Consider the following 55,791-nt stretch of genomic DNA (forward strand, 5'->3'; position numbering starts at 1 on the left):
TGCACAGCGCGGGCGCACGCGTGACGCGCCTGCCCCTGCCCGAGTGGCGCGAGCTGGCCGCCCTGCACGCCAAAGGCACGCTCTCCAACGCCGAAGCCTGGGCCTGGCACCGCCAGCGGCTGGCGGCCCAAGGCGCGGCCTACGACCCGCGCGTTCGCGCCCGCATCGAGGCGGGCCGCCAAATGGACTGCGCCGACTACATCGACCTGCTGGCCGCCCGCCGCCGCTGGATTGCACAGGTGGAGCAGCGCCTGGCCGCTTTTGACGCCCTGCTCATGCCCACCGTGCCCATTGCCGCCCCTGCCATCGCCAGCTTGCAAACCGACGACGCAGCCTACTGGCGCGCCAACGCGCTGATGCTGCGCAACACCAGCCTTATCAACTTTCTGGACGGCTGCGCCCTGAGCCTGCCCATGCACCCGCCCGGCGAAGCGCCCGCCGCACTGATGCTGGCTGGCTGCGCCGGCACGGACGCGCGCGTGCTGGCGCTGGGGCTGGCAGTGCAGGCGCTGCTGGATTGGTGAAGGCGCTTTCAGCGGGTGCCTGTTCCCGGAACCTGTTCAAAGTCTGCCCGTGGGTGCAAACAGCACGGAGCCGGGCGCTCTTGGGCCTGGCTGTTCATCACGATTCACTCTTTTGCCTCTCACGGCCAGGCTCTGAACAGTCTCTCAAAAACAGGAGCAAATCTGATGGCTCCAAAACACCTTTCAGCGCTGTATCCATCAAGACATCATGCTATGAATAGAGAAGCAAAAAAGCTCTATTCAACGCCCGTCCGCAGGCGCGAAAAGCAGCTCCATCGGCCTGCGGCGCTGCAACCGGCCAGCCGCTTGGCCTGTCCGTCTGCGGCCTGCGCATGGCCACCCAGGCTCATTCACTCTCGCGTCCGACTTTGAACAGGTTCTCAGCCTCAGGACTTGCGCCTGACTGAAATTTGCGAAATACCTTCGCGCACGTATTGCATGTATTGCAATGAATACGCGCCATGAGACGCCTCGCAGGCATTTATTTTCACGGCGATGGCGCGCCGCAACAAATGTATCTATAATGTAAACAAGGCGAGCGCCCTGCGTTGCCTTGGCAAGGCGGGGTTTGTTTTGAAAAACCGTCAAAAAAAGGAGGCTGACGTGAATGCGCTGCGTATGCATTTTCTACCGCGATATTCAAGCGCTGCCGTGCCCTGCCCTCCCAGCAGCGCGCTGCACAGGCGTTGCCATCAAGCATGCTCTGGCGAAGCGGATTTTGTCTCCTGAATCCGTCTGCTGATGCTTTTTCTTATGATTTAACCAATCTGGCCGCAGGCTGATTTTCAAATTCAGCCGTCTTGAGTATCTTCATTGGTAAAAAAGCATTGGTTCATTGATTTTCAGAAAATAAATGAACCCTGTCCCTTCCAGGAATATGCTTGATCAGCCCAGGCGGCCATGCCGCCGCTGCCGGCTCCAATAATGGAAAAGAAGTCGTCATGCCCCGCTCCAGCCAGCTTCTGTATCCGGCCCGCCCGCCTGCCGAGCCTCAGGCTGCGGCCTGCCTGCTTTTGCTGCGCGATGGCCCGAAGGGCCTTCAAGTACTGCTCACGCAACGCTCCGCCCAGGCGCGGTTCGCGCCCGGCGCCTACGTTTTTCCGGGCGGCTGCGTGGATGCAGACGATGCCCGTCTGCCCGCTGCCACCCGCCCCCGCCAGCGGGGGCATGCGCTGACAGCCGCGCTGGCTGCCTTGCGCGAAACCTTTGAAGAAATGGGCGTGCTGCTGGCCCGCCGCCCTGACGGCCTGCCTGCCATAGCGCAAGACGTGGCCGGGCTGGAGCGCCACGCCCCGCTGGCGCCCCAATGCCAGGCGCGAGGGCTGAAACTGGCAGCGTGCGAGCTGTTTCTGCTGGCGCGCTGGATCACGGGCTGTGACTGGCCACGCCGTTATGACGTGCCCCATTTCGTGGCCCGCATGCCATCGGGGCAGCGTCCCCAGGCGGATGGACAGGAGCAGCTCAACGCCCAGTGGCTGACGGCCAGCGCCGCGCTGGCCCGGCATGCCGCAGGCCGCCTGCCGCTCATGTTTCCCACGCTGAAAACACTGGAATGGCTCCGGAGCCAGCCCAACGTGGCCGCCGTGCTGGCCGCTTGCGCAGGCGAGGCTCCTTTGTGGACGAGCTGCCCGCGCGCGGCCCGCCGGCAGGGACGGATTGCGCGCTTCATGGAACACGAGCTGCCCTTTGGCGAGCTGGCGCTGGTCTGTCCCGATGGGCAAGGCGAGCACGAAATTGGCTGGCAGCACGAAAAGCCCGTGCCCCTGCTGCGCAATGTGCGGCGGCTGACGGCGGCCAACTCCGGCTTCATGACCGGGCCGGGCACCAACAGCTACCTGGTGGGCGACGCTGCAGCAGGTTTCATCGTGATCGATCCCGGCCCGGCTGATGAGGCTCATGTGCAGCGCCTGTGGCAGGCCGCTGGCGGGCAGGTGCGCGCCATCATCTGCACTCACTCGCACCCCGACCACGCTCCTGGCGGCTGGCTGCTGCAAGCCATGTGCTCCAAGCAAGTGCCCGTGCTGGGCCTGCCCTCGTCGCCGCAGGGGCGCCCAGACAGCGCCTTCACCCCCGACCGGGCGCTGTATGACGGCAAACGCCTGCAACTGGCAGGCGAGCAAACGCACACCCTGCGCGTCATCCACACCCCCGGCCACACCGCCAACCACCTGTGCCTTGTGCTGGAGGAAGACGGCTTGCTTTTTTCAGGCGACCACATCCTGAGCGGCAGCACCACCGTTATTGACGCGCCCGATGGCGACATGACCGTTTATCTGGCCTCGCTTGACAAATTGGCCGCCGCCTGCGCCGCCTATGGCGCGAACTTCATCTTGCCGGCCCACGGCCACGTGCTGCACGAAGCGCAGCAGGCCATCGTCCGCCTCAAGGCCCACCGGCTGGCCCGCGAGGCCAAAGTGCTCGCCGCCATGCGCCAACGCCCCAGCGGCACGCTCGATGACTGGCTGCCTCTGGCCTATGCAGACGTTCCTCCCGAGGCGCATGCCGCCGCCCGCAAGTCTTTGCATGCGCACGTGCAGCGCATACGCCAGCTGGATTTGCTGCGCGAAGACGGAGCCAGCGCCTGGCGGCAGGCCGCGTAGCTGCATGGGAAGGGTTTGACGCCCAGCAGGCCCTGGCTCAATTCCTCGTGTTCCCTGCGTTCCGGCCCGTGCTTGCCGACCGGGCTACTGCCGCGCCGTGCGCGCGCTGGCAGGCGCGGCCTGCGGGTGGCTGGCGCGCCAGGGGTTGATGTCCAGCCCGCCACGGCGCGTGTAGCGGGCCTGCACCATCAGCCGCGCAGGGCGGCAGTAGCGGGTGATGTCCATGAAGATGCGCTCCACGCAGTGCTCGTGAAATTCGTTGTGCTCGCGAAAGCTCACCAGGTAGCGCAGCAGGCTGGCCTGGTCGATTTGCGGGCCGCTGTAGGCAATTTGCACGCTGCCCCAATCGGGCTGGCAGGTGACGGGGCAGTTGCTTTTGAGCAAATGGCTGGTGAGCGTCTCCTGCACGGGCTGCTCGTCAAAAGCGGCGGTGAGCAGCTCCGGCGCGGGCGGGCCGTAGCGGTCGCAGGCAATGTCCAGCCTGTCCAGGCACAGGCCCGCCAGCTCCTGCATGCGCTCGGCGCCAAAGTCTTCGGGCAGCGTCAGCCGCACGCCTGCGCCCGCCTGCATGGCGCCGCCGTGCCAGATGGCAGCGTTCACGTCGGCCAGCAGGCGCTCACGCACTTCATCCGCGCTGGCAAAGCGCGTGCCGTTGTAGCCGTTCAGGTAGAGCTTGAAAGACTTGCTTTCGATGATGTGCGTGCTCTCGCACGGCACCGTCACATGCGCCAGCGCCACCTGCGGCTTGCCGCGCGTGTTCAGCCACGAGAGTTCGTAGGCCGTCCACACATCCGCCCCCACAAAAGGCGGCTGCCCGGCCAGGCCCAGCTCCGCCCGCTTGGGCGCGCGCGGCAGCGGCTCCAGCAAGCTGGCGTCATAACGGTCAGGGTAGTGCGTGGCCTTGCCCAGCAAGGTGCCCGCCAGCGCAGCGGCGTGTTCGGTCAGGGGAGAGCGGTCTGGCATGAAAGAAAGCTCCGGTTACTCTGTTTTTGATAGCGGCATGCGCCCATTCCACGGGGACTTGCGGCCGATTAGCCATGAAATTGGACTATGAAAGCTGGCGGCGAAACACCAGCTGGCTGGCGCTGGAAGCGGCGGCATCCAACGCATAACCCTCTTCGTCAAAGCCCCGCAGGGCTTCAGGCGTGGCGGCCTGCCGTTGCACGGCCCAGCGGGCCATCAGACCACGGGCGCGCTTGGCGGCAAAACTTTCAACCCTGTACTGCCCGCCACGGTATTGCTGAAACACGCACGTCACCACGCGGGCGCGCAGCGCCTTCTGGTCCACCGCCCTGAAATACTCCTGCGAGGCCAGATTCACCACCACCGGCTCCGCCTCGCCTTCTTGCGCCAGCCGCTCGTTCAGATACTGCGCAATGCGGCTGCCCCAGAACTGGTAGAGATTGCCGCCAGCGTCCGTGGCCAGCCGCGCGCCCATCTCCAGCCGGTAGGGCTGCATCCAGTCCAGCGGCCTGAGCACGCCATACAGCCCGCTCAGAATGCACAGGCGCTCCTGCGCCCAGGCCAGCTGTTCAGCGCTGAGCGTGCGCGCCTGAAGGCCGCCGTACACGTCGCCATCAAACGCCATCACGGCCTGCCGCGAGTTGCTGGCCGTGAACACGGGCGACCATGCCTCGTACCGCGCCACATTCAGCGCCGCCAGCTTGTCAGAAAGCCCCATCAGGCTGGCCACCTGCTGCGGCGAAAGCTGCCGCAGCTTCTCAATCAACTGCGCCGCCTGCGCCGCAAACTGCGGCAGCGTGTGCGGCAGGCCGGGCGGCAACGGGGTTTGGTAGTCCAGCGCCTTGGCTGGTGAAAGAAGAAAAAGCATGGAGCGATTGTGGGGGCGCTGCCGAGCAGGGCGTCAAGTTTCGGGTTGGCGGCAAACCAGATCCACCGGTCCTGAATGCCAGTCGAAGGCACCACCACAGCCAGCAACAGCCCCATCGTGTGATGGCCAAGCGCTTGCGTCATCGCTGCCCCCTTTTGAGACGGGCTTGACCGATTGAGAGTCGAAGATGCCCACGCAGAAACTTGGCCCGTCTGCCCGCTTGCCAGCACGGCAGTGCGCGCCACTGAAAACCAGTTCAAAGCCTGGCCGCGAGTTATGGAAAGCGGGATTTTGCTCCTTATTCAATAGCACTACGTCCTAATGGAAAGGGCGCAGGCTCTATTTTCCGAGCCACTGAATTTGCTCCTCTTTTTGAATCATGAAACGCGCCGAGGCGACATGGAGTGCATGGAGTGCATTTCGGGCGGGCCGGACGCTGGCGCCAGGTTCAGCCGCTGCGCCTGACGTAGCGCACAAAGCTGAAGGGCAGGCCGCTGGCGGCGGTGTGGCTTTCGCGGCTGGCTTCGCGCCACTGGACCAGGTCCAGCGCGGGGGCAAAGGCGTCGCCTTCAAAGTCGGCGTCGATTTCGGTGACGAGCGCCTCATCGGCCAGCGGCAGGGCCAGGGCATAGATTTGCGCGCCGCCAATGACCCAGGCGCCCGCTTGCGGCGGGCACAGCGCCAGCGCCTGCGGCAAGCTGGCGGCAGGCCGCGCGCCCGGGGCGCTCCAGCCCGGCTGGCGGGTGATGACGATGTTCACGCGGCCCGGCAGGGGGCGAAAGCGCGGCGGCAGCGAATCCCAGGTTTTGCGGCCCATGATGACGGCGCAGCCTGCGGTGGCCTGCCTGAAGTGGGCCATGTCTTGCGGCAAATGCCAAGGCAGCGCGCCTTCGCGGCCTATGACGCGGCGGCGCGCCTGCGCCCAGATCAGGCCCAGGCGGGCCGGTCTGGCCTGGGTTTGGGGCTGGGCATTGGTTTCGGCGCTCATACGGCCACGGGCGCCTTGATGGCGGGATGGGGCTGGTAGCCGGTGATTTCAAAGTCGCCGTATTCGTAGTCGAACAGCGAAGGCGGGCGGCGCAGCAGGCGCAGCGTGGGCCAGGGGGCAGGCTGGCGGGCCAGCTGCTCTTGCACTTGCGCGAAATGGTTGTTATAGATGTGGCAGTCGCCGCCGGTCCAGATGAAGTCGCCAGGCTGCAAATCGCACTGCTGGGCCAGCATGTGGGTGAGCAGCGCGTAGCTGGCAATGTTGAAGGGCACGCCCAGAAAAACATCGGCGCTGCGCTGGTAGAGCTGGCAGCTCAGGCGCCCGTCGGCTACGTAGAACTGAAAAAGCGCGTGGCAGGGCATGAGCGCCATGCGGTCCAGATCAGCCACATTCCAGGCGCTGACGACGATGCGGCGTGAATCGGGCGTGGTCTTGAGCTGCTGCACCACTTGCGCGATTTGGTCGATGTGGCGGCCATCGGGCGCGGGCCAGCTGCGCCACTGCACGCCATAGACGGGGCCCAGATCGCCCGTTTGCGGATCGGCCCATTCGTCCCAGATGGTCACGCCCCGCTCTTGCAGCCAGCGGGCGTTGCCGCTGCCGCTCAGAAACCACAAAAGCTCGTAGATGATGCTTTTGAGGTGCACTTTCTTGGTGGTGACGAGGGGGAAGCCCTCTTGCAGGGCAAACCGCATCTGGTAGCCAAACACGCTGCGCGTGCCGGTGCCGGTGCGGTCGGTTTTGGCCGTGCCATGCGTATAGACATGGCGCATGAAGTCTTCATAAGTGGAGCGGGTGGCGGTGGCAGTCATGGCCGGTGATTGTCAGGCCCGCCACCCGCTGTTTCCAGGCTCAGGGCCTGTTGGCTTCAGGCCGCTTCAGCTTCGACTTCAGGGTTGCTGCTGCGGGCCGTGCGGATGCGCAAAGCCAGCAGGCCTTTGGGGCCTTTTTCCAGCGCGAATTTCACGCGCTCGCCTTCCTTGAGCGTTTTGAAACCCTCCATTTCAATGGCCGAAAAGTGGGCAAAGGCGTCAGGGCCGCCGCCATCAGGCTCAATGAAGCCAAAGCCTTTTTGATTGTTGAACCATTTGACGGTGCCGTCGGACTCACCCAACACATTGTCAGACACGTGATAACTCCTTTTCTTGATGAGGTTGCTGCCGTTTACGGCCCCATTTTGAAATTGATTTTTTTAATGTCAAGTGTGAATACGGTGTATTACGTGTTTTTTCTGAAAATTTTCAGACCTGGCTTGCATGGCGTGGTTTTACGATCATTTGAAGCAGGCCGCATCCGGCCCCTGCGCCGATAGAATGACTTCTCATGGCTTCGCTTCCCTCCTCCCGTCCCCCTGATTCTCCTGCCGGCCCCCAGCATGACGAAGGCGGCGGGGTGGTGCTGGAGCGTGCGCCCTCGCGCGTGCAGCCTCCGCCCATGTATCAGGTGGTCATGCTCAATGACGACTACACGCCCATGGAGTTTGTGGTTGTGGTCTTGCAGGAGTTTTTCGGCAAAGACCAGGCCACGGCCACGCAGATCATGCAAAAGATCCATTTCGAGGGCAAAGGCATCTGCGGCGTGTATTCGCGCGATGTGGCCACCACCAAAGCCGCACAGGTGCAAGATGCGGCCCGCCAGGCAGGCCACCCCTTGCAATGCGTGGCCGAGCCTGCGGGGTCTGGTTGAAAGCGCCCGCCAGCGGCCCCATGTCGGGCTGCATTCGCATACACCCGCTGCTCTCGCAGCAAGAAAGGACACACCATGATTGCCAAGGAACTGGAAGCCAGCCTGCACATGGCTTTTGTCGAGGCGCGCAAGCAGCGCCATGAATTCATCACGGTGGAGCACCTGCTGCTGGCCCTGCTGGACAACCCCAGCGCCGCCGAAGTGCTCACGGCCTGCGCCGCCAACGTGGAAGAGCTGCGCGCCTCTCTTTCAAGCTTCATCGCCGACAACACCCCGCAAGTGGCGGGCGAAGGCGAGGTGGACGCGCAGCCCACGCTGGGCTTTCAGCGCGTGATCCAGCGCGCCATCATGCACGTGCAGTCCACGGCCAGCGGCAAGCAGGAAGTCACGGGCGCCAACGTGCTGGTGGCCATCTTTGGCGAGAAAGACTCGCACGCCGTCTATTTCCTGCACCAGCAGGGCGTGACGCGGCTGGACGCGGTGAACTTCATCGCCCACGGCGTGCGCAAGGACGAAGCCGATGCCGAAAGCGGCGAAGCCGCTGCGGGCGCTGACGGCGCCGCCGCTGAAAAAAACGAAAAGCAAACGCCGCTGGAGCAATACACCGTCAATCTCAACCAGCAGGCGCGCGAAGGGCGCATTGACCCGCTTATTGGCCGCGAGCACGAGCTGGAGCGCACCATCCAGATTCTTTGCCGCCGCCGCAAAAACAACCCGCTGCTGGTGGGCGAGGCGGGCGTGGGCAAAACCGCCATTGCCGAAGGGCTGGCCTGGCGCATCACCGAAGGCAAAGTGCCTGAAGTGCTGGCCGGCTCCGTCGTTTACGCGCTGGACATGGGCGCGCTGCTGGCAGGCACCAAATACCGGGGCGACTTCGAGCAGCGCCTCAAGGGCGTGCTCAAGAGCCTGCGCGACAAGCCCCACGCCATCCTCTTCATTGACGAAATCCACACGCTGATTGGCGCGGGCGCGGCTTCCGGCGGCACGCTGGACGCTTCCAACCTGCTCAAGCCGGCTCTTTCCAGCGGGCAGCTCAAGTGCATTGGCGCCACCACCTTCACTGAATACCGGGGCATTTTTGAAAAAGACGCGGCGCTTTCGCGGCGCTTCCAGAAAGTGGAAGTGCCCGAGCCTTCCGTGGCCGAAACCGTGGAAATTCTCAATGGCCTGCGCCCGCGCTTTGAGGCGCATCACGGCGTGGTTTACGCGCCCGCCGCCCTGCAAGCGGCCGTGGAGCTGGCTGCGCGCCACATCACCGACCGCCACCTGCCCGACAAGGCCATCGACGTCATCGACGAAGCCGGCGCGGCCCAGCGCATCCGCGCGCCCGAGCAGCGCAAGCAAACCATCGACCGCAGCGAGATTGAGGCCATCGTCGCCAAAATCGCCCGCATCCCGCCCGCCAGCGTCAGCCATGACGACCGCAGCAAGCTGCAAACGCTGGAGCGCGATCTCAAATCCGTCGTTTTCGGGCAAGACGCCGCGCTGGAGGCGCTGGCCGCTGCCGTCAAGGTTTCGCGCTCGGGCCTGGGCAAGACGGACAAGCCCATCGGCTCCTTCCTTTTCAGCGGCCCCACCGGCGTGGGCAAAACCGAAGCGGCCCGCCAGCTGGCCTACATCATGGGCGTGGAGCTGCAACGCTTTGACATGAGCGAATACATGGAGCGCCACGCCGTCAGCCGCCTCATTGGCGCGCCTCCCGGCTACGTGGGCTTTGACCAGGGCGGCCTGCTGACCGAGGCCATCACCAAAAAGCCGCACTGCGTGCTGCTGCTCGATGAAATCGAAAAAGCGCACCCCGACATCTTCAACGTGCTGCTGCAAGTGATGGACCACGGCACGCTGACCGACAACAACGGCCGCAAAACCGACTTCCGCAACGTCATCATCATCATGACCACCAACGCGGGCGCCGAAACCATGAACAAAGCCGCCATCGGCTTTACCAACACCCGCCAGGCGGGCGACGAAATGGCCGACATCAAGCGCCTGTTCACGCCCGAGTTCCGCAACCGGCTGGACGCCATCGTCAGCTTCAAGCCGCTGACAGAGCCTGTCATCTTGCGCGTGGTGGACAAATTCCTGCTCCAGCTGGAGCAGCAGCTGGCCGAAAAGAAGGTGGAAGTCACCTTCACCGACCACCTGCGCCAGACGCTGGCGAAAAAGGGCTTTGACCCGCTCATGGGCGCGCGCCCCATGCAGCGCCTCATTCAGGACACCATCCGCAAGGCGCTGGCCGACGAGCTGCTCTTTGGCCGCCTGGTCAATGGCGGCCGCCTGACGGTGGACCTGGACGCCGAGGGCAAGGCCGTGCTCGACATCACCCCGGCTTCTTCCGGCGGCGCGCCCGCCGCCCTGCCAGAAGCGGTCGGCTCCTGAGCGCCTGAACGCAAACAGCCTGCAAATCACATCATAAACAGGAGCAAATATAGGCAGCTGAAATGCCGCCCTGCGCAGATTCCACTAGGACATCATGCTATGGATAGAGGAGCTAAATAACACCCTGCGCATGAAAGCGGAACGGAGGGCATGAAAAAGGGAGCGCCGCCGCTCCCTTTTTTCATGCCCGCATTCTTTGGGCGCTGGCTTTGGGCGGCGCAATGCCTTGCCGCTCAATGGAAATCGGCCATTTTTTTGATCGCTCCATCTTCAAACGGCTCCGCCTGCCCGGCCACAGCCACTGGCAGGGTGAATGAAAACACCGTGCCCTGCGGTTCGTTGGCTTCGTGCGTGAGCGTGCCGCCATGCTGCTCCACCACGGTGCGGCACAGCGACAGGCCCAGGCCCATGCCTTCGCTCTTGGTCGTGAAAAAGGGCGTGTACAAGCGCGGGGCCACGCCGGGAGCAATGCCGCAGCCGTGATCGGCCACGCTGAAGATCACTTTGTCGCACGAGAGCGCGAGGCTGGCCGAAAAGCGCAGGCTGCGCAGCGGCGGGGGGGTGCCGCTCATGGCCTGGATGGCGTTGCGCGCCAGGTTGAGCAGCACTTGCTCCACCATCACCTGGGCGCACCACACGGGGGGCAGGTCATGCGGCACGTCCACTTCCACCGTCACGTTCTGGCGATCGGCGTGCAGGTGAACCAGCGGCAGGATGGCCTGCACCAGCGCCTGCGGAGTGATGTTCACGCGCTGGTCGCTGCCGCGCCGCACGGCCAGGTGCACGCTGTGGATGACTTGTCCGGCGCGATTGGCCTGTCCGGCGATGCGGGTGAGGGCAGTGCGCAGATCGGCCACGACGGCCGCGTCCTGGCCGCCGTGCAGCTGCTCCAGCAGGTTGAGCGAGCCGGTGGCGTAGCTGGAGATGGCAGCCAGCGGCTGGTTCAGCTCGTGGCTGAGGTGCGAGGCCATTTCGCCTGCGGCGGCCAGGCGGGCGGTGGCTTGCAGGCGCTCCTGGCTGTCGCGCGTCATCTGCTCGATGCGGCGCTGCTCGCTGACATCCATGACCACGCTCATCCAGCCGATATGGCGGCCGTCGTGCGTGACCAGCGGGGCGTCGAACACGAGCACGGGAAAGCGCGTGCCGTCCTTGCGCTGGTAAATGGCTTGCTGGCCCTCTTCCGTCTTGCGCCACAGGCCCGAGAGCCACTGAATCTGATGCTGCGCGTATCCGGCGGCCAGCTCCGGCGGCCAGTAGGGCGCGGGAATGCCGGTGCCCAGCAGTTCGCTTTCGTCGCAGTCCACCATTTCGCAGAAGGCGGGGTTCACATAGACGATGCGGCCTTGCTGATCGCGCGCACGCAAGCCCACCATGAGCGAGTCTTCCATGGCCTTGCGCACGGCCAGCGCCTCGGCCAGCGCGCTTTCGGCCCGCTGGCGGCGCGCGTGGTCATAGGCCAGCAGGGTGAGCACGGCCAGCAGCGCCAGGGCGAGACCGGCCAGCAGGGCGGTCATTTCGCTGCTCAGCAAGCTGGCGGCGGGGCGGCGGCTGTCCATGCGCAGCACCAGGGTGGCGCCCGGCAGATCCAGCACGCGCTGAAACGAGATGGCCCGGGAGCCATGCCGCACCACGCCCGCCACGGCCAGGCGCGTGCCGTCCGGCTCGGCGAGCGACACCTGGTGGCGCCGCGTGTAGGCCGTGTCCACCATGTGCGCCAGCATGGCGCTGAGCGAGTAGGCGGCCACCACGTAGCCGCGATCGACGGGCACGCACAGGGGCATGACTTCGTGGCCCGCGCCGCCGTCGTGCTGCGGCATGAACAGGCTGGGCGCGTAGGCGGGGCTGTTCAGGCGCTCCGCCGTCACGCAGGCGGCTTGCGCTTCGGCGGCCAGGCTGCGGCCAGGCGGGTCCAGGCGCGCGTGCCAGGGGCTGGTTTCGCTGGCCACGAGCCTGAGGCGGCTGTCCAGCCAGTCCAGCTGGAGCCATTCGCGGTGGCTTTGCAGCAAGGGGCGGGCGTGCAGCACCCAGCTCGCCGGATCGGCCTGCGACAGATGCAGCCCTTGCAGGATTTGCGAGTTGTGCGACAGGGTGCGCCCCAGTTCGATGGCGGCGTCTGTGGCGTCGCGGGCGAGCGCGCGCTGGGCGCGCTGCTGGCCGTGCTCGTGCGCCAGCCAGATCAGCGCGCCCAGCAGGGCCGCCAGCAGCGTCATCAGCAGCAGCCACAGCCCCCAGCCGCGCGGCGAGAGGGCCGCGCGCTTGTGCCAGGGCAGCTCCCGTGTGGGGGCGGAGAGAAAGGCAAAGTCGCTCACAGCACGCGGTGCGCCAGGGCGGGCAGGCTGGCGCGGCAGGCCGCCGTGTGGGCGGCGTCCAGCTCGGCCAGCGCCACGCCCGCGCCTTCGGCCTGCATGGCCAGCACCTGCCCCCAGGCGTTGATCAGCATGCTGTGCCCCCAGGTGCGGCGGCCGTTTTCATGCGTGCCGCCCTGGCCGGGCGCGATGACGCAGGCCAGGTTTTCGATGGCGCGCGCACGCAGCAGCGTTTGCCAGTGCGCCTGCCCCGTCACCCAGGTGAAGGCACTGGGCGCCAGCAGCAGATCGGCGCCCTGCGCCGCGTAGTGGCGGTACAGCTCGGCAAAACGCAGGTCGTAGCAGACGGACAGGCCCACGCGCCAGGTGTGCCCGTCGCGCGAGGGCAGATCGAACAGCGCCGGCTTGAGGCCCGCTTTCAGCGTTTGCGATTCGTCGTAGGCGCGCTGGCCGTCGTTGAAGCGGAAAAGGTGCATCTTGTCGTAGCGCGCGGCGCAGCGACCTTCGGGCGAGAAAACCAGCAGGGCGTTGAACGCGCGCGCATCCGCGCCTGCTTCTGTGTCTTCGCCGCGCGCGCGCAGCGGAATGGTGCCGCCGGCCAGCCACAGCCCCAGCCGCCGCGCCTGGCCGGCCAGCCACTCTTGCAGCGGCCCCTGGCCAAACGGCTCGGCGATGAGCAGCTTGTCGGCGTCGCTTTGGCCAAACAGGCAGAAATACTCCGGCAGCACGGCCAGCTCCGCCCCGGCGCGGGCGGCCTGCTCCAGCAAGGCGGCGGCAGTGGCGAGGTTTTCTTCCACGCGCGGCGTGGAGACGGTCTGGATGGCGGCAGCTTTCATGGCAGCGTTTTCAAGGCGAAGGTTTGCGAGAGGGTTGCAGGTTCTGGGACTGTTGACGCCGGAAGGCGGGCATAGCGGCGATTCTGGCGAAAAAACAGGCTATGAAACGGGCCAAATAAGCCGCAAGCCCTGATGGAATCAGCGCGGGCAGCTATTGTTTTTGCAACACCCAGGCCGTCCGGGGCCGCGCTTTTGGCCCTCACGTTTTAGCCCTCACGTTTTGCCCCCCGCGTTTTGCCCCCGCGTTTTGGCCCTCACGCTTTGGCGCCTGCGGGCCATACGCGGGTTACACGATAACGGCGCGGGTATCATCCGCGCCTCTTTTCCGCTGGCAGCGGCCTGCCTGCGCCGCTGGCGCGGCGGCCCGAAGCGCCCACGATTCATGCCCGCTCCTGTTCCCGCCCAGGCCGCGTCTTCGGCCCCGCCCCCGCCGGATTCATTGCCTCATCCATTGCCTGCCACGCCTGCCGCCAGCTTGCTGCTGGCTTCTGCCGCGCGGCGGCTGCTGTGGGCGCTGCTGGCGTGCGCGGGGCTTTTGGGGCTGCTGGCCTGGGCCGTCTCGCCCGTTCAGTGACCCGGCCATGACGGCAACAGGCATGACGCCGCGCATCACCCTGCATGAGCTGACGCTGGGCTATGAAGGCCGCGTGGCGCTGCAAGATGTGTCGCTGACCATCGAGCCAGGGGCGCTGCTGGCGGTGGTGGGGCCGAACGGCGCGGGCAAGTCCACGCTGATCAAGGCGCTGGCGGGGCTGCTTGCGCCCTTACGCGGGCGCATGGAAGGGCTGGCTGGCGCGCGCGTGGCCTACATGCCGCAGCAAGGCACGCTCGATCGCAGCTTTCCGGCCACGGTGCTGGAGCTGGCGGCGCTGGGGCTGTGGCACGAAACGGGCGCGCTGGGGCAGCTGACGGCGGCGCAGCGCGCGCGCTGCCAGGCGGCGCTGGTGCAAGTGGGGCTGGGCGATTTAGCGCAGCGCCGCCTGCACGAGCTTTCAGGCGGGCAAATGCAGCGGGCGCTGTTTGCGCGGCTGCTGCTGCAAGACGCGCCGGTGCTGCTGCTCGATGAGCCTTTCGCCGCGATGGACGAGCGCACGTGCCGGGATTTGCTGGCCCTGCTGCGCGGCTGGCAGGCGCAGGGCAAAACGGTGCTGGCCGTGCTGCATGACCTGGCGCAGGTGCGCCAGGCTTTCACGCAAACCTTGCTGCTGGCCGGGCGCGTGCTGGCCTATGGCCCCACGCAGTCGGTGCTCACGCCGCAAAACCTGCTGCGGCTGCGCATGCCCGATGGGTCTGGCGAGCCAGCCGGCATGGCCTGCCAAGGGGCCGCGCCATGACGCCAGCCGCTGCGGATGCCAGCCTGTGGGCGCTGCTGGCGGGGCCGTTTCTGGAATTCGGCTTCATGCGCCGGGCGCTGGCCGGGTGCGTGGCGCTGTCGCTGGGCTGCGCGCCGGTGGGCGTGTTCCTGCTTTTGCGCCGCATGAGCCTGACGGGCGACGCCATGGCGCACGCCATCCTGCCCGGCGCAGCGGTGGGCTACCTGCTGGCGGGCCTGTCGCTGCCGGCCATGACGGCGGGCGGCGCGCTGGCCGGGCTGCTGGTGGCCGTGGCCTCGGGCGTGGTGGCGCGCTCCACGGTGCTGCGCGAAGACGCGAGCATGGCCGCCTTCTACCTGCTCTCGCTGGCGCTGGGCGTGCTCATCGTCTCCACGCGCGGCAGCCATGTGGATTTGCTGCACGTGCTCTTTGGCACCGTGCTGGCGCTCGATGACGCGGCGCTGTGGCTCATTGGCGGCATCACCGGCTTCACCCTGGCGGCGCTGGCGCTGCTGCTGCGCCCGCTGGCCGCCGAGTGCATGGACCCCGGCTTTTTGCGCAGCGTGTCGCCGCGCTGGAGCGCCGCCGCGCATTACGGCTTTCTGGCGCTGCTGGTGCTCAACCTGGTGGCGGGCTTTCACGCGCTGGGCACGCTCATGGCCGTGGGCATCATGGTGCTGCCGGCCGCCAGCGCCCGCCTGTGGGCGCGCAGCCTGGGCGGCCTGCTGGCGCTGGCGGCCGGCATGGCGCTGGCCGCCAGCGTGGCGGGGCTGCTGCTGTCGTATCACCTGGATTGGCCCGCCAGCCCCGTCATCGTGCTGTGCCTGGGGGCGCTGTATGCCGCCAGCCTTGCGCTGGGGCGGCATGGCCTGTGGCGCGGACGGGGGGAGCGGTTCTGAAAGCCTTCAATTCGCTCTTTAATCAATAGCATGAAGTCCCCGTATCCATTGCGACAACTGCGTTTTATACCCCTCTGAATTTGCTCCTCTTTCTGATGATTTCTGGCTTCTTTTCACGCTTCAAAGGAATTCCTCTCATGAAACCCCTTGCGCCTTCCGCCCTGATCGCCGCCGTGCTGCTGGCCGCCGCGCCCGCCCATGCCGGGCAGGAAGAGCCGCCGCTGCGCGTGGTTGCCAGCTTCAGCATCCTGGCCGACTTGGTGCGGCAGGTGGGCGGCCCGCAGGTGAGCGTGCAGCCGCTCGTGCCCGCTGGCGGCGACGCGCACGTTTACCAGCCCACGCCCGCCGACGCGCGCGCGCTGGGGCGCGCCGATCTGGTGTTCGTCAATGGCCTGGGCTTTGAAGGCTGGATCGACCGGCTGGTGCAGGCCGCCGGCTACAAGGGCGCGCTCGTGGTGGCCACGCAGGGCATCGAACCCATTGCCAGCGAAGAAGGCGGCGAGGGCGGCGGCCACGAGCATGAGCATGAGCACGGCCACGGTCATCACGATCACGCCCACGGCGGCCAGGACCCCCACGCCTGGCAGAGCGTGCCCAACGCCATGCGCTACGTGCGCAACATTGCCGATGGCCTGTGCGCCGCCCGCCCCGCCAACTGCCCCGTCTGGCGCGACAACGCCGCGAAATACCTGGACGAACTCACGCGGCTGGACGCCGGCATCCGTGCCGCCTGGCAGGGCGTGCCGCCCGCGCGGCGCAAGGTCATCACCTCGCACGACGCCTTTGGCTACTACGCGCGCGCCTACGGCGTGCAGTTTCTCGCGCCGCAGGGCGTCAGCACCGACAGCGAGCCTTCCGCGCAGGACGTGGCCCGCCTCATCCGCCAGATCAGGGCCGAAAAAATCCGCGCCTTGTTCGTCGAGCAGTTGGCCAGCCCGCGCCTGCTGGAGCAGATTGCGCGCGAAACCGGCATCCGCCCCGCTGGCGCGCTGTATTCGGACGCCCTCTCGCCCGCAGATGGCCCCGCCGCCACTTACGTGGACATGATGCGTCACAACACCGCCGCGCTGACGCAGGCCGCCAAGGGCGAATGAAGGACGAATGAGGGCCGCGCTCCGTTTTTCAGCCGCTTTTTTGCCGTCTTTCCCACGGGCCGCCGCGCAGGGGGCGCGTGATATAACCCGCCGCATTTTTTTCCCACGCAAACAGGCGGTTCCCTTGACACAACGACAGGCGCGCCCCGCGCACGCAGCTTCATGAAGCGGGGCTTTTACACCATCATGGCGGCGCAGTTTTGCAGCTCGCTGGCCGATAACGCGCTGTTTGTCGCGGCGGTGGAGCTGCTCAAGGCCGATGGCGCGCCCGAATGGCAGGGCGCGGCGCTGGTGCCGATGTTTGCGCTGTTTTACGTGGCGCTGGCGCCGTGGGTGGGCGCGTTCGCCGATTCGCAGCCCAAGGGGCGCGTCATGTTCATCAGCAACGCCATCAAGATTGCGGGCTGCCTGATGATGCTGTTTGGCAGCCACCCGCTGCTGTCTTACGCCGTGGTGGGGCTGGGCGCGGCGGCCTACTCGCCCGCCAAGTACGGCATCCTGACCGAGCTGCTGCCGCCTTCGCAGCTGGTGCGGGCCAACGGCTGGATTGAGGGGCTGACGATCTGCTCCATCATCCTGGGCGTGCTGCTGGGCGGGCAGCTGGTGGGGCCGGCGGTTTCGCAGTGGCTGCTGCAAATGCCCACCGCGCAAACGCTGGGCCTGGGCAGCGCGCCGCACGCCGCCATTGCCGCGCTGACGCTGGTGTACGTGCTGGCGGCCTGGTTCAACCTGCACATTCCGAAAACAGGCGTGGAGATGCACCCCATGCCGCGCAACGCGCTGGCGCTGCTGCCCGATTTCTGGCGCTGCAACGCGCTGCTGTGGCGCGACAGGCTGGGACAGGTGTCGCTGGCGTCCACCACGCTGTTTTGGGGCGTGTCGGGCAACATGCGCTACATCGTGCTGGCCTGGGCGGGCGCGGCGCTGGCCTACGGCACCACGCAGGCGGCTAGCCTGGTGGGCGTGGTGGCGCTGGGCACGGCAGCCGGAGCGGTTCTTGCTTCCGTGCGCGTGCGGCTGGACAAGGCGCCGGGCGTGATTCCCCTGGGCATCGTCATGGGGCTGCTGGTGGGGGCGATGGTGTTCGTGCGCCACCTGTGGGTGGCCGTGCCGTTTCTGATCGCGCTGGGCGCGCTGGGCGGCTACATCGTGGTGCCCATGAATGCGCTGCTCCAGCATCGCGGCCACAACCTGATGGGCGCGGGCCGCTCCATCGCCGTGCAGAACTTCAACGAGCAGGCGTGCATCCTCGGCCTGGGCGGGCTGTACAGCCTGGCAATGGGGGCGGGCATGTCCGTCTTTTTGGCGCTGGGGCTGTTTGGCGGCCTGGTGGCGGCGGTCATGCTGGGCATCTGGCTCTGGCATGCGCGCAACCTGCGCTGCCACGGCAGCGAAGTGCAGCGCCTGCTGCAAGCGGCCCGCAGCGACCGCCACAGCAGCCACGGGGGACAGGGGCAATGAAGTCCGCCCCGGCGCCAGTGGCGCGGCCCGCCAATGCCGCGCTGCCCGCGCTGGTGCTGCTGTTCAACGCCTTCATCTGGGGCACTTCCTGGCTGCCCTTTCGCGCCTTGCGCGAGCACGGCTCGCATCCCTTGTGGAGCACCGTGTTCGTGTATGTGTGCGGCGTGGCGCTGTTTCTGGCGTGGCGGCCGCGCGTGCTGGGCGAGCTGGCGCGCCATCCCAAGCTGGCCGCGCTGGCCCTTGCGGCGGGGCTGACCAACATTTGCTTCAACTGGGCCGTCACCGTGGGCGACGTGATGCGCGTGGTGCTGCTTTTTTATCTGATGCCCGCCTGGTCCATCCTGCTGGCCTGGGCGCTGCTGGGCGAGCGCCCCACGGCGGGCGCGCTGCTGCGCCTGGCGCTGGCGCTGGCGGGCGTGACGCTGGTGCTCAAAAAACCCGGCATGGCCTGGCCCTGGCCCGAAAGCCAGGCGGACTGGCTGGCCATCGCCGGGGGCTTTTCCTTTGCCTTGACAGGCGTGCTGCTGCGCCGCTGGCGCGGCACGCCCGCCACGGCGCGCACCTTCGCCATGTTTCTGGGCAGCGCCATCGTCTCCACTGGCGTGGCGCTGGCCGCGCAAGCCGCCCATCTGGCCGCGCCGCCTGCCCTGGCCAACTGGGCCGGCTGGCTGCCCTGGGCGCTGGGCCTGGCGGCGGCGCTGCTCACGGGCAACATGGCCCTGCAATACGGCACGGCGCACCTGCCCGCGCAAACGGCCTCGCTCATCATGCTGGCCGAAGTGGTGTTCGCCAGCGTCTCGTCCGTGGCGCTGGGCGCCGCTGCCCTTGCCACGGGCACGCTGGCAGGCGGCGCCATGATTCTTTCCGCCGCCTTGCTGGCCGTGCCGATGCGGCGCTGAAGCGCCTTCCGCCTACTATTGAAACCATAGCTGCAAGCCCAGTCTGCACGGGCGCAAACGGCCCATTTGATGCTGAATCCAGGCGCGAGTCTCACAGGCAGGCGGGGCTTGCCGCGCACACGACAATCAGGCCCGTTTTCCCGCAGGGCCTTCCGCGTTGAAACCCCTTTTCCCAACTCCATGTAGAAAGCCATGCAATTCAAGGACTACTACCAGATCCTGGGCGTGGACAAAAGCGCCAGCCAGGACGACATCAAAAAAGCCTACCGCCGCCTGGCCCGCAAATACCACCCCGACGTGAGCAAAGAGCCAGACGCCGCTGCCCGCATGGCCGAGGTGAACGAGGCCAACACCGTGCTGGGCGATGCCGAAAAACGCAAGATTTATGACAGCGTGGGCGCACAAGCCTGGGCCGCAGGCGCGCGCTCCGGCGACGACGTGCGCCCGCCGCCCGACTGGAACGCGGGCTTTGGCTCAGGTTTTGGCGCGGAAGGCGGCGCGGGCGGCTTTCACCACTTCACAGGCGATTTTTCAGGCTACACCGGTGAAGACGCAGGCCAGTTCAGCGACTTTTTCGAGCAGATGTTCGGCCAGGCGCGCCAGGCGCGGGCCGCCCGTGCATCCGGCCCGCAAAAAGGGCGCGACGAACACGCCCGCATCGAGCTGGACCTGGCCGACGCCTACCACGGCGCCGAACGCCACATCACCCTGCGCGGCAGCCGCGTGAACGAAAAAGGCGAGCTTCAGTCCGCTGACCGCACGCTGCGCGTGAAAATTCCGCAAGGCGTGAAAGAAGGCCAGCTCATCCGCCTGGCCGGGCAAGGCCATCCGGGCCTGGGCGGCGGCGAAGCGGGCGACCTGTTTCTGGAAGTGCGCCTGCGCCCCGATGAGCGCTGGCAAGTGCAAGGCCGCGACGTCACGCTGAAAGTGCGCGTGGCCCCGTGGGAAGCGGCGCTGGGCGGCAGCATCGAAATCACCACGCCCGACGGCAAGGCCATCGCCGTCACCGTGCCCGAAGGCAGCGGCCACGGGCGCAAACTGCGCCTCAAAGGCCGGGGCATCCCGTCAGCCACTGCGCCGGGCGATCTGTATCTGGAGCTGCAAGTGGCGGTGCCCAGCGCCGTGACCGAGCCGCAAAAAGCCGCCTGGGCCGCCTTGCGCGACGCCTACCCCGACTTCAATCCGCGCCGAGCCTGAAGGAGAGAACACGCATGCAAACCCTTTTTGACGACACCCTTGCCAGCGCCGCCCAGTTGATGGCCGATGACGCGCTCGACCCGCAAACCCTGGCCGGCGGCTGCCACATGACGCTCGAATGGGTCAGCGCCCGCGTGCAGGCTGGCGTGCTGGAGCCGGTGAGCGGTGACAGCGCCGCCACCTGGCGCTTTGCCAGCGCCGCCCTCACCCGCGCGCGCCGCATCGCCCACCTGGAGCGCGCCTTTGACGCCGACCCCCAGCTGGCCGCCCTCACCGCCGACCTGATGGAAGAAGTGGCCCGCCTGCGCCGCCTGCTGCCGCAGGCCGGATAAAGCGGCCGCCCCGCCTTGGGCCTCAACCCTTTTCCCAAGCCGCAGCCAGCGTGGGCGGCTGAAAGGTGGAGCGGGGCCTTTAGCGCAAAAACAGGAGCAAATGCAGAGAGGCAAAAAATACCGCATGGCGCAGTCTCCATCGCGACCTAACGCTATGGATTCGGGAGCAAATACGGTGCTGGCCTTCCGGCCATTTCCGTGCCCCCTTTTTCACTGCCGCCTGCTGCTCTTCTTCACCCGCGCGCGGCTCACTCGCCAGCCTGCTGGGCGCGGGCGGCAATTTCGTGAAAGCGCTTTTGCGCGGCGGCGGGCACTTCGGGCGGAATCTGCATCTGCTGCGGGCCGGGGCCGTCGCCCACGCGGATGAGCATGACCATGCCCATGGTGTAGTGCGGCATGCAGCGCACGCCGTAGAGGCCCGGCTGCTCGAAGGCCACCTCGATTTCCTCGTTGATCTTGCCCGTGAAGGACGGCGCGCCCTCGGGGGCCATGCCGGGAATGGAGGCAGCGTTGTGACCGTTGTGAACGGCGAGAAATTTCACCTTGTCGCCAGGGGCGATGTGCAGATAGTCCGGCTCGAAGGGCATGGGGCCGGTGGCGTTGCGGTTGAGCATCTTCACCTCCCATGTTTTGGCCCAGGCGGGCGCGGGCGCATGCGCGGCGCAGGCCAGCGCGAGGGCCGCGAAAGCGTTGAAAAGCCAGCGCGAACGGCGATGGAAATGGCGGCGGGAATGACTGTGGATGAGGCCACGGGCGGACTGCGCCGCAGAGGCCGGGGGTAGAGCGTGGAACATGCGCTGATCTCCTGGCCGCCCGCTTCTCCCGCGAGCGGCGTGGGTTGCCAAAAGGCAGCGCAGGCGGGAGCAAAAGCGCGGTCAGGGCCGGGCAGCGCGAAAGTCATGCGAGACGGCGGCGCGGCAAACGGCGCGCGCCTTGCGGCATGGCAGGTGCATGGGCCTTGGCCGGCCAGCCGCACGCCCGCAGCCGCCGACGGAAAGGCTTGAGGGCAGGCCGGTATCCGGGCTTGCGGACCGCCGCAGGCGGCGCGCGGCTTCTGGCGAAGGCGCGCCTGGCTTGCTGCGAGGCCCCGGCCTTCCCGCGCCAGCCCTGAATGGCTCAGGGCAAGAAGCGCAGTGGCTGCCGCGCGCGAGGGGCGCGCTGGCTGTCGGGGTTTGGTTTCCGCTGACCGTTGCGGGGGCAGCGCAGGCTTTGCGGCCCGGGCGCATGCCGTTGCGGCATGGCCTGGAAGACGCGCACCTGCTTCCCGTTTAACCCTTTGACCGCAAGAAAGCAGCCTTGGGGCACCTGTCAAGCTGGCCGCCGCCCTTTTCGCATGCGATGGCGCATGGGAGCGGGGCGGAAGCCGGGGGCGATTGTGGTGCAGCGCGGCCCGCCGCCAGGCGGCGCCAGCGCCTGCGCGGCGGCATTCACATCAAAAGGAGGAGCAAATTAAAGGGACGAAAAAACAGCGTCTGCGCTCTTTCTACTAGGACATCATGCTATGGATTCAGAAGCGAATTGGCGCCTCTCTTTTCGCTGCCTGTTGCGCTGGCTGCTGTGGCGGGTGGCGCGGCAGGCGTAAAAAAGCCTGCCGGGGGAGGGCAGGCTTTGGTGGCGGGGGCGGCTCAGCGGTTGGGCCGGTCGGCCGGGGTGGCGGGGCGGGGCACTTGTTCGATGAATTTGCGGGCGATGGCGTCGCGGCGCATGAAGACAGCGTCTTTCTTGGACTGCGCGTAGCGGATGAATTCGGCCAGGCCGTTGGCGCGGGCGGGGTTGCCGGTGATGCGCGGGTGCAGGCCGATGGACATCATGCGGCCGCAGTCGTCGCCGTCGTCGAGCAGCTGGTCAAGCGTGCGCGAGGCCATTTCCACGAAGTCGGAGGCGGCGGCAAAGCCGGTGCCCATGATGTAGCGGCAGTCGTTGGTGACCAGCGAGTAGGGCACGATGAGGTGGGATTTGCCGTTGATGAAGGTCCAGTGCGGCAGGTCGTCGCCGTAGTAGTCGGAGTCGTAGAGAAAGCGCCCGTCTTCCACGAGCAGCTCGCGGGTGTTGACGGACATTTCCCGGCAGTACCAGCCGCTGGGCTGGCGGCCCAGGGTTTTCTGGAACGAGTCCATCGCCAGGTTGATGAGGGCTTTTTCTTCTTCGCGCGAGTATTCGTAGTGGTCAATCCAGCGGTAGCCGTGACCGACGACTTCGTCGCCGCGTTCGTTGAGCTTGCGGGCGACTTCGGGGTTGCGCTCCAGCGCCACGGCGGCGGCAAAGAAGGTGGCGGGCACCTGGCAGCGGTCAAAGATGCGCAGCAGCCGCCACACGCCGGCGCGCGAGCCGTATTCGTACATGGATTCCTTGGCGAGATCGCGCTGGTCGTCCACGTTGAAGGGCAGCTCGTACATGCCGTCATTCATGTGGTCGCCCATGGCGAAGGTTTTTTCGGAACCTTCTTCGTAATTGACGACGATGTTGATGGCGACTTTGGCGCCCCCGTCCCAGCGGATGCGGGGCGGGCGCTCGCCGTAGCCAATGATTTCACGCTCGGGGCCGCTGACGCCGGGCAGGTCGTCGTTGCGGTACCAGTGGTTTTTGGCGATTTGTTCCGGGCTGGGCATGGCATGGGCCTTTCTCTGTGGGTGGAAACAGCCGGATTCTAGGAAGCGGAAAAACGCCAATCACATTGTGAATACCCACAAGTTACAAGAGGCCATTTCGAGCGCAAGATGCCGTGCTTTGCAACGCCATTTCGCAAGGAGTGAAAAAGTGTCTGATCTGCCCGCAGCCAGCGGCCGCCAGGAGCCGCAAGGCAATGAGGAGTTCATGCTGGAGCCGGTGCCGCGCGGCGCGCGCCGCTCTTGGTGGGCCATGTTCGCCATCTGGGTGGGCTTTGGCTATGTGCCCACGGGGCTGATCGTGGGCGGGCAGCTGGCGGGCCAGGGCGGCCAGCCGGGCATGCCGTTTGGCCAGGCGCTGCTGGCCATTGCCACGGGCGAGGGGCTGCTGCTGGCGCTGACTTTTCTGCTGGGTTACGCGGCCATGCGCACGGGGCTGAATCTTTCGCTGATTTCGCGCATTTCCTACGGGCGCAAGGGCATGGTGCTGCCCATGCTCATCATGGCCTGCCTGACGCTGGGCTGGTTCGCTTCCATCACCGGCATGGTGGGCGACATTTTCAAGGCGGCGCTGGGCGATGTGACGGGCGTGACGGTGGTCAATGGCCTGTCGCTTGAATACGTGCTGCTGTGCCTGCTGTGGGGCGCGGTGTTCACCTACTCGGCCTGGCGGGGCATTGCCGCGATCGAGAAGATTTCGTCGGCGGCCACGCCCTTCGTGCTGGTGGTGGCCGTGGTGGTGGCCGTGATGATGGTGGGCGAGGCCGGCGGCATGGGCGCGGTGCTGCGGCAGGCGGCCACACGCTCGGGCATGACGCCCGGCACGGCCGTCACAGTGCTGATTGGCGCGTGGATTGCGGGCGTGATCATGGGCGTGGACATCTTCCGCTACGCGAAAAACGCCGCGCACGTGCTGGTGGGCGCGGCGGCCTGCTTCGTGCTCACCAATCCGCTGCTCAATGTGGTGGGCTACCTGGGGGCGGTGGCCACGGGCAATTCGGACTTCATCGCCTGGATGGTGCAAAAGGGCGTCATCCTCACCGTGCTGGGCGTGGCGCTGTGGGTGCTGGCGCTGTGGACGACCAATATGTCCGAGCTGTACTGCAACGCGCTGTATGTGGGGCCTAGCGCCGAATCGCTGGGCGCGCGCTGGCCGCGCGGGCGCATTGTCATCATCGTGGGCGCTCTTGGCTCCGTGCTGGGGGCGCTGGGCTTTTACAGCCATCTTTTCGGGCACTTCATCACCATTTTGGGCGCGGCCTTCGTGCCGCTGGCCGGCCCCATCCTGGCGGACTTTTACTTCGTGCGCCGCGCCGAATACGCCACGGCCAACCCCAACGACATGCCGCCCGTGCGCTGGCCCGCCATCCTCTCATTCAGCGCCGGAGCCGTGGCGGGCGTGGCGTTCCAGTACAAGCTGCCGCTGCCGTTTGACTTTCCGTCAGGGCTGGCGGCGCTCATCATCACGTTCGCGCTGCATCTGTCGCTTTCCAAAGCCATGGCCAGGCGGCCCGAACAGCGCCAGGTGGTTTCACCAGGCTTTGCCAGCCCGATGGCCGAGCGAAGCTGATGCCCAAAAAAAGGAGCAAATTCAGGAGCCTGAAAACTGGAGTTGCGCACATTCCACTAGGACATCATGCTATGAATCAAGGAGCGGAATCTTCCTTTCTACTCCGCTTTCCCTCCCGGTTCGGCATGGCGCCAGCGGGCAGGTTGCGGCTTGCCGCTCATGCATGAAAAAACCGGCATCGGCCTTGCCCCGCTGGCGGCGCAACGGAAGATGGCCCATCCGCCATTTTCATTTGCGGATAACGCCTGCCAGCGGCATGGCAGAAGGCGAGTGGCATGCCGTTGAAACGGATTTTCAGGCTGCGCGGCGGCCCATGATTCGCAAGCGAGCAGGCATTGCGCCTGGCGCGGCTGGGAATGGGTTTTCACTCATACGGTCCAGACGATGCGCGCCGTGAAAAGAAAGGAAAAATACGGCGCGGCGAATTCAAGCTTGCGCCGTCATTTTTGCCCCTGCTTTGGCAGCTTCCAGCGCAGGAAGGTTGCGCGCCAAGGCTGTTTATGGAATGGAAGGTCTGCTCTTCTTTTTGATGCCCTGCGCCTTGCCCAATGGCGTGCGGTCTGGCGATTGAGCGCCATTTGAAAACCAGATAATCAAAATAAGATGCAACGCAATGATGGCCCGCCGGTTTCACACATCGATTTTCGGCAGGCAAATCATGCCGAAAATCGCCTTATCCATTGTGCAGACATGAAATCCGCCGAATGCAAAACGCATTATTCTTCCGGCCTGCAATCGCCCGCTTCATTTGCCTGCCGGAACCGGAAAATGCTGAAATTCTTGCCCGCTCTTTTTCTGCTGGCGGCCACGGCCGTTTTTGCCGCGCCGCCCGAGCCGCCGGTCAATAACGAAATCAGCCGCCTGGCCGACACCAGCGTGCTCACCAGCGAGCATGAGGGCTACGCTTTTCACCGTTTTGATTTGAATGACGAAGACGGCCGCCCACACCGCGTGTTTGTGGCCGTTCCGAAGGCCGCGCCGCCTGAAGGCGGCTTTGCCGCGCTTTATGCGCTGGATGGCAATGCGCTGCTTGAATTTCTGCCCGCCGCCCGCCTGCGGCCGCCGCTGGAGCAGCTGCCGCTGCTGGTGCTGATCGGCTATCCGACCGAGCGGCGTTTTGACACCGCCGCCCGCGCCTGGGACTACACCCCGCCTGGTCCGCAAGGCCAGCCCCTGCCCGATCCGGTGGCAAAGGAGCGCGTCAATGGCGGCGCGGCGGCGTTTTTGCGCTTCATCGAGCGCCAAGTCAGGCCGCGCGTGGAGCAGCTGGCGCGCACCGATGCGCAGCGGCAGACGCTGTGGGGGCATTCGTATGGCGGGCTGTTCGTGCTTTACACCCTGCTGAATCAGCCGCAGGCGTTCACGCGCTATATCGCCGCCGATCCTTCGCTGTGGTGGCAAAAGGGCCTGATGCTGCAATACGCGCAGCAGGCGCTGGAGCGGCTTGAGCGCTCCGCCTTCAGCGGCCGGTGGATGCTGATTCAGAAAAGCGGGCGCGCCGATGACAAGCGGCCCGCCAACGCGCAGCAGGCCGCCATGCTGGCGCGCCGCGAGGAAATGACCCGCGCCGTGCCGCCTGAAGCGGCGGCGCAGCTGGCCCAGCGCCTGGCCGGGCATGGCTTGAGCGTCGGCTACGTCGTCTTTACCGGTTTGACGCATGGCGGCTTGCTGACCAAGTCGTTCATGCAGGCGCTGGGGCAGGCGGCGCAGCCGGCGCAGCCGGCGCTGCCGCTGGAGAAATAGGCGGGAAAGAGGCGGGGGCGGCCAGAGTCAGCCTTCGGGCGGGGCCGCGTCCTGGGCGTCTTGTTCTTCGCTTTCGCCCCAGCGGTCCAGGTCTTTCATGGCCAGCCGCATCCAGGCCCAGGCCAGGTTCTGGCGCTCGCCGAAGGCGTCGTAGAGCGCGTCTTCGCTCATCACGCTGTATTCGCCTTCGGTGCGCAAATCAACGGGCAGGCCCGCCGAAATGGCCTGGTTCAGGGGGCCGTATTCCTGCTCGTAAAAGTCTTCCAGCTGGCGCATGAGGCCGCTGGCCTGCCGCCACTGCCGCTGGGCGGCTTGCAGCGCGGGCAGCAGGCGCAGCCACTGGCGGTAGAGGGACTGGATTTCGTCGATGCGCCGCTGGGCTTGTTGAAGGTCAGGGGAGGGCATGTTTTCTTCCGGTTCTCAGGATGCCAGTCTGCTTGCCAGCGCGGCGGCCAGCTCGCGCGCGAAGGCGGGGCGCAGCTGGGGGTAGAGCGCGGGTTCGATGAGTTCGACTTCGTTGATGGAAAAGCCGCTTTCGCCGCTGCCGCCTTCGCTGATGAGGCCGTCCACGCGGGCGTAAAGCGGCGGCTCGGGCAGGCAGCGCAAGGCGGCTTCGGCGCAGGCCAGCCATTCCGGGCGGGGGGTGACAGACTCGATTTGCGCCCCATAGGCGGAGTTGGCGCGCCACTCGCCGGGCGCGAGGCGGCGGCGCGCGGCGTGCGAGTAGCGCCCGGCCAGGTAAATGAGGCAGACCTCGCCGAAGCTGGCCTGCACGAAAGGTTGCAGCAGCGCGCCTTGCGGGTAGCTGGCCAGCGCAGGCGCTTCGCCTTCAGTCAGGCGGCGCACGCCGCGCCCGCTTTGGCCAATGAGCGGCTTGACGACCGGGCGCGGCCAGCCGCATTCGGCCACGCGCCGCGCCCAATCGGGCGCGTGCTGCGGCAGCAGCGCCAGGCTGGGGGTGACGGGCAGGCCGCGCGCGGCCAGCTCGCACAGGTAGCGCTTGTCCATGTTCCACAGTTGCAGCGCGGGCGGGTTGAACACGCGCGCGCCTGCGGCTTGCAAGGCGCGCAGCCAGTCGCGAAAAGCGTCCGGGGTTTCGCTGTAGTCCCATGCGGCCAGAGGCAGCACGGCGGCAGGAGAAGGCTGGGCGGCCAGGGCGGCGGGGCGGATGTCCTGCCAGGGCGCGAGCGTGGCGCGCAAGGCGGCGGCCAGCGCTTGCAGCCCGGCGTTGCCCTGCGGCCAGTCGCGGCAGGTGGCGATGTAGGTGTTCATGCGAAAACAGTGTGAAGACGAGGGGCCAGGGAGCGGCGGCGCGCATTGTCTCCGCCGCCGGGGCCGGCGGCAGATGAAAGTCATTCCTGATGTCTGCCTACAATCGCGCCCGCTCTGGCGCTTGCCGGGGCTTTTTTTGTGTTTGCTGCCAGCGGATGCGCAGCCTGCTGTACGGCGGGCGTTCACTAGCGGCTTTTTGGAAGGAACCCCCCATGAAAACCTCTCGCTTCGTTGCCGCTGCCGCCTTGCTGGCCGCAGGTCTGGCCGCCAGCCAGGCCGCGCAGGCGGCCAGCCATCCCGTGAAGATTGACAACTGCGGCGTGACGCTGCAATTCGAGCAGGCGCCCAAGTCTGCCGTCACCATTGGCCAGGCGGGCACTGAAATGCTCTACGCGCTGGGCGTGGGCGACAAGGTCGTGGGCACGGCGCTGTGGTTCAACCCGGTGCAGCCGCAGTTCGAAAGCATCAACGCCAAGGTGCCGCGCCTGGCCGATGACATTCCGAGTTTTGAATCAGTCATCAACAAGCGCCCCGGCCTGGTGGTTTCGCAGTTCGAGTGGATGGTGGGCAAAAACGGCGTGGTCGGCACGCGCGAGCAGTTCAAGGAAATCAATATCCCCGTCTATGCCATGCCCACCGACTGCGAGGGCAAGGACAACGAAACCGGCGCCGACGGCACACGCAAGACGGCTTTCCATGTGGACACGCTCTACAAGAGCATCACGCAGCTGGCCGCCATTTTTGGCGTGCAGCCCAAGGGCGAGGCGCTGGTCAAGGAACTCAAGGAGCGTGAGGCCAAGGCCATCGCCAAGGTGAAAAACGCGCACCTGAAAGACCTCTCGGCCGTGCTGTGGTTTTCCAGCGCCGATCTGGCGGTGGACCCCTACGTGGCGGGCCGCAAGGGCGTGGCCGGCTACATGCTGAACACGCTGGGGCTGCGCAACATCGTGCAGTCGGATGAAGAGTGGCCCACCGTGGGCTGGGAAACCATTGCCAAGGCCAATCCTTCGGTCATCGTCATCGCCCGCATGAACCGCCGCCGCTTTCCGGCTGACGACTACGAGAAAAAGCTCGAATTTCTTAAAACCGATCCGGTCGCCAAGGAAATGGACGCCGTCAAGAACGATCGCATCGTGATCGTGGACGCCGACGCGCTGCAAGGCTCCATCCGCATGGCCAGCGGCATGGACCAGATTGCCGACGCGGTGCTCAAGCTCAAGAAGTAACGCGCCGCATGAAAGCCCCGCCTGGCGGGGCTTTTTTCCGGTTTCCCGCGCTTGCCTGGCGCGGGGCCTGCGCGGCCGTTTTCCTGCGACCCTCTCCGTCTTTTCCTCTCATGACAACTCATTCAACCGCCCGGACGTGGCTGCGCATCGCCTTGCTGACGCTGGGTGCGGCGGCCGTGCTGGCCGTCACGCTGCTGCTGGGCACGGCCATTGGCGAAACGCGCATTCCGCTGGAGATGGTGCGGCAGGTGCTGGCCAACCAGCTTTTCGGCGCTGGCTACGCGGTCGATCCGATCGACCAGGGCATCGTGTGGAACTACCGCCTCACGCGCGCCATCGTCGCCATGTGCTGCGGCACGGGGCTGGCGCTGTCGGGCGTCATCCTGCAATCGCTGCTGCGCAACGCGCTGGCCGATCCGTATTTGCTGGGCATTTCGGCGGGCGCTTCCACCGGCGCGGTGCTGGTGACCGTGGCGGGGCTGGGCGCGGGCGCCATTTCCATGACGGCAGGCGCCTTTGGCGGCGCAGTGCTGGCCTTCACGCTGGTGGCGCTGCTGGCGCACGCCGCCGGCGGCGGCGGGCTGCACAACAGCGGGCAAATCGTGCTGGCGGGCATTGCCGGCTCGCAGCTTTTCAACGCGCTCACCTCGCTCATCATCACCAAATCGGGCAGCGCCGAGCAGGCGCGCGGCATCATGTTCTGGCTGCTGGGCAGCCTCTCGGGCGCGCGCTGGCCCAGCGTGTGGCTCACGCTCACGGTGGCCGTGGCAGGCGTGCTGGCGTGCCTGTGGTTTGCGCGCGCACTGGACGCCTTCATCTTCGGCACCGAATCGGCCGCCGCGCTGGGCGTGCCCGTGCGGCGCGTGCAAATCGTGCTGCTGCTCACGGCGGCGCTGGTCACGGCCGTCATGGTGTCGGTGGCCGGAGCCATCGGCTTTGTGGGGCTAGTCATACCGCACGTGGCGCGGCTGCTGGTGGGCGTGCGCCACAGCCGCCTGCTGCCAGCCAGCGCGCTGCTGGGCGCGGTGTTTCTGGTGGCGGCAGACGTGGTCTCGCGCATCCTCATAGCCGGGCAAGTGCTGCCCATTGGCGTCATCACCTCGCTGGTGGGCGCGCCCATATTCGCGCTGATGCTGCTGCGCCAGCGCCAGGGAGGCCGCTCATGAGCACGCAAACCCATCCGCAAACCCATCTGCAAACCAGCTTGCAGGCCAGTTCGCCAACCGGCACGGCCCTGCCCGCCCTGCAAGGGCGCGATCTGGTCTGGGGCGCCACGCGCGGCGGCGCGCCCATCGTGCGCGGCGTCTCGCTCACCGTGCGCGCGGGCGCGACGGTGGGGCTGATCGGCCCCAACGGCTCGGGCAAATCCAGCCTCATGCGCCTGCTGGCAGGCGTGACGCAGCCGCAATCGGGCGAAGTGCTGCTGGGCGGCCAGCCCATGCAGCGCCTCACGCGCCGCCAGATCGCGCACCAGCTCGCCCTCGTCTCGCAAATGGCCGACACGCAAGACGCCATTACCGTGCAAGACGCCGTGGAGCTGGGCCGCACGCCCTGGCTGTCGGCGCTGCAAACCTGGTCGGCGCGCGACGACGCCATCGTCGAACAAGCCCTGGCCGACGTGGGCATGGCCGAAAAAAAGGGCCGCGTGTGGAACACCCTCTCCGGCGGCGAGCGCCAGCGCGTGCACATCGCCCGCGCCCTGGCCCAGCAAACCAGCGTGCTGCTGCTGGATGAACCGGGCAACCACCTGGACATCCACCACCAGCTCGCGCTCGGCCAGCTCATTCACCGCCTGCCCGGCACCAAAGTCATGGCCATTCACGACCTCAACCAGGCCCGCCACTGCGACTGGCTGGCCGTGATGCAGCAAGGCCGCCTGGTGTGCGAAGGCGCGCCCGACGACGTGCTGCAAGCCGATTTGCTGGAGCAGGTGTTTGAAGTGCGCCTGCGCGTGCTGACCGACCCCGAAGACGGCGCGCGCGTGCTGCGCTTTTTGCCGCTGTAGGTTCTGATTCACACTTTCCGCGCCTGCGGGCAGACTGTGAACAGTCTCTCAAAGGGGGCGGTCGGCGTCCGGGTTGGGCGCGCGGCGCTGGGGAGCCAGCAGCAGCCAGGTGAGCACGGGCCACAGGGCGGCTTCAAGCAGCGGGGCCAGCAGGGTGAGCCAGCCGGGGGCGACGCCGCCGGCGATCAGCCGCACGAGGGTGATGAGCGCGTAGGAGAGGGCGAACAGCGGCAGCAGTTGCAGCGCCTGGGCCAGCACGGGCAGCCACAGAATGCGGCGCTGCAAGGCGATGGCGGCAAAACTCAGCGCCGAATACGCCAGCGCATGCTGGCCGAGCAAGGCGGCCTGGTGCACGTCCAGGCACAGGCCGAAGACGAAGGCGGCGGCCAGGCCCACGTGGCGCGGCTGGTGCACGTTCCAGAACACGAGAACGACGGCCAGCACGTCGGGCATCCACACCAGCCGCCCCAGCGGCAGCAGATTGACGAGAAAGGCCAGCCCCAGCGTGATCCAGATGAAGGCGGGCGAGACGGGCAGCAGCAGCGGCTGGCCTGTGCGCATGATCATGAAGTTCTCCCGGCTGGCGCGCCGCTGGCATCTGGGGCGGGCTGCTCAAAGCGCACGGGCTGCAAGACCATGACGTGGGTGACGCCGTGCAGGGCCGCCACGGGCGCGCATTGCACGCGCATGAAGGTGGCTTCGCCCTGGCGGTCAACGGCCAGCACGCGGGCCACGGGCAGGCCGGGCGGGTAGATGCCGTCGATGCCGCTGGTGGTGAGCAAATCGCCCTCGCGCATGTCTTCGGTGGCGAAGGTGTAGCGCAGCTCCATCAGGCCGCTGCGCGGGGCGGGGTCGCCATAGGCCACGCTGCGCACGCCGGAGCGGGTGTTGATGACGGGAATGGCCTGGTCGCGGTCGATGAGCAGGGTGATTTCGCTCACGAAGGGATAGACGCGCGTGACCTGGCCGAGCACGCCTGATTCGTCCATGACGGGCGAGCCGGGCTGAATGCCCTGGGCGCTGCCTTTGTCGATGATGACGCGGCGGGTGTAGGGGTCGGTTGCGTCATAGAGCACTTGCGCGGCGGTGGCGGGCGTGCTGGTGCGCTCGCGCAGGGCCAGCAGCTGGCGCAGGCGTTCGTTTTCCAGCAGGAGCTGCTCGACTTGCCCGGCGCGGCGCGATTGTTCGGCCAGGCGGGCGCGGGCGGCTTCCTCGGTTTTTTGCGCGGTTTTCAGCTCGGTCAGGTAGCCGTAGCCGTTGCGCGCCCATTGCACGGGCTGCAAGGCCAGCCATTGCGCGGGGTAGAGCACGGCGGCAATGGCGGCGCGCAGCGGCTGCATGAGGTCGAACCGGGCATCGGCCACCATCAGCGCCAGCGCCAGCGCCACGCAAATGAGAAGCCGGGAGACAACCGACGGGCCGCGCCGGAAGAACGGCGGAGGCGAGTGGTCGTAAGGTTCAAACGGCATGGACGAAGCAGGCTGGCGGCAGCGGCTGGCGGCAGTGGGCGGCTGGAGCGGGCGGGCTGTTCTGCATCAGAAAAAAGGAGCAGATTCAGAGGGGCGAAAAACCGTGGCGTCCTAGTGTAATTTGGAGATGCTGCTACGAATTCGAGAGCGAAGCTGCGGCCTTTCATTGAGGCGCTCACAGGCCAGTCAGCCCGCGCGAAAAGCATTATCTCCGTGCAAGCGCGGGCCTTTTGAAAGGCGCGTCCGCCGCCTGGCTGGCCTGAAACAGGCGCTCACTCGTTGGCGAAGATGCCGCCTTGCTTGTCCATGTTTTCCAGCGCCATGCCGCAGCCGCGCACCACGCAGGTCAGGGGGTCTTCGGCCACCAGCACGGGCAGGCCGGTTTCCTCGGCCAGCAGGCGGTCCAGATCGCGCAGCAGCGCGCCGCCGCCAGTGAGCATCATGCCGCGCTCGGCAATGTCGGCGCCCAGCTCGGGCGGGGTTTCTTCCAGCGCGCGCTTGACTTCGGAGACGATGCTGTTGATCGGCTCGGACAGCGCCTCCAGCACTTCATTGCTGCTGATGGTGAAGCTGCGCGGCACGCCTTCGGAGAGGTTGCGGCCCTTGACTTCCATCTCCCGCAGCTCGCTGCCGGGAAAGGCGCTGCCAATCTCCTTCTTGATGAGTTCGGCGGTGGGGTCGCCAATGAGCATGCCGTAGTTGCGGCGGATGTAATTGACGATGGATTCGTCAAAACGGTCGCCGCCCACGCGGGCGCTGCCTTTGTAGACCATGCCGCCCAGGGAAATGACGCCCACCTCGGTGGTGCCGCCGCCGATGTCCACCACCATGGAGCCGCTGGCTTCGCTCACGGGCAGACCCGCGCCAATGGCGGCGGCCATCGGCTCTTCAATCAGATAAACCTCCGAGGCGCCCGCGCCCAGCGCCGATTCACGGATGGCGCGGCGCTCCACCTGCGTGGAGCCGCAGGGCACGCAGATGATGATGCGCGGATTGCTGAACCAGCCGCGCGCGTGCACCATCTTGATGAACTGCTTGAGCATTTGCTCGGTGACGGTGAAATCGGCGATGACGCCGTCTTTCATGGGGCGGATGGCTTCGATGTTGCCGGGCACCTTGCCCAGCATGGCCTTGGCTTCGTGGCCCACGGCCTGGATGGTCTTCTTGCCCTGCGGGCCGCTTTCGTGGCGGATGGCGACCACGGAAGGCTCATCGAGCACGATGCCTTTGCCGCGCACCACGATGAGGGTGTTGGCCGTGCCCAGGTCAATGGCCAGGTCGGTGGAGAGATACCGGCGGAACAAACCGAACATGCAAATGCTTTCCTTGGCGCGGCCACGCCTGGCCGGCAGGCGCGGCCGCAGAAAATTCTGGTGAAAAGGGGGGAGATGGGTGCAAAAAAGCGCCTTTTCAGGCGCGTTGCGGGTAGCGGCGGATAATACTTCATCCCCTAGGCAGCAACTGGGCGCAGACAACGCCTGGCGGGCCATTTCACACACATTTACACGCGGTATTTCTCCCTTCCATGTCACTTGATTTGCAGGATATTGAGCGCATCGCCCATTTGGCGCGTTTGCAAGTGCAGCCAGACGAAGCCGAGCGCCTGATGGGCCAGCTCAACGGCTTTTTCGGCATTGTCGAAGCCATGCGCGCCGTGGACGCCACGGGCGTGGAACCCCTGGCCCACCCGCTGGCCGCCGTGCAGGACGTGCAGCTTCGCTTGCGCCCTGATGAAGTCCAGCCCTGCGGCAGCCGCGAAGAAAACCAGCGCAGCGCCCCCGCCGTGGAAGACGGCCTGTTTCTCGTGCCCAAGGTGATCGAATGAGCCAGCCCGATCTGCACCTGCGCACCGTGGCCGGCCTGGCCGCCGGTCTGCGCCAGAAAGAGTTTTCCGCCGAAGAAGCCGCCCGCCACTTTCTGGCCCGCATGCGCCAGCATGAGGCGCTGGGCGCGTTCCTCAGTGTGGACGAAGAAGCCACGCTGGCCCAGGCCCGCGCGGCCGATGCCCTGCTGGCCCGTGGCCAGGCCCCCGCGCTGGCGGGCGTGCCCATCGCGCACAAAGACATCTTCGTCACCCGCGACTGGCCCACCACCGCCGCCTCAAAGATGCTTGAAGGCTACCGCTCGCCCTTTGATGCCACCGTGGTCAGCCGCCTGAAAGACGCTGGCGCCGTGTGCCTGGGCAAGCTCAACTGCGACGAATTCGCCATGGGGTCCGCCAACCGCAACAGCGCCTACCAGCCCGCGCTCAACCCGTGGAACACGCAGCGCGTGCCGGGCGGCTCTTCCGGCGGCAGCGCCGCCGCCGTGGCGGCGGGCCTGGCCCCGGCGGCCACCGGCACCGACACGGGCGGCTCCATCCGCCAGCCCGCCAGCTTTTGCGGCATCACCGGCATCAAGCCCACCTATGGCCGCGCCAGCCGCTACGGGATGATTGCCTTTGCCTCCAGCCTTGACCAGGCCGGCCCCATGGCCCGCACCGCCGAAGACTGCGCCCTGCTGCTCACCCACATGTGCGGCCCCGACGTGGAGCACGACTCCACCTCGCTGGACATGCCCGCCGAAGACTTCACCCAATCGCTGGGCGCGCCGCTCAAGGGCCTGCGCATCGGCATACCGAAAGAGTTTTTCGGCGACGGCCTGGCCGATGGCGTGCGCCAGGCGCTCAACGCCGCGCTCAAGGAATTCGAGCGGCAAGGGGCCGCCCTCGTGCCCGTCTCGCTGCCGCGCACCGAGCTGGCCATTCCCGTCTACTACATCATTGCCCCGGCCGAAGCCAGCAGCAACCTCAGCCGCTATGACGGCGTGAAATTCGGCCACCGCGCCAAAGACTATGCCGACCTGGAAGACATGTACAAGCGCACCCGCGCCGAAGGCTTCGGCCCCGAAGTCAAGCGCCGCATCATGATTGGCGCCTACGTGCTCTCGCACGGCTACTACGACGCCTACTACCTGCAAGCGCAAAAAGTGCGCCGCATGATTGCCGACGACTTCCAGCAAGCATTCAGGGACTGCGACCTCATCGCCGGCCCCGTGGCCCCAACCACCGCCTGGGCCCTGGGCGCGCACCAGGACCCCCTGGCCGACTACCTGGCCGACATCTACACCCTGCCCGCCAGCCTGGCCGGCCTGCCGGCCATGAGCGTCCCGGCCGGTTTTGGCGCACACGGCCTGCCCGTGGGCCTGCAACTAATAGGCAACTATTTGCAGGAAGCCCGCCTGCTGAACGTGGCCCATCGCTTCCAGCAAGCCACCGACTTTCACCTGCAAACGCCCGCCGGGTTTTGAGCCACGCGCATACACACGTTCATGTTTTATACCGACGCGCAATTGCTAGAACTGGTCACGGCGCCCGAGTCCTCGCGACTGGAGCGCAAGCAGTCCTTTGCCGACAAGGACAAGATTTGCAGGACGCTTTGCGCATTTGCCAACGATCTGGCCGGCCACGGCCAGGCTGGTGTCGTGATGCTGGGTGTGGCCGATGACGGTAGCGTCACCGGTATTGATGCCAGTGACACCTTGCTGCAAAAAATCGACCAAATACATTCCGAGGGCAGGATTCAACCCTTGCCCAGCATGATGGTGCGCGTACTACCCTGGCAAAACAAAAAGTTGGTTGCCATCATGGTGCAACCCTCCTCGCTGCCACCCGTATCCTTTGATGGGCGCATCTGGGTGCGCCTTTCGGCCAGCACGCAGCAGGCCAGCCAGGAAGATGAACGCCTGCTGGGCGAGCGTCGACGCACCCGCGCGAGTCGCTCATTCGACAGCGAAGGCATACCCACTGCATCTCTTGAAGATCTGAACCAGAACTACTTCCTCTCAACCTACCTGCCCCAGGCCGTCGCGCCAGACGTGCTGCAAGCCAATGGCCGAAGCCTGCAAGAGCGCCTGATTTCCACCCGCATGGCCAGCACCGGCGCCCAGCAGCCAGTGCCCACGGTTGCTGGGCTGTTAACCACCGGGTTGTCTCCGCAAGACTGGCTGGCTGGCGCCTACGTGCAGTTCATCCGCTACGTCGGCACAGTGCACGGCGGCGACGTAGTGAATGAAGATCGCATCACCGGCAATCTGGAAGACGTAATCAAGAGCACCGAGGCCATTTTCAAGGCCCATATTCAGACCGCCGTTGACATCACCGGGCAAGACCGCGAACGCAGGCAGGCCAACTATCCCCTGGCCGCCTTGCAGCAACTGTTTCGCAATGCCATCCTGCACCGCAACTACGAGGGCACGAACACCCCTGTGCGGGTGTATTGGTTCGATGACCGCATCGAAATCGCCAGCCCTGGCGGCCCGTATGGCACTGTCACGGTGGACAACTTCGGCCAGCCCTACGCTACCGATTACCGCAACCCGGTCATCGCAGAAGTACTTTTCAATCTCAAGTTCGTGCAGAAATTTGGCTTTGGCATCCAGAACGCCCGCAAGCTGCTGGCCGAGAACGGCAACCCGGCGCCCGAGTTCGAGATCAGCCAGACCATGGTTGTGGTCACCATTCGCAAGGCCAGGTAATGCCCACGCCAACTTTCACCTTTTTCAACAACAAAGGAGGCGTAGGTAAAACCACTCTGGTCTACCACGTTGCACACATGCTCGCACAACTGGGACAGTGCGTACTGGTCGTTGACTGCGACCCCCAGGCAAATCTCAGTGCCGCCTTCCTCTCTGACGAAACGCTGGAAAAGCTGTGGGATGCCCCCAAGCGCATCACCACGATTTACCGCAGCGTGCAGCCCATGGTGCGCAAAGGCGATTTCGCCGCACCAGAGCTGCAAACCATTCACGAGCGGCTGCATTTACTGGCTGGGGATCTGCTGCTGTCTTCCTTTGAAGACCAGCTCTCCGAGCAATGGAACAACGCCAACTCTGACTCGGTGGACGTGTACGGTCGCGCCTTCGACATCCTCACCGCCTTCTGGCGCTGTGCCCAGCAAAGCGCGCAAGCCTGCAAAGCCGACATCGTGATCTTCGACATCGGCCCCAATCTGGGCGCCATCAACCGCTCCGTTCTGCTTGGTACGGATCACATCATTGCCGTGCTGGGCGCCGATCTGTTCTCGCTGCGCGGTCTGCAAAACATTGGCCCCACACTGCGCACCTGGCAAAAATCCTGGCACACGCGTCGCTGCGGCAAAGCCTTTGACGACTACGTTCTGCCGCAAGGCAATATGCAAGTGCTGGGCTATGTGGCTATGCAACACCAAGAGCGCCTGTCGCGGCCCGTGCGCGCCTATTCACAGTGGATGGATCGCATCCCACGCGATTACCGCCAATACGTGCTCAACCAAGCCCTGTCGGCAGAGTCGGCAAACATCCCCGACATCAAAGAAGACCCCTACTGCCTGGCCCTGCTGCGCCATTACAAAAGCATTGTTCCCATCAGCCAGGAAGTGCGCAAACCCATGTTCGACCTCAAGAGCGCCGACGGCGTCAGTGGCTCGCAAATCACCACCGTGCGAGCGGCCCATGCCGACTTTCAGACGCTGAGCAAACGCATTCTGGAAAAAGCCCAACTCCCAATATGAACGCCCAACTCATCAACGGCTACGAAGTCGTCATCGGCTTTGAAACGCACGCCCAGCTGCAAACCAAAAGCAAGATATTCAGCCGCGCATCCACGGCTTTTGGCGCCGCGCCCAACACGCAAGCCAGCGTGGTGGACATGGCCCTGCCCGGCACGCTGCCGGTCATGAACCGCGAAGCGGTGGCCTGCGCCATCAAACTGGGGCTGGCGCTGGGTTCGCATATTGCGCCGCGCAGCGTTTTTGCCCGCAAGAATTATTTCTACCCCGATTTGCCCAAGGGCTATCAAATCAGCCAATTTGAAATTCCGGTGGTGCAAGGCGGCGAAGTTTCCTTTTTTCTGGATGGCGACAAAAAAAACGTGCGCAAAACCGTGCGCCTGGTGCGCGCGCATTTGGAAGAAGACGCCGGCAAATCGCTGCATGACGCCTTTCAGGGCATGAGCGGCATCGACCTGAACCGCGCGGGCACGCCGCTGCTGGAAATCGTCACGGAACCCGATATCCGCAGCACCGAAGAAGCCGTGGCCTACGCCAAAGAGCTGCACAAAATCGTCACCTGGATCGGCATTTGCGACGGCAACATGCAAGAAGGCAGCTTCCGCTGCGACGCCAACGTGAGCGTGCGCAAACCCGGCCAGCCCCTGGGCACGCGGCGCGAAATCAAAAACCTCAACAGCTTCCGCTTCATGCAGCAAGCGATTGATTTTGAAATCCGCTGGCAAATCGAGCAACTGGAAGACGGCCACGCCATCCAGCAAGCCACCGTGCTGTTTGACCCCGACACGGGCGAAACCCGCGCCATGCGCACCAAGGAAGACAGCGCCGATTACCGCTATTTTCCCGACCCCGATTTGCCGCCGCTATGTATTTCTTCGGAATGGATAGAGCAAACCCGCGCACAAATGCCCGAATTGCCGCGCAAAATGGCCGAGCGATTCGTGGCCGATTACGGCTTGCCCGAATATGACGCCGCCACGCTGACGCAATCGCCCCAAATGGCGGCCTATTTCGAGCAAGCCGCGCAAAAAAGCGGGCAGCCCAAACTTGCCAGCAACTGGGTCATGGGCGAAATCTCCAAACGCCTGAATGCCGAAGAAATCGGCATCGAATCGGCCCAGGTCACGGCGCAGCAACTGGCGCAAATCATCCAGCGCATTCAAGACGGCACGATCAGCCACAACGCCGCCAGACAAGTGTTCGACGCCCTCTGGCGCGGCGAAGCCAGCGACGCAGATGCCGTCATTGAAGCCAAGGGCCTCAAGCAAATGAACGACACCGGCGCACTGGAAAAAATCATCGACGAAGTGATTGCCGCCAACCCCGCCAACGTGGAGCAATACCGCGCCGGCAAAGACAAAGCTTTCAACGCCCTGGTCGGCCAGGTCATGAAAGCCAGCAAAGGCAAAGCCAACCCGCAGCAAGTCAATGAATTACTGCGCGCCAAGCTGGCCTGATGCAAAGCTGGCTGGCAAAGCGCGCCGCCAAGCGCGCCCGGCGCATGAGCGCGGCGCTGGCTTGAGCTTGAGACAGCTCCCAATCGCACCCAAAAACAGGAGCAAATTCAAGGGGGCAAGAATGCCATTCTGCGCAGGTTTCACCAGGACCTCTTGCTATGAATAGCGGAGCTAAGTTGTCTCCTGTCCGCAAACCGCAGGCCGCCGCGCCGCGTTTGTATGTGCCGCAAGCCCTGCCTGAAGGCGGCGAGCTGGATCTGCCGCACGGCGCGGCGCGCCACGCCCAGGTTCTGCGCTTGCAGCCGGGCGACGCGCTGACCCTGTTCAATGGCGAAGGCGGCGAATGCCGCGCCACCATCATCCGCATGGGCCGCAGCAGCGTGCAGGCGCGCATAGGCGCTCATGCCGCCATTGAGCGCGAAGCGGCCCGCCGCGTGCATCTGCTGGCGGGCCTCATGGCCAGCGAGCGCATGGACTGGCTGGTGGAAAAAGCCACCGAACTGGGCGCTGCCAGCCTCACCCCCCTGCTCACCCAGCACTGCGCCCTGCGCCTGAGCGGCCCGCATGCCGCCAAAAAGCACGCGCACTGGCAAGCCGTGGCCGTGGCCGCCTGCGAGCAAAGCGGCCGCAACCGCCTGCCCCTCATTCATCCGCCCCGCCCCCTGGCGGAGGGCCTTGCAGGCCAGGCCGAAGCCGGGGACGGCGCGCGTTTTGTCCTCTCCCTGAAGCCCGGCGCCGCTTCTTTGCGCGCTGCATGCGCCGGCCTGCCCGCCGCGCAAACCGTCACCCTTCTTTCTGGCCCCGAAGGCGGCCTGAGCGCCGCAGAAGAAGCTCAGGCGCTGGCGGCAGGCTTCACCCCTGTCAGCCTCGGCGCGCGCGTGCTGCGCGCCGAAACCGCGCCCGTGGCCGCGCTGGCGCTGCTGGCGTGAAAGTCTGGAATCTGTTCAGAGGCATCTGCCGGCCGTTTCCCGTGCGTCTTCATGCCGCTCGGCAAGCGGGCGGCCTGTGGACATCGGACGCGGCGGCTGGTTTTGCGCGCCTGAACTTGCGCGCTTCATTCGCTGAAGTCACTGGAGCTTTCGTCCGCGTCAGGCCAAGCGTTCAGCACGCGGCGCACCACGTCGGCGGCGAAGCCACGGGCTGCCAGAAAGCGGGCTTGCCTGGCGCGGGCGGCGGCATCGGCGGCAGGGGCGCCAAACTTTTTCTGCCAGACGGCGCGGGCGCGCTCCAGCTCGGTGGCGCGCAGCTGCCCGGCAGCTTCGGCCAGCGCTTCGGCGCTCAGGCCCTTGGCGCGCATTTCCTGTAGCACGCGGGCCGCGCCCAGGCGCGGGGCGCGGCGGCGCATGACGGATTCGGCCACGCGCTCTTCGCTGATGAGGCCCTGGGCCGCTAGTTCATTCAGCATCCGGGCCAATTCGCCCGCTTGCTCCTCATGGCAAGACAGCTTGCGTTCCAGTTCGGCGCGGGAGTGTTCCCGTTGCGACAGCAGGCGCAGGGCGCGCGCTTTGAGGGAGATGGGCATGGATGAAAACGCGGGGCGAAGGCAGGGCGGCCAGCCGGTCTGCCAGAGCCGCCAGAGGGCTGGCTGGAGCAGGGCGGCACATACAATACGCGATTTCGCGCAGGGCTGGCATGGCTGCTGCTCTCGCCTCTGCTTATTCACCCATCATTTTCTGGAGCCTGGCTCATGTTCATCTCAAGCGCCTTCGCGCAAACCGCCCCGGCCGCCGAAGCGGGCGCCAATGCGGCGGCGGCATCGCCTTTTTCGGGCCTGCTGCTGCCGGTGGTGATGCTGGTGGTGCTGTACTTCATCATGATCCGCCCGCAGATGAAAAAGCAAAAAGAAGTGCGCGCCATGCTGGACGCGCTGGCCAAAGGCGATGAGGTGGCCACGGCTGGCGGGCTGCTGGGGCGCATTGTTCAGCTGGGCGACAGCCACCTGACGCTGGAGGTGGCCGATGGCGTGCAGGTGCAGGTGCAGCGCCACGCCGTGGTGCAGGTGCTGCCCAAAGGGTCGCTGAAGTAGGCCGCCTGGCGCGGCGAGCCGCCGGAATCGGCCTGGCCGCCCTTGTTTTCTTCGCCCGCAGCGCCTGTCTGCGGGCTTTTGTGCATCAAAAGACTATTCGCATGAACCGCTACCCGCTCTGGAAATACGCGCTGATTGCCGTGTCGCTGCTCATCAGCGTGATCTACACCTTGCCCAATCTGTATGGCGAAGCGCCTGCGGTGCAGGTGTCCGCAGGCAAGATGACCGTCAAGGTGGATGGCCAGACGCTGGAGCAAGTGGAGAAGGCTTTGCAGGAAGCGGGCATTACCGCTGACAGCGTGGTGTTTGACGGCCAGTCGGTGCGCGCGCGCTTTGATACCGAAGACACGCAGATCAAGGCCAAGGACGTGATTGCGCGCGCCCTGGCCGCTGGCAAGGAAGAAGGCGCCTACATCGTGGCGCTCAATCTGGTCTCCCGCTCGCCTGACTGGCTGACGGCGCTGCACGCCAAGCCCATGTATCTGGGGCTGGATTTGCGCGGCGGCGTGCATTTCATGCTCCAGGTAGACATGCGCGCGGCCATCACCAAGCGGCTGGACACCACGGCCAGCGACATTCGCATGCTGCTGCGCCAGAAAGACATCCGCCACGGCGGCGTGAGCCGCTCGGGCGATGCCATTGAAGTACGCATGCGCGATGCCAACATGCTGGATGCCGCGCGCCGCCAGATCGCGCAGAACCAGCCCCAAATGGATGTGGCGGCCGCGCCGGATGGCTCCCGCCTGACCGTGACCTTCAAGCCTGCGGCGCTGCATGAGGTGCAGGAGCAGGCCATCAAGCAGAACATCACCACGCTGCACAACCGCGTGAACGAGCTGGGCGTGGCCGAGCCGGTGATTCAGCAGCAGGGCGCTGACCGCGTGGTGGTGCAGCTGCCTGGCGTGCAGGACACGGCCAAGGCCAAGGACATTCTGGGCCGCACGGCCACGCTGGAGATGCGCCTGGTGGACGAAAGCGCCGAAGGCCGCGCGGCGGAGGGCGGCACGGGGCCGGTGCCGTTCGGCTCCGAGCGGTTCATGACGCGCGAGGGGCATCCCGTCATCGTCAAGCGGGAAGTCATCCTCACGGGCGACAGCCTGGACAACGCCCAGCCCGGCTTTGATGAAAACCAGCGCCCTTCCGTGGACCTGGTGGTGGACGCCAAGGGCGGCCAGATCATGCGCGACACCAGCCGCCGCAATCTGAAAAAGCGCATGGCCATCGTCCTGTTTGAAAAGGGCAAGGGAGAGGTGCTGACGGCGCCCGTGATCGAGGGCGAGCTGGGCAACCGCTTCCGCATCTCCGGCTCCATGTCGGTGAACGAAGCCAATGACCTGGCGCTGCTGCTGCGCGCCGGTTCGCTGGCCGCTCCGATGGAAATCGTGGAAGAGCGCACCATCGGCCCCAGCCTGGGCAAGGAAAACATCGCCAAAGGCTTCAAGAGCGTGATGTGGGGCTTTGCCGTCATTGTGGTGTTCATGAGCCTGTACTACATGATGTTCGGCGTGTTTTCGAGCATCGCGCTGGCGTTCAACCTGCTGCTGCTGGTGGCCATTCTTTCCATGCTGCAAGCCACGCTCACGCTGCCGGGCATGGCGGCCATGGCGCTGGCGCTGGGCATGGCCATTGACGCCAATGTGCTGATCAACGAGCGCATTCGCGAAGAGCTGCGCAACGGATCATCGCCGCAGGCGGCCATCAGCGCGGGCTATCAGCATGCCTGGGCCACCATCCTGGACTCCAACGTGACTTCGCTCATCGCCGGCCTGGCGCTGCTGGCCTTTGGCTCCGGCCCGGTGCGGGGCTTTGCCGTGGTGCACTGCATCGGCATTCTGACTTCGATGTTTTCCGGCGTTTTCTTCTCGCGCGGGCTGGTCAATCTCTGGTACGGGCGGCGCAAGCGGCTGAAAACGGTGTCCATCGGCACCGTCTGGCGGCCTGAAACGGCAGGCGCCGCCGGCGCGCTCGCGCCCCGCGAAACCAGCGGGCAATGAAAGGGAGCTGAATCATGGAATTTTTCCGCATCCATCGTGACATCCCGTTCATGCGCCACGCGCTGGTGCTGAACGCCGTTTCCCTGATCACCTTCATTCTGGCGGTGTTCTTTCTGGTGCACAAAGGGCTGCACTTGTCGGTGGAATTCACGGGCGGCACCGTCATGGAGGTGAGCTACCAGCAGGCCGCCGATCTGGAAAAGGCGCGCGAAGCCATCGCCAAGCTGGGCTATGGCGAAGTGCAGGTGCAGAACTTCGGCTCGTCGCGGGACGTGATCATCCGCGTGCCCGTGCACAAGGACGTGAAGCCCGCCGAACAGAGCGCAAAGGTGATGGAGGCGCTCAAGGCCGACGACCCCGGCGTGGAGCTGCGCCGCACGGAATTCGTCGGCCCGCAAGTGGGCAACGAGCTGCTGACGGGCGGGCTGAAGGCGCTGGGCTTCGTCATTCTGGGCATCGTCATCTATCTGTCGGTGCGCTTTGAATGGAAGTACGCCGTGGCCGGCATCATCGCCAACCTGCACGACATGGTGATCATCCTGGGCTTTTTCGCCTTCTTCCAGTGGGAGTTTTCGCTGGCCGTGCTGGCGGCGGTGCTGGCGGTGCTGGGCTATTCGGTGAACGAATCGGTGGTGATTTTTGACCGCATTCGCGAAACCTTCCGCCGCCAGCGCAAGATGAACGCGCACCAGATCATCGACCACGCCATCACATCCACCATCAGCCGCACCATCATCACGCACGCGTCCACGCAAGCCATGGTGCTGTCGATGCTGCTGTTTGGCGGCGAGACGCTGCACAACTTCGCGCTGGCGCTGACCATCGGCATCTGTTTTGGCATCTATTCATCGGTATTCGTGGCGGCGGCCATCGCCATGTGGCTGGGCGTCAAGCGCGAAGACCTGGTCAAGTCCCGCAAAGAGCACGATCCCGACGACCCGAACGCTGGCGCCGTGGTGTAAGCCAGCTTCTTCTGGGCCGCCAGGCGAGGCCCAAGAACGCACATGACACCTCCTCCTGCAAATTCCCCGCAGATGCGTCTGGCCCGCCAGACGCGAGAACAGTTTGTCGCGGAGCTGGTCCGCTGGCTGCCGCAACTGGTGGCCACCATGCGAGAGCGCCTGTCCAATGCCATCGACATGCCCGCCAGCATGCAGGAGCAGCGCCTGGCCCTGGATGCGCGCATGGGCTTCGAGCCTCAGCGCGACGTTTGGGAGCGGCAGGTGCGCCAGGCGCTGGAAAAGGCGCTGGCCCAGGCCCAGCCCGCCCCGGCGGCCGCCCCTGCCGGGCTGACGGCTTTTTCGCTGCTGGATGACGAGGTGGTGGAAAACAAGATCATCGCTTCGCGCCTGAGCCTGGCGGCCATCGACAAAAGCGGAGCCGAGCTGAACGACCTGAACGTCCGCATCCAGTTTCTGGAGCAGACGCCTGACATCAGCCCCAAAGACGTGCTGCGCCCGGAGTGCCTGCCGGGCATCCTTATCGAGCAGTGGCGCGCCTGCGACCTTTCGCGCGAAATGTGGAGCGTGGTGCATGAAACCGTGCGGGCCGCGCTGGCGCTGGCGCTGGCGCAGGCTTATCAGAACGCCAACAAATTCCTGATCGAGCGCGGCGTGATGCCGCAAATCAACCTCAAAGCCATGGTGCGCAGAACCGCAGGCGGCCCGCGCACAGGCAGTGCCGGGCTGGGCGGTTCGCCAGACAGCGCGCCCGGCTCCAGCCCGGATTGGAGTGGCGCCTCGCAGTCTTCGGCTTTTGGCGGCGGCTGGCAAGGCGATGCAGCAGGCAATGGCCGGGCCGCCTCAGGCAGCTTCGCGCCAGCGGGCCAGAGCCAGCCCGGCATGGCGCCCGTGCGCCCCACCGACCTGATGCGCGTGGCCGAAGAAACGCGCATGCTCACGGGCGCTGCGCCCATGATGCGCATGCGCGCACGCGCCCAGGGCGTGCTGGGCAAGCTGCGCCGTCTGCTCAGCGACCGCGTCACCGATTTCAGCCACACCCAGCCCATTGAACCCAGCCCCCAGCTGGCGCAGGCGCTCGCGCACCCGCCTTCGCCGCTGGATACGGCGCTGACCCAGCTGGATGGCGCGGCCACTGACCCGTACCGCCCCACCATTGCCGCCCTGCCGCCCGCCGTGCAGGTGCAGCGCGTGGAGCAAGTCGCCAGCCGCCTGCGCCATCAGGCCGCCGAACTCAAGCAGGAAGCGGGCACCAAGAACGAAAAGGCCATCATCGAAATCGTGGCCCTCATGTTCCAGGCCATCTTGGCGGAGGAGCGCATTCCGGCGGGCATCCGCGTGTGGTTCGCGCGCCTGCAAATTCCCGTTTTGCGCCTGGCGCTGGCCGAGCCGGACTTTTTCAGCAACATCGACCACCCCGCCCGCCAGCTGATCGACCGCATGGGCGCTTGCGCCATGGGCTTTGAAGCCGCCAGCGTCAGCAACGCGCGGCTGGAGCGCGAAATCAAGCGCATCGTGCAAGTAATCGAGCAATACCCGGAAACCGGGCGGCGCGTGTTCCAGCTCGTGCTGGACGAATTCAGGAAATTCCTGGCCCAGTTCCTCACCGAAGGCGGCAGCGCCGAGCGCGTGGCCACGCTAGCGCAGCAGGTGGAGCAAAAAGAAGCGCTCGCGGTGCAATACACCATCGAACTCAACAAGATGCTCGCCAATCTGCCCGTGCGAGAAGAGGTGCGCGAATTTCTCTTTCACACCTGGGCCGAAGTGCTCGCCACCGCCTCCGTGCGCCACGGCGCGCAAAGCCGGCAGGCGCTCGAATTCAAGCGCGCCGCGCACGACCTGCTCTGGGCCGTGAGCGCCAAGCCCAACCGCGACGAGCGCGCGCGCGTGCTGCAAAGCCTGCCCGGCCTCATCCAGACGCTGCGCCAGGGCATGAGCGGCCTGGGCATGCCGCAAGACGTGCAGGACCGCCACGTCAAAACCCTGAGCGACGCCGTGACCGAAGCCTTCATGGCCCGCTCCGAAGCCATTTCCGACGAAACCCTGGAAACGCTCAGCCGCAAGCTCAACGCGCTGGAAGACGTGGTCAGCGACGATGCCGTGGGCGACGTCATGCTCGATCCGGGCGCCATCGAACTCATGCTCGGCGTGGACGCGGGCGATCTGATCGTCATCTCATCCGGCGGCTCCATGCCCAGCGCCGCCACCGTGGCCTGGGCGCGCGAGCTGGAGCTGGGCGCGTGGTTTGAAATGGAGCAGGGCGGCAGCCTGGTGCGCGTGCAATACGTCTGGCGCAGCCCGCGCGGGCAGCTGCACATCTTCACCGGCGGCAACAAGAACTACATGGTGCAAACCCGCCGCCTGGCCGCCTGGCTCCAGGCTGGCCTGCTGGCGCTGGTGGAAGACGAAGCCCTCACGGTGCGCGCCACCCGCGACGCCTTGGCCCGGCTGGACGCCCAGCCCGCGCAGCTGCTGTCCTGAAAAGCCGCTCGCGGATCCGCCCGCACGCGGCAAGGCGGCAAGGTCTTCAACAAACCGCAGGCGCACGGCATTATTTTGCTACTCAATCAATAGCGCGACGTCCTAGTCAAAAGCGCGCAAGGCGGCATTTCCAGCCTCTGAATTTGCTCCTGTTTTTGCGGAGCGGGGCATCACGAAAGCTCCCGCACCGTCTCCATCAAGAGCCTGCTGCGGACTTGCCGCATCGGCGCTTCAGAACCCGCTCACAGCCGTTTGCGGGAACACAAAGGCGGATCAGCCCGTCATCCCGCCTGCCCTGCCCCGCTCCAGAGACTGCCCCGTGCAGCCATCACGCACGTATTCCCGCCACAGATCGTGCTCCAACGGCCCGCTGAACCCAACAGGCCCGGATGTGCAAAGCATGCAGCGCCAAACGCTCCTTTACCAATAGCACGATGTCCTAGTAGACATTGCGCAAAGCGGCATTTTTACCCTGCCAAATTTGCTCCTCTTTCTGACCTGCAAGCCGCTTCAGCGGCGCAGCTTCACTCGGCCAGCTCCTGCCCTGTCAGCGCCTTCAGGGCTTCGCGATAGCGGGCGGCGGTGTTGGCGATGACTTCGGCGGGCAGCTCGGGCGCAGGGGCGCGTTTGGGCCAGGGGCGGCCATCCACCTGGGCCGTTTCCAGCCAGTCTCGCAAATACTGCTTGTCGTAGCTGGGCGGGTTGATGCCTTCGCGGTACTCGGCGGCGGGCCAGTAGCGGGAAGAGTCGGGGGTCAGCACCTCGTCCATCAGCACAACCTGGCCGGTTTCGTCCAGGCCGAATTCAAATTTGGTGTCGGCAATGATGATGCCCTTTTGCAGCGCCAGGGCGGCCGCGCGGGTGTACAGGGCCAGCGAGAAATCGCGAATCTGCGCGGCCACGGACGGCCCGGCGATTTCCACCGTGCGCTCGTAGCTGATGTTTTCGTCATGCTCGCCCACGGCGGCCTTGGCGGCGGGGGTGTAAATGGGCCGGGGCAGTTTGCTGGCGTTTTGCAGGCCCGCCGGCAAGGGCACGCCGCATACGCTTTGGCTTTGACGGTATTCCTGCCAGCCGCTGCCCGCCAGGTAGCCGCGCACCACGGCTTCCACGGCGATGGGCCGCAAGCGCCGCACCAGCATGCTGCGGCCCCGGATTTGCTCCGCTTCGCTGGCGCTGACAACGCTGGCCGGGTCGATGCCCGTGAGATGGTTGGGGCAGATGCCCTTGAGCTGCTCAAACCACCACAGCGCCATTTGCGTGAGCAGCCGCCCCTTGCCGGGGATGGGCTGGCCCATGATGACGTCAAAGGCGCTGATGCGGTCGCTGGCGACCATGAGGATGCGGTCATTGCCAACGGCATAGTTGTCGCGCACCTTGCCGCGCGCGATGAGCGGCAGGCTGGAAAGCTGGCTGGTGAGCAAGGCGGAAGATGAGGACATGGCGGCAGGCCCCGGGCAGGGCGAAAGTCAGACACAAAAAGCAAAAAAAGCATTGTGCCGCAGCACGTATGCTCCCGCGCTCATCAGTGTCTGGCACTGTTTTTTTTTGCTAGCGGCCGCCCGCAGCCAGATGGCGGGTGGCCGGTCATTCAGGAGGTTTTGAGCCATGCCAATCCGCCACATCGGAGCTGCCGCGCTGCTGCTGGGCGCTCTCGGCGCCGCCACAGCCCAGGCTGCTTCACCCCAAGCCACGTCAGAAGGTAACAGTGACATGAAAACGTCTTCCGCCGCCACCGCCGCCGCGCCTTTGCGCACCCTGGGCGAATACACCGATCCGCACGGCATTCGCCGCCTCTACCTGCTGGTTTCGCCCAACTTGAGCGACGCGCAGATCATGACGCTGGCGCAGGCCGTTCACGCCAAGGAGAAAAACGCCTGGCTGTGGCTGCTGGACAGCGACGAAAAAGCCGCCCAGATGATGGAGGCGCTGCCGCGCACGGCCCAGGGCGACATGGCGGGCTACCCGGGCGCCTGGGTGCAGGCGCACACCGTCGCCCACTCGCAGCAGGAGCTGCTGCCCAAAGGAGCCGGCAAGCGCTGGGCCTTGTACAAGGGGCCGTACACCGGCACGCTGCTGGGCGAGCTGCCCTGAGGGCCTGTACGCAGTCCATCCCGCAGGCGCAAAAACGCGCGGATCCGGGCGAGGCAGGAGCAGCCTTGGGCATTGCAAATGCCTCGCCGGACGCGCAAGCAAGCGAGCAACAAATCTCGCCTGTGCAGCCCATCCCAATCCACTCTTTGCCCCTTTTGCGCTCTGGCCGTGGAAAGCGGAAAGAGCCAGCCAGAGTGGACGGGCGAAGAGGTACATTTTTGCTATTCTATTTGTAGCTATAGGTCCTAGTGAAAACTGCGGGGGACGGCGTTTTCACCTGTTTTGATCCGCTCCTGTTTTTGGTGTTTTCCGGCTGGCTGCGCGGCGGCTCGTGAGTGGTTTCTTGCGGCGGCGGCTGCATTTCACTCTTCACACTTGGCAGCGCTCCGCCGCAGGCGGGTTTTCCGCCAGCCGGGCCTGCAGGCGGTTGGCGTAGATGGCGTAAGGCTCGAAGTCGGGGCGGATGGCGCGCAGGGCGTGCAGCTTTTGCGCGAAGGGGCGCAGGCGGCTGGCCTGCCAGTCGTCGAGCGCCTGTTGCCACAGGGCCAGCTCCTGAGCGAGCAGCGCGGCGACGGGGCCTGCGGGCGCTCGCGGGGTGTGGATGGTGACTTCTTCCTGGCGGCCGCGCACGGAGATGCGGTCCAGCCGCTGCCAGACGGCTACGTCTTCCGCCTGCGCGCGCGTGGCGTCGCCTGCCAGGATGGTGACGCCCCAGGTGCGCGTCTGCGCTTCCAGCCGGGCGGCCAGATTGACGGCGTCGCCCACGGCGGTGTAGGCGCGGCGCACGTTGGAGCCCATGTCGCCCACGGAGGCCACGCCGGTGTTGATGCCGATGCCCACGCCCAGCGCGGGCAGGCCCATGCAGACGCGCTCGGCGTTGATTTCATGCATGGCCTTGTGCATGGCCAGCGCGGCGGCCACGGCGCGGGCGGCGTGGTTGCTGCTGCGCAGGGGCGCGCCCCAGAAGGCCATGACGCAGTCGCCCATGTATTTGTCGATGGTGCCTTCGTGCTCGCGGATGACTTGCGTCAGGCGCGTGAAGATGCGGTTGAGCAGGGCCTGCAATTGCAGCGGCGCCATCGTCTCCGACAGGCTGGTGAAGCCGCGCATGTCGCAGAACATGACGGTGATTTCCCGCGCCTCGGCCCGCATGGTGTACAGCTCCGGCTGGCTGGCCATGCGTTGCACCAGCTCAGGCGGCACATAGGTGCCAAAGAGGTCAATCAGGCGGCGGCGGGCGCGGCTTTCGATGAAGTAGCCATAGCCCAGATTGAGCATGAGCAGCGCCATCACCACGAACAGTTGCGCGGCCAGCGGCAGGGCCAGCCCTTGGGCGGCGTAGAGCCAAAAGTTGAGCGCGGCCAGCGCCGCCGCCAGCCCCAGGCCCAGTGCCAGCGCGCCTGCCACGCCCAGGGCGGGCAGCAGCAGCGCCAGCAGCAGGCCGCTGGCCAGCAGCAAGGCGGCGTCCAGCACGGGGGCGTAGCCGGGGCGGGCGGGCACGCGGCCATCGAGCATGCCGGAGATGAGGTTGGCGTGCACTTCCACGCCGGGATAGACGGCGCTGACGGGCGTGGCGCGCAAGTCCATCAGGCCCGGCGCCGTAAAGCCCAGCAAAACGATGCGGCCTGCCAGCGCGCCTTCGGGCAGGCTGCCGCGCAGCACGTCCGCCGCCGGGTAGTAGCGAAAAGACCCGCCCCGCGCTCCGCCCGGGCCGCGATAGGGCGCCAGCGCCGCGCCGCTGGCCGTGAGCGGCACTTGCAACGCCTGCCCCGGCCCACCTCTTGTGTGCGGCAGCCGCAGGCCTTGCAACAGGGGCGGCTCGCCCGCCCACTGAAGCGCTGGCGCGGGCAAGGCCTGCGAAGACGCCTGGGCCACGCCGCCATACAGGTACTGGCGCACCACGGCCAGCGCGAGCGATTCACGCCAGCCGCCATCGACGGCGGCGACCAGCGGCACGGAGCGCACGATGCCGTCGCTATCGACCAGTGCGTTGAAAAAGCCTTGCGGCGCGGCGCTGGCCAGCTTGGCGATGCTGGCTCCGTAGCCATCCCATAGCATGAGAGCGGGAGTGTCCTGCGCCGCCAGCAGCGGCGCGATGGGCGCAGGCAGCGCGCCGCTGCGGCGGCCCTGGCGGTCACTGGTGAGGTAGTAGCCCAGCACGGCGGGCCGGCCTTGCAAGGCGGCGGCAAAGCGCGCGTCGCTTTCTTCGCTGCCGCGCCCGGCTTCGGCAAACACGGCGTCAAAGCCGATGACGCTGGCGCGCTGGCGGCGCAGCACTTCTTCCACCAGCTCTGCCATGCGCTCGCGCGGCCAGGGCCACTGGCCGAGTTCGGCCAGGCTGGCCTCGTCCACATCCACGATGACCACGCGTTCGTCCAGCGTGGCGGGCATGAACAGGCGCAGCCGCGCGTCATACAGCCGCTGGTCGGCCAGCGTCAGCAGGTCCGATTCATGAACGCCCAGCGCGTGCAGCAGGGCCAGCGCGAGAACGGCCAGCGCCAAGGCCATGCGCCAGAAGCGGTGGAAGGGCAGGCGCATGGAGCAAGGCTTTCAGCAGCGAAGCGAAGGCTGCGGCGCGCTGGCGAACAGGCGGCAGGCAGACGCGAAATTCGCTCCTGTATCAATAGCAATGGGTCTTAGTGAAATGAGCGCTGATGCCATTTTTGATGCCGCTGATTTCGCTCTTCTTTTTGAATATCTGCGTGCTGACAGCCCGCACCCGACCGCTCTTGGAGAGGCTGCCGCAGCAGGTGAAGTGGCGGCAGTCTCAACCGTCAATGAACTCCATGCGGATGCCCGCCAGCTCAATGCGGTCATGGTTGCGCAGCATGATGGGGCCGTCATCCAGCGCCACGCCATTGACGGTGGGCACGTATGCGCCTTCCATCAGCGCCAGCTCGAAGCCTTGCGGCTTGCGCGTGATGGAGGCAACTGAAACGCCCGGCTTACCGATGGTGGTGACTTCCTTGATGAGCAGCAGCTCGCGCCCCGTGGCCGAGCCGTTGAGCACGCGCACGCGCGGCCCCGCTTTCTTGGGCGCGGCCGGGCGCGAGTCTTGAAAGCCCGTGGCGGCAAAGGCCGATGCCGCGCCAGCCGCCTGCTGGGCTGGCGCAGGCGCTGCGGGTGAAGACGCCGGCTTGGCAGGCGGCGTCTGGGGCATGGACGGCGTGGCCCGGGCGGAGCCGGTGGCGTGGTAATCAATCTTGTAGCGGCCCACCTCGATGCGATCGCGATCGGCCAGCTTCTGGCTTGTGATGCGCGCGCCATTGACATAGGTGCCGTTGGTGCTGTGGCAGTCTTGCAGGATGACGTCGCCGTTTTGCATGAGGATGACGGCGTGCTCGCCGCTGACGGCAAGGTGGTCAATCACGATGTCGTTGTAGGGCCTGCGGCCCAAGGTGGTCCGGTCTTTGGTCAGCTGCGCTTCCTTGACCACCACTCCGTCCACCGAAATCACCAGCTTTGGCATGTATCTTTCTCCTCTGAGGCCCGCTCACGCACGCATGGACGCGCCCTGTTTGGTGCGGATCGTCATTTTCGTTGCAATTTTGAAAGAAATCCTGTTTTTTTCGCCGGCCCGGTAAAGCGGCACAACGCCACTGAAACGTTGTCGCGCCCGCCGTTGGCGTTGGCCTCGTCCACCAGGGCGCGCGCCGCTTCGTGCAGCTCGGCCGACTGGGCCAGCAGGCTGGCCAGGCGGCTGTCGTCCACCATGTCGGTCAGACCATCGGAGCACAGCAAGATGACGTCGCCCGTGCGTGCGCGCATTTCGCTGACGTCCAGCTGCACCCAGTCTTCCACGCCCAGCGCGCGCGTGACAAAACCGCGAAAGCCCGATTCCGCTGCTTCTTCGGGCGTCATCAGGCCGGCATCCATGCGCTCTTGCAGCAGGGAATGGTCGCGCGTGATGCGCGTGAGTTCGCCGCCGCGCCACAGGTAGGCGCGCGAGTCACCCACGTGGCCTACGTGCACACAGTCGCCGTGGCATACGGCCATGACCAGCGTGGTGCCCATGCCCAGGCATTCGGCCCGCGTGTGGGCAGCTTCGAAGATGGCGTGATTGGCGCTGGCCACGCTGGCATGCATGGCGCGGGCGATGTCCTCTGGCGCGATTTCGCCGCAGCTTTCGGCCAGCCACTGCGCCAGGGCGCTGGCCACCAGCTCGGTCGCCAGGGCGCTGGCCACTTCGCCTGCGTTGTAGCCGCCCATGCCGTCGGCCAGCACGGCCACGCCCTGCTCGGGGTGAATGACGATGGCGTCTTCATTGTTTTGCCGCACGCGCCCCACGTCGGTGAGGGTGGCGTAGCGCCACAGCGGGCTTGCGCTGGCTTCACTGGGCATGGCAAGCCGCCTTTTTGCCCCTGGCGCGCCGCGCCTTCAGCGCCTGGCCAATGGCCAGCACCAGCAGAGCGCCCGCCGCGCCCAGGGCGTAATGCCAGGACTGTTCCTGCGGAATGAGGTCTTTCAGCATGGGGTCGGTCTGGAACATGCCGCCCGCAATCCAGCCCAGCAGCATGCCGCCCAGCAAGATGATGACGGGGAAGCGGTCCATGAGCTTGAGAACGATCTGGCTGCCCCAGACGATGATGGGAATGCTGACGACAAGGCCGAGAATGACCAGCGCCATCTGGTGCTGCTCGCCCGCGTTTTGCGCCGCTCCGGCAATGGCGATGACGTTGTCAATGCTCATGACCAGATCGGCCACGATCACGGTCTTGACGGCGCTCCAGAGCTTGTCGCTGGCCTGGATGTTGCCGTGCGCGTCTTCGTCGTGCGGCGTGATGAGCTTCACGCCAATCCATATCAGCAAAGCAGCGCCGGCTATTTTGAGAAAAGGCACTTTCAGCAGCGTGATGGCAAAGGCAATGAGCGCCACGCGCAGCAAAATGGCGCCCGCCGTGCCCCAGAGAATGCCCTTGAGCCGCTGGTTTTCAGGCAATTGGCGGCAGGCCAGCGCAATGACGACGGCGTTGTCCCCGCCCAGCAGGATGTCGATCAGGATGATCTGGCCCACGGCCACCCAGAAATGGGCTGTCAGGAACTCTTCCACGGTCGCGCGTCTTTCTCAAGTGCATGAAAAAGCCGGATTATCCCGAAGGAGAATCCGGCTTGCCGGTCTGGCTGGCGGCGCCCTTCATGGGGCGCGCGCTTCAGAGCAGGCTTTTGAGCAGCTTGCCCATTTCAGACGGGTTGCGCGTGACCTTGAAGCCGCACTCTTCCAGAATGGCGAGCTTGGCGTTGGCCGTGTCAGCGCCGCCGGAAATCAGCGCGCCGGCATGCCCCATGCGCTTGCCCGCAGGCGCGGTGACGCCAGCGATGAAGCCCACCACGGGCTTTTTCATGTGCTGCTTGCACCAGCGGGCGGCATCGGCTTCGTCGGGGCCGCCGATTTCGCCGATCATGATGACGGCATCGGTGTCCGGGTCGTCATTGAAGGCCTTCATCACGTCAATGTGCTTGAGGCCGTTGATCGGGTCGCCGCCAATGCCCACGGCGGAAGACTGGCCAATGCCCAGTTCGGTGAGCTGCGCCACGGCCTCATAGGTCAGCGTGCCGGAGCGGCTGACAACGCCGACGCGGCCTTTTTTGTGAATGTGGCCGGGCATGATGCCGATCTTGATTTCTTCCGGCGTGATGATGCCGGGGCAGTTGGGGCCGAGCAGCAGCGTTTTCTTGCCGCCGGCGGCTTCCTTGGCGCGCATCTTGCTGCGCACTTCCAGCATGTCTTTGACGGGAATGCCTTCGGTGATGCAGATGACGAAGTCCAGATCGGCCTCCACGGCTTCCCAGATGGCGGCGGCAGCGCCTGCGGGCGGCACGTAGATCACGCTCACGGTGGCGCCGGTTTGCTGGGCGGCTTCCTTGACGGTGGCGTAGATGGGCACGTCAAAAATCTTTTCGCCAGCTTTTTTCGGGTTCACGCCCGCCACGAAGCAGTGCTTGCCATTGGCGTATTCAATGCACTTTTCCGTGTGGAACTGCCCGGTCTTGCCGGTAATGCCCTGGGTGATGACTTTGGTGTCTTTATTGACGTAAATCGACATGTGTGGCTCCGGGGCTGGTTTACTTGACGGCGGCGACGATCTTGGTGGCCGCATCGGCCATGGTGTCGGCCGAGATGATGGGCAGCTTCGAGTCGGCCAGGATTTTCTTGCCTTCTTCTTCAAAGGTGCCTTTCATGCGCACCACCAGCGGCACTTGCAGATTGACAGCCTTGCAGGCGGCCACCACGCCTGTGGCGATGGTGTCGCAGCGCATGATGCCGCCGAAGATATTGACCAGAATGCCCTTGACCTTGGGGTTCTTGAGCATGATCTTGAAGGCTTCGGTCACTTTTTCGGTGGTGGCGCCGCCGCCCACGTCCAGGAAGTTGGCCGGTTCGCCGCCGAAGAGCTTGATGGTGTCCATCGTCGCCATCGCCAGGCCCGCGCCATTGACCATGCAGCCGATGTTGCCGTCCAGGCTGATGTAGGAGAGGTCGAACTTGCTGGCTTCCAGCTCGGCCGGGTCTTCTTCGTCCAGATCGCGCAGGGCCACGATTTCGGGGTGGCGGAACAGCGCGTTGCTGTCGAAGTTGAATTTGGCGTCCAGCGCGATGATGTTGCCCTTGCTGTCGCGGTTCAGCGGGTTGATTTCAACGAGCGAGGCGTCCGTGTCCATGTAGCACTTGTAGAGCTTCTTGCACACGTCGATGAACTGGGGCACGCTGCCTTCGGGCATGTTCACGCCTTTGGCCAGCTCCTGGCCTTGCGCGTCGGTCAGGCCCGTCAGCGGATCGACGAAGACCTTGACGATCTTTTCAGGGTGGCTGTGCGCCACTTCTTCAATGTTCATGCCGCCTTCGCTGCTGGCGATGATGGCCACCTTCTGCGAAGCGCGGTCGGTCAGCACCGACAGGTAATACTCTTTCTGGATGTCCGCGCCTTCTTCAATGTAGAGGCGGCGCACTTTCTGGCCTTCGGGGCCGGTCTGGTGCGTCTTGAGCTGCATGCCCAGAATCTGGCCGGCCAGCGTCTTGA

The 55,791-nt window shown here is 65.8% G+C and carries 51 protein-coding genes and 1 riboswitch (2 of these 52 only partly in view); of the genes, 29 read left to right on the plus strand and 22 right to left on the minus strand.

What is annotated here, in order from left to right; genetic code table 11:
- On the plus strand, nt 1-524 hold the 3' portion of the coding sequence (locus tag QB898_RS02040; protein ID WP_279523590.1) for an amidase. The gene continues 826 nt to the left of window position 1, outside the view; the window shows 524 of its 1,350 coding nt (coding positions 827-1,350); its start codon lies off the left edge, out of view; its stop codon occupies nt 522-524.
- A 941-nt stretch (nt 525-1,465) separates the two neighbouring features.
- On the plus strand, nt 1,466-3,124 hold the full coding sequence (locus tag QB898_RS02045; protein WP_279523591.1) for an MBL fold metallo-hydrolase: 1,659 nt from the start codon (nt 1,466-1,468) through the stop codon (nt 3,122-3,124).
- Between the two features lie 84 nt (nt 3,125-3,208).
- Here the strand turns inward: QB898_RS02045 and queF are convergent, their stop codons facing one another.
- The 5 genes from queF to QB898_RS02070 all read right to left on the minus strand — a co-directional run bounded on the left by queF (nt 3,209) and on the right by QB898_RS02070 (nt 7,072).
- Entirely contained in the window at nt 3,209-4,087 is an 879-nt protein-coding gene (gene queF, locus QB898_RS02050; protein WP_279523592.1) for an NADPH-dependent 7-cyano-7-deazaguanine reductase QueF, read from the minus strand.
- A gap of 85 nt (nt 4,088-4,172) precedes the next feature.
- A complete protein-coding gene (gene yaaA / locus QB898_RS02055) occupies nt 4,173-4,955 on the minus strand; it encodes a peroxide stress protein YaaA (protein WP_279523593.1) in 783 nt (260 codons plus the stop codon).
- Between the two features lie 448 nt (nt 4,956-5,403).
- Nucleotides 5,404-5,943 (minus strand): dihydrofolate reductase, encoded by a 540-nt coding sequence (locus tag QB898_RS02060; protein ID WP_279523594.1) that lies wholly within the window; start codon nt 5,941-5,943, stop codon nt 5,404-5,406.
- Entirely contained in the window at nt 5,940-6,755 is an 816-nt protein-coding gene (locus QB898_RS02065; protein ID WP_279523595.1) for a thymidylate synthase, read from the minus strand. The genes QB898_RS02060 and QB898_RS02065 overlap by 4 nt, the downstream gene beginning before the upstream one ends.
- 56 nt (nt 6,756-6,811) lie before the next feature.
- Entirely contained in the window at nt 6,812-7,072 is a 261-nt protein-coding gene (locus QB898_RS02070; protein WP_102283428.1) for a cold-shock protein, read from the minus strand.
- Nucleotides 7,073-7,266: 194 nt separating this feature from the next.
- Here QB898_RS02070 and clpS point away from each other — a divergent pair, with 194 nt between their 5' ends.
- Together clpS and clpA are read left to right on the plus strand one after the other, a co-directional pair.
- Entirely contained in the window at nt 7,267-7,629 is a 363-nt protein-coding gene (clpS, locus tag QB898_RS02075; protein WP_050715314.1) for an ATP-dependent Clp protease adapter ClpS, read from the plus strand.
- A 75-nt stretch (nt 7,630-7,704) separates the two neighbouring features.
- On the plus strand, nt 7,705-10,008 hold the full coding sequence (gene clpA, locus QB898_RS02080; protein WP_279523596.1) for an ATP-dependent Clp protease ATP-binding subunit ClpA: 2,304 nt from the start codon (nt 7,705-7,707) through the stop codon (nt 10,006-10,008).
- Between the two features lie 233 nt (nt 10,009-10,241).
- Here the strand turns inward: clpA and QB898_RS02085 are convergent, their stop codons facing one another.
- Together QB898_RS02085 and QB898_RS02090 are read right to left on the minus strand one after the other, a co-directional pair.
- Nucleotides 10,242-12,317, minus strand: a complete 2,076-nt coding sequence (locus QB898_RS02085) for a sensor histidine kinase (protein WP_279523597.1) — start codon at nt 12,315-12,317, stop codon at nt 10,242-10,244.
- A complete protein-coding gene (locus tag QB898_RS02090) occupies nt 12,314-13,150 on the minus strand; it encodes a carbon-nitrogen hydrolase family protein (RefSeq protein WP_279523598.1) in 837 nt (278 codons plus the stop codon). The genes QB898_RS02085 and QB898_RS02090 overlap by 4 nt, the downstream gene beginning before the upstream one ends.
- Nucleotides 13,151-13,532: 382 nt before the next feature.
- Between QB898_RS02090 and QB898_RS02095 the strand changes: the two genes are divergently transcribed.
- The 8 genes from QB898_RS02095 to QB898_RS02130 all read left to right on the plus strand — a co-directional run bounded on the left by QB898_RS02095 (nt 13,533) and on the right by QB898_RS02130 (nt 20,345).
- Nucleotides 13,533-13,724 (plus strand): hypothetical protein, encoded by a 192-nt coding sequence (locus QB898_RS02095; protein ID WP_279523599.1) that lies wholly within the window; start codon nt 13,533-13,535, stop codon nt 13,722-13,724.
- A 7-nt stretch (nt 13,725-13,731) separates the two neighbouring features.
- A complete protein-coding gene (gene aztA, locus QB898_RS02100) occupies nt 13,732-14,484 on the plus strand; it encodes a zinc ABC transporter ATP-binding protein AztA (protein ID WP_279523600.1) in 753 nt (250 codons plus the stop codon).
- Nucleotides 14,481-15,362: a metal ABC transporter permease gene (locus QB898_RS02105; RefSeq protein WP_050715310.1), complete on the plus strand. Its 882-nt coding sequence runs from the start codon at nt 14,481-14,483 to the stop codon at nt 15,360-15,362. The genes aztA and QB898_RS02105 overlap by 4 nt, the downstream gene beginning before the upstream one ends.
- A gap of 137 nt (nt 15,363-15,499) precedes the next feature.
- Nucleotides 15,500-16,456 carry a metal ABC transporter substrate-binding protein gene (locus tag QB898_RS02110; protein WP_279523601.1) on the plus strand — a complete coding sequence of 319 codons (957 nt, stop codon included), beginning with the start codon at nt 15,500-15,502 and terminating at the stop codon, nt 16,454-16,456.
- Nucleotides 16,457-16,618: 162 nt separating this feature from the next.
- Nucleotides 16,619-17,917, plus strand: a complete 1,299-nt coding sequence (gene lplT / locus QB898_RS02115) for a lysophospholipid transporter LplT (protein ID WP_050715309.1) — start codon at nt 16,619-16,621, stop codon at nt 17,915-17,917.
- A complete protein-coding gene (locus QB898_RS02120) occupies nt 17,914-18,816 on the plus strand; it encodes a DMT family transporter (protein ID WP_279523602.1) in 903 nt (300 codons plus the stop codon). The genes lplT and QB898_RS02120 overlap by 4 nt, the downstream gene beginning before the upstream one ends.
- 192 nt (nt 18,817-19,008) lie before the next feature.
- Nucleotides 19,009-20,013: a DnaJ C-terminal domain-containing protein gene (locus tag QB898_RS02125; RefSeq protein WP_279523603.1), complete on the plus strand. Its 1,005-nt coding sequence runs from the start codon at nt 19,009-19,011 to the stop codon at nt 20,011-20,013.
- A 14-nt stretch (nt 20,014-20,027) separates the two neighbouring features.
- Nucleotides 20,028-20,345 carry a chaperone modulator CbpM gene (locus QB898_RS02130; protein ID WP_279523604.1) on the plus strand — a complete coding sequence of 106 codons (318 nt, stop codon included), beginning with the start codon at nt 20,028-20,030 and terminating at the stop codon, nt 20,343-20,345.
- Between the two features lie 248 nt (nt 20,346-20,593).
- On the opposite strand, the gene QB898_RS02135 is transcribed toward QB898_RS02130, so the two are convergent.
- Nucleotides 20,594-21,139 (minus strand): pseudoazurin, encoded by a 546-nt coding sequence (locus tag QB898_RS02135; RefSeq protein ID WP_279523605.1) that lies wholly within the window; start codon nt 21,137-21,139, stop codon nt 20,594-20,596.
- A gap of 198 nt (nt 21,140-21,337) precedes the next feature.
- A riboswitch (cobalamin riboswitch) is annotated at nt 21,338-21,655 on the minus strand.
- A gap of 315 nt (nt 21,656-21,970) precedes the next feature.
- Nucleotides 21,971-22,954, minus strand: a complete 984-nt coding sequence (locus QB898_RS02140) for a polysaccharide deacetylase family protein (protein WP_050715306.1) — start codon at nt 22,952-22,954, stop codon at nt 21,971-21,973.
- A gap of 148 nt (nt 22,955-23,102) precedes the next feature.
- Here QB898_RS02140 and QB898_RS02145 point away from each other — a divergent pair, with 148 nt between their 5' ends.
- The 3 genes from QB898_RS02145 to QB898_RS02155 all read left to right on the plus strand — a co-directional run bounded on the left by QB898_RS02145 (nt 23,103) and on the right by QB898_RS02155 (nt 26,264).
- A complete protein-coding gene (locus QB898_RS02145) occupies nt 23,103-24,521 on the plus strand; it encodes a purine-cytosine permease family protein (RefSeq protein ID WP_279523606.1) in 1,419 nt (472 codons plus the stop codon).
- Between the two features lie 384 nt (nt 24,522-24,905).
- Entirely contained in the window at nt 24,906-25,103 is a 198-nt protein-coding gene (locus QB898_RS02150; protein WP_279523607.1) for a hypothetical protein, read from the plus strand.
- A 186-nt stretch (nt 25,104-25,289) separates the two neighbouring features.
- Complete coding sequence (locus QB898_RS02155) at nt 25,290-26,264, plus strand: alpha/beta hydrolase (RefSeq protein ID WP_279523608.1); 975 nt, start codon at nt 25,290-25,292, stop codon at nt 26,262-26,264.
- A 27-nt stretch (nt 26,265-26,291) separates the two neighbouring features.
- Here QB898_RS02155 and QB898_RS02160 read toward each other — a convergent pair whose 3' ends face one another.
- Nucleotides 26,292-26,669, minus strand: a complete 378-nt coding sequence (locus QB898_RS02160) for a DUF4298 domain-containing protein (protein WP_279523609.1) — start codon at nt 26,667-26,669, stop codon at nt 26,292-26,294.
- 15 nt (nt 26,670-26,684) lie between these two features.
- A complete protein-coding gene (locus QB898_RS02165; protein WP_279523610.1) occupies nt 26,685-27,536 on the minus strand; it encodes an ATP-grasp domain-containing protein in 852 nt (283 codons plus the stop codon).
- A gap of 212 nt (nt 27,537-27,748) precedes the next feature.
- On the opposite strand from QB898_RS02165, the gene QB898_RS02170 reads away from it, so the two are divergent.
- From QB898_RS02170 to QB898_RS02180, 3 genes are all read left to right on the plus strand, one after another.
- On the plus strand, nt 27,749-28,762 hold the full coding sequence (locus QB898_RS02170) for an ABC transporter substrate-binding protein (protein WP_279523611.1): 1,014 nt from the start codon (nt 27,749-27,751) through the stop codon (nt 28,760-28,762).
- 110 nt (nt 28,763-28,872) lie between these two features.
- A complete protein-coding gene (locus QB898_RS02175; RefSeq protein WP_050715301.1) occupies nt 28,873-29,928 on the plus strand; it encodes a FecCD family ABC transporter permease in 1,056 nt (351 codons plus the stop codon).
- Entirely contained in the window at nt 29,925-30,767 is an 843-nt protein-coding gene (locus tag QB898_RS02180) for an ABC transporter ATP-binding protein (RefSeq protein ID WP_279523612.1), read from the plus strand. The genes QB898_RS02175 and QB898_RS02180 overlap by 4 nt, the downstream gene beginning before the upstream one ends.
- Nucleotides 30,768-30,815: 48 nt before the next feature.
- On the opposite strand, the gene mreD is transcribed toward QB898_RS02180, so the two are convergent.
- From mreD to QB898_RS02195, 3 genes are all read right to left on the minus strand, one after another.
- Nucleotides 30,816-31,334: a rod shape-determining protein MreD gene (mreD, locus tag QB898_RS02185; RefSeq protein WP_050715300.1), complete on the minus strand. Its 519-nt coding sequence runs from the start codon at nt 31,332-31,334 to the stop codon at nt 30,816-30,818.
- Complete coding sequence (gene mreC, locus QB898_RS02190) at nt 31,331-32,236, minus strand: rod shape-determining protein MreC (RefSeq protein ID WP_050715299.1); 906 nt, start codon at nt 32,234-32,236, stop codon at nt 31,331-31,333. The genes mreD and mreC overlap by 4 nt, the downstream gene beginning before the upstream one ends.
- A gap of 272 nt (nt 32,237-32,508) precedes the next feature.
- Complete coding sequence (locus QB898_RS02195) at nt 32,509-33,549, minus strand: rod shape-determining protein (RefSeq protein WP_050715298.1); 1,041 nt, start codon at nt 33,547-33,549, stop codon at nt 32,509-32,511.
- A gap of 212 nt (nt 33,550-33,761) precedes the next feature.
- On the opposite strand from QB898_RS02195, the gene gatC reads away from it, so the two are divergent.
- From gatC to QB898_RS02225, 6 genes are all read left to right on the plus strand, one after another.
- Nucleotides 33,762-34,061, plus strand: a complete 300-nt coding sequence (gene gatC, locus QB898_RS02200; protein ID WP_050715297.1) for an Asp-tRNA(Asn)/Glu-tRNA(Gln) amidotransferase subunit GatC — start codon at nt 33,762-33,764, stop codon at nt 34,059-34,061.
- Nucleotides 34,058-35,524 carry an Asp-tRNA(Asn)/Glu-tRNA(Gln) amidotransferase subunit GatA gene (gene gatA, locus QB898_RS02205; RefSeq protein ID WP_279523613.1) on the plus strand — a complete coding sequence of 489 codons (1,467 nt, stop codon included), beginning with the start codon at nt 34,058-34,060 and terminating at the stop codon, nt 35,522-35,524. Before gatC ends, gatA begins: the two co-directional genes overlap by 4 nt.
- Before the next feature lie 21 nt (nt 35,525-35,545).
- Nucleotides 35,546-36,751: an ATP-binding protein gene (locus QB898_RS02210; RefSeq protein WP_279523614.1), complete on the plus strand. Its 1,206-nt coding sequence runs from the start codon at nt 35,546-35,548 to the stop codon at nt 36,749-36,751.
- A complete protein-coding gene (locus tag QB898_RS02215; RefSeq protein WP_279523615.1) occupies nt 36,751-37,764 on the plus strand; it encodes a ParA family protein in 1,014 nt (337 codons plus the stop codon). Before QB898_RS02210 ends, QB898_RS02215 begins: the two co-directional genes overlap by 1 nt.
- Nucleotides 37,761-39,218 (plus strand): Asp-tRNA(Asn)/Glu-tRNA(Gln) amidotransferase subunit GatB, encoded by a 1,458-nt coding sequence (gene gatB, locus QB898_RS02220; protein WP_279523616.1) that lies wholly within the window; start codon nt 37,761-37,763, stop codon nt 39,216-39,218. Before QB898_RS02215 ends, gatB begins: the two co-directional genes overlap by 4 nt.
- A 176-nt stretch (nt 39,219-39,394) precedes the next feature.
- Nucleotides 39,395-40,147, plus strand: coding sequence for a 16S rRNA (uracil(1498)-N(3))-methyltransferase (locus QB898_RS02225; protein ID WP_428982711.1), 753 nt, complete (start codon nt 39,395-39,397; stop codon nt 40,145-40,147).
- A gap of 125 nt (nt 40,148-40,272) precedes the next feature.
- On the opposite strand, the gene recX is transcribed toward QB898_RS02225, so the two are convergent.
- Nucleotides 40,273-40,740 (minus strand): recombination regulator RecX, encoded by a 468-nt coding sequence (gene recX / locus QB898_RS02230; protein WP_050715294.1) that lies wholly within the window; start codon nt 40,738-40,740, stop codon nt 40,273-40,275.
- A gap of 165 nt (nt 40,741-40,905) precedes the next feature.
- On the opposite strand from recX, the gene yajC reads away from it, so the two are divergent.
- From yajC to QB898_RS02250, 4 genes are all read left to right on the plus strand, one after another.
- Nucleotides 40,906-41,244, plus strand: coding sequence for a preprotein translocase subunit YajC (gene yajC / locus QB898_RS02235; protein ID WP_050715293.1), 339 nt, complete (start codon nt 40,906-40,908; stop codon nt 41,242-41,244).
- Nucleotides 41,245-41,345: 101 nt separating this feature from the next.
- Nucleotides 41,346-43,238, plus strand: coding sequence for a protein translocase subunit SecD (gene secD, locus QB898_RS02240; RefSeq protein ID WP_050715292.1), 1,893 nt, complete (start codon nt 41,346-41,348; stop codon nt 43,236-43,238).
- 14 nt (nt 43,239-43,252) lie between these two features.
- Nucleotides 43,253-44,200 (plus strand): protein translocase subunit SecF, encoded by a 948-nt coding sequence (gene secF / locus QB898_RS02245; RefSeq protein ID WP_050715291.1) that lies wholly within the window; start codon nt 43,253-43,255, stop codon nt 44,198-44,200.
- 42 nt (nt 44,201-44,242) lie between these two features.
- Entirely contained in the window at nt 44,243-46,678 is a 2,436-nt protein-coding gene (locus QB898_RS02250) for a DUF1631 family protein (RefSeq protein ID WP_279523617.1), read from the plus strand.
- 524 nt (nt 46,679-47,202) lie between these two features.
- Here the strand turns inward: QB898_RS02250 and QB898_RS02255 are convergent.
- The gene (locus QB898_RS02255) at nt 47,203-48,120 is read right to left on the minus strand and encodes a phosphoribosylaminoimidazolesuccinocarboxamide synthase (RefSeq protein ID WP_279523618.1); all 918 of its coding nucleotides are present in this window, start codon (nt 48,118-48,120) and stop codon (nt 47,203-47,205) included.
- Between the two features lie 166 nt (nt 48,121-48,286).
- Here QB898_RS02255 and QB898_RS02260 point away from each other — a divergent pair, with 166 nt between their 5' ends.
- Nucleotides 48,287-48,772 carry a hypothetical protein gene (locus QB898_RS02260; protein ID WP_279523619.1) on the plus strand — a complete coding sequence of 162 codons (486 nt, stop codon included), beginning with the start codon at nt 48,287-48,289 and terminating at the stop codon, nt 48,770-48,772.
- Between the two features lie 369 nt (nt 48,773-49,141).
- Here the strand turns inward: QB898_RS02260 and QB898_RS02265 are convergent, their stop codons facing one another.
- From QB898_RS02265 to sucC, 6 genes are all read right to left on the minus strand, one after another.
- Nucleotides 49,142-51,310, minus strand: coding sequence for a CHASE2 domain-containing protein (locus tag QB898_RS02265; protein WP_279523620.1), 2,169 nt, complete (start codon nt 51,308-51,310; stop codon nt 49,142-49,144).
- A gap of 229 nt (nt 51,311-51,539) precedes the next feature.
- Nucleotides 51,540-52,241 carry an FHA domain-containing protein gene (locus QB898_RS02270; RefSeq protein ID WP_279523621.1) on the minus strand — a complete coding sequence of 234 codons (702 nt, stop codon included), beginning with the start codon at nt 52,239-52,241 and terminating at the stop codon, nt 51,540-51,542.
- A gap of 62 nt (nt 52,242-52,303) precedes the next feature.
- Entirely contained in the window at nt 52,304-53,113 is an 810-nt protein-coding gene (locus tag QB898_RS02275; RefSeq protein WP_279523622.1) for a Stp1/IreP family PP2C-type Ser/Thr phosphatase, read from the minus strand.
- Complete coding sequence (locus tag QB898_RS02280; RefSeq protein WP_279523623.1) at nt 53,103-53,822, minus strand: TerC family protein; 720 nt, start codon at nt 53,820-53,822, stop codon at nt 53,103-53,105. Before QB898_RS02280 ends, QB898_RS02275 begins: the two co-directional genes overlap by 11 nt.
- A gap of 100 nt (nt 53,823-53,922) precedes the next feature.
- On the minus strand, nt 53,923-54,816 hold the full coding sequence (gene sucD / locus QB898_RS02285; RefSeq protein ID WP_050715283.1) for a succinate--CoA ligase subunit alpha: 894 nt from the start codon (nt 54,814-54,816) through the stop codon (nt 53,923-53,925).
- A 19-nt stretch (nt 54,817-54,835) separates the two neighbouring features.
- On the minus strand, nt 54,836-55,791 hold the 3' portion of the coding sequence (gene sucC / locus QB898_RS02290; RefSeq protein WP_102283451.1) for an ADP-forming succinate--CoA ligase subunit beta. It continues 205 nt past the right edge of the window; only the last 956 of its 1,161 coding nucleotides appear in the window; its start codon lies off the right edge, out of view — the gene reads right to left on this strand; the stop codon is at nt 54,836-54,838.

The organism is Ottowia cancrivicina, assembly GCF_029813755.1.
GTDB lineage: Bacteria > Pseudomonadota > Gammaproteobacteria > Burkholderiales > Burkholderiaceae_C > Ottowia > Ottowia massiliensis.

Bases quoted from the DNA above. Each gene is read 5' to 3' on its own strand.
- QB898_RS02175 (WP_050715301.1), top strand. From the start codon at position 28,873: ATGACAACTCATTCAACCGCCCGGACGTGGCTGCGCATCGCCTTGCTG.
- QB898_RS02155 (WP_279523608.1), top strand. From the start codon at position 25,290: ATGCTGAAATTCTTGCCCGCTCTTTTTCTGCTGGCGGCCACGGCCGTT.
- QB898_RS02045 (WP_279523591.1), top strand. From the start codon at position 1,466: ATGCCCCGCTCCAGCCAGCTTCTGTATCCGGCCCGCCCGCCTGCCGAG.
- QB898_RS02260 (WP_279523619.1), top strand. From the start codon at position 48,287: ATGCCAATCCGCCACATCGGAGCTGCCGCGCTGCTGCTGGGCGCTCTC.
- secF (WP_050715291.1), top strand. From the start codon at position 43,253: ATGGAATTTTTCCGCATCCATCGTGACATCCCGTTCATGCGCCACGCG.
- secD (WP_050715292.1), top strand. From the start codon at position 41,346: ATGAACCGCTACCCGCTCTGGAAATACGCGCTGATTGCCGTGTCGCTG.
- gatA (WP_279523613.1), top strand. From the start codon at position 34,058: ATGAGCCAGCCCGATCTGCACCTGCGCACCGTGGCCGGCCTGGCCGCC.
- QB898_RS02140 (WP_050715306.1), bottom strand. From the start codon at position 22,954: ATGCCCAGCCCGGAACAAATCGCCAAAAACCACTGGTACCGCAACGAC.
- gatB (WP_279523616.1), top strand. From the start codon at position 37,761: ATGAACGCCCAACTCATCAACGGCTACGAAGTCGTCATCGGCTTTGAA.
- QB898_RS02090 (WP_279523598.1), bottom strand. From the start codon at position 13,150: ATGAAAGCTGCCGCCATCCAGACCGTCTCCACGCCGCGCGTGGAAGAA.
- QB898_RS02130 (WP_279523604.1), top strand. From the start codon at position 20,028: ATGCAAACCCTTTTTGACGACACCCTTGCCAGCGCCGCCCAGTTGATG.
- QB898_RS02065 (WP_279523595.1), bottom strand. From the start codon at position 6,755: ATGACTGCCACCGCCACCCGCTCCACTTATGAAGACTTCATGCGCCAT.
- QB898_RS02180 (WP_279523612.1), top strand. From the start codon at position 29,925: ATGAGCACGCAAACCCATCCGCAAACCCATCTGCAAACCAGCTTGCAG.
- QB898_RS02170 (WP_279523611.1), top strand. From the start codon at position 27,749: ATGAAAACCTCTCGCTTCGTTGCCGCTGCCGCCTTGCTGGCCGCAGGT.
- sucD (WP_050715283.1), bottom strand. From the start codon at position 54,816: ATGTCGATTTACGTCAATAAAGACACCAAAGTCATCACCCAGGGCATT.
- clpA (WP_279523596.1), top strand. From the start codon at position 7,705: ATGATTGCCAAGGAACTGGAAGCCAGCCTGCACATGGCTTTTGTCGAG.
- QB898_RS02135 (WP_279523605.1), bottom strand. From the start codon at position 21,139: ATGTTCCACGCTCTACCCCCGGCCTCTGCGGCGCAGTCCGCCCGTGGC.
- yaaA (WP_279523593.1), bottom strand. From the start codon at position 4,955: ATGCTTTTTCTTCTTTCACCAGCCAAGGCGCTGGACTACCAAACCCCG.
- QB898_RS02060 (WP_279523594.1), bottom strand. From the start codon at position 5,943: ATGAGCGCCGAAACCAATGCCCAGCCCCAAACCCAGGCCAGACCGGCC.
- QB898_RS02165 (WP_279523610.1), bottom strand. From the start codon at position 27,536: ATGAACACCTACATCGCCACCTGCCGCGACTGGCCGCAGGGCAACGCC.
- QB898_RS02255 (WP_279523618.1), bottom strand. From the start codon at position 48,120: ATGTCCTCATCTTCCGCCTTGCTCACCAGCCAGCTTTCCAGCCTGCCG.
- yajC (WP_050715293.1), top strand. From the start codon at position 40,906: ATGTTCATCTCAAGCGCCTTCGCGCAAACCGCCCCGGCCGCCGAAGCG.
- queF (WP_279523592.1), bottom strand. From the start codon at position 4,087: ATGCCAGACCGCTCTCCCCTGACCGAACACGCCGCTGCGCTGGCGGGC.
- mreD (WP_050715300.1), bottom strand. From the start codon at position 31,334: ATGATCATGCGCACAGGCCAGCCGCTGCTGCTGCCCGTCTCGCCCGCC.
- QB898_RS02215 (WP_279523615.1), top strand. From the start codon at position 36,751: ATGCCCACGCCAACTTTCACCTTTTTCAACAACAAAGGAGGCGTAGGT.
- QB898_RS02265 (WP_279523620.1), bottom strand. From the start codon at position 51,310: ATGCGCCTGCCCTTCCACCGCTTCTGGCGCATGGCCTTGGCGCTGGCC.
- QB898_RS02270 (WP_279523621.1), bottom strand. From the start codon at position 52,241: ATGCCAAAGCTGGTGATTTCGGTGGACGGAGTGGTGGTCAAGGAAGCG.
- QB898_RS02250 (WP_279523617.1), top strand. From the start codon at position 44,243: ATGACACCTCCTCCTGCAAATTCCCCGCAGATGCGTCTGGCCCGCCAG.
- lplT (WP_050715309.1), top strand. From the start codon at position 16,619: ATGAAGCGGGGCTTTTACACCATCATGGCGGCGCAGTTTTGCAGCTCG.
- QB898_RS02095 (WP_279523599.1), top strand. From the start codon at position 13,533: ATGCCCGCTCCTGTTCCCGCCCAGGCCGCGTCTTCGGCCCCGCCCCCG.
- QB898_RS02195 (WP_050715298.1), bottom strand. From the start codon at position 33,549: ATGTTCGGTTTGTTCCGCCGGTATCTCTCCACCGACCTGGCCATTGAC.
- mreC (WP_050715299.1), bottom strand. From the start codon at position 32,236: ATGCCGTTTGAACCTTACGACCACTCGCCTCCGCCGTTCTTCCGGCGC.
- QB898_RS02275 (WP_279523622.1), bottom strand. From the start codon at position 53,113: ATGCCCAGTGAAGCCAGCGCAAGCCCGCTGTGGCGCTACGCCACCCTC.
- clpS (WP_050715314.1), top strand. From the start codon at position 7,267: ATGGCTTCGCTTCCCTCCTCCCGTCCCCCTGATTCTCCTGCCGGCCCC.
- recX (WP_050715294.1), bottom strand. From the start codon at position 40,740: ATGCCCATCTCCCTCAAAGCGCGCGCCCTGCGCCTGCTGTCGCAACGG.
- aztA (WP_279523600.1), top strand. From the start codon at position 13,732: ATGACGGCAACAGGCATGACGCCGCGCATCACCCTGCATGAGCTGACG.
- gatC (WP_050715297.1), top strand. From the start codon at position 33,762: ATGTCACTTGATTTGCAGGATATTGAGCGCATCGCCCATTTGGCGCGT.
- QB898_RS02120 (WP_279523602.1), top strand. From the start codon at position 17,914: ATGAAGTCCGCCCCGGCGCCAGTGGCGCGGCCCGCCAATGCCGCGCTG.
- QB898_RS02150 (WP_279523607.1), top strand. From the start codon at position 24,906: ATGCGCGCCGTGAAAAGAAAGGAAAAATACGGCGCGGCGAATTCAAGC.
- QB898_RS02105 (WP_050715310.1), top strand. From the start codon at position 14,481: ATGACGCCAGCCGCTGCGGATGCCAGCCTGTGGGCGCTGCTGGCGGGG.
- QB898_RS02110 (WP_279523601.1), top strand. From the start codon at position 15,500: ATGAAACCCCTTGCGCCTTCCGCCCTGATCGCCGCCGTGCTGCTGGCC.
- QB898_RS02210 (WP_279523614.1), top strand. From the start codon at position 35,546: ATGTTTTATACCGACGCGCAATTGCTAGAACTGGTCACGGCGCCCGAG.
- QB898_RS02125 (WP_279523603.1), top strand. From the start codon at position 19,009: ATGCAATTCAAGGACTACTACCAGATCCTGGGCGTGGACAAAAGCGCC.
- QB898_RS02160 (WP_279523609.1), bottom strand. From the start codon at position 26,669: ATGCCCTCCCCTGACCTTCAACAAGCCCAGCGGCGCATCGACGAAATC.